The organism is Psychroserpens sp. Hel_I_66, assembly GCF_000799465.1.
GTDB lineage: Bacteria > Bacteroidota > Bacteroidia > Flavobacteriales > Flavobacteriaceae > Psychroserpens.
Genome location: NZ_JUGU01000001.1, coordinates 1,038,087 through 1,095,757, shown reverse-complemented (window position 1 = coordinate 1,095,757; position 57,671 = coordinate 1,038,087). Strand labels below are relative to the sequence as shown.

The 57,671-nt window shown below is 33.3% G+C and carries 54 protein-coding genes (2 of these 54 cut by a window edge); 37 read left to right on the top strand and 17 right to left on the bottom strand.

Annotated features, from left to right (window positions below):
- Positions 1-2,743: the 3' portion of a hypothetical protein gene (locus GQ40_RS04970; RefSeq protein ID WP_047546291.1), read on the top strand. It extends 2,060 nt beyond the left edge of the window; the window shows 2,743 of its 4,803 coding nt (coding positions 2,061-4,803); the start codon falls outside the window, past its left edge; it ends in the stop codon at positions 2,741-2,743.
- 64 nt (positions 2,744-2,807) lie between these two features.
- On the opposite strand, the gene GQ40_RS04965 is transcribed toward GQ40_RS04970, so the two are convergent.
- The 5 genes from GQ40_RS04965 to GQ40_RS04945 all read right to left on the bottom strand — a co-directional run bounded on the left by GQ40_RS04965 (position 2,808) and on the right by GQ40_RS04945 (position 7,459).
- On the bottom strand, positions 2,808-3,179 hold the full coding sequence (locus GQ40_RS04965; protein WP_047546289.1) for a hypothetical protein: 372 nt from the start codon (positions 3,177-3,179) through the stop codon (positions 2,808-2,810).
- Between the two features lie 17 nt (positions 3,180-3,196).
- The gene (locus GQ40_RS04960) at positions 3,197-4,396 is read right to left on the bottom strand and encodes an alanine dehydrogenase (protein ID WP_047546287.1); all 1,200 of its coding nucleotides are present in this window, start codon (positions 4,394-4,396) and stop codon (positions 3,197-3,199) included.
- Positions 4,397-4,465: 69 nt separating this feature from the next.
- A complete protein-coding gene (locus GQ40_RS04955; RefSeq protein ID WP_047546285.1) occupies positions 4,466-5,020 on the bottom strand; it encodes a hypothetical protein in 555 nt (184 codons plus the stop codon).
- 277 nt (positions 5,021-5,297) lie between these two features.
- A complete protein-coding gene (gene tsaE / locus GQ40_RS04950) occupies positions 5,298-5,726 on the bottom strand; it encodes a tRNA (adenosine(37)-N6)-threonylcarbamoyltransferase complex ATPase subunit type 1 TsaE (RefSeq protein WP_047546283.1) in 429 nt (142 codons plus the stop codon).
- A 179-nt stretch (positions 5,727-5,905) separates the two neighbouring features.
- Positions 5,906-7,459, bottom strand: a complete 1,554-nt coding sequence (locus tag GQ40_RS04945) for a bifunctional response regulator/alkaline phosphatase family protein (protein ID WP_047546281.1) — start codon at positions 7,457-7,459, stop codon at positions 5,906-5,908.
- Between the two features lie 36 nt (positions 7,460-7,495).
- Between GQ40_RS04945 and GQ40_RS04940 the strand changes: the two genes are divergently transcribed.
- The 25 genes from GQ40_RS04940 to GQ40_RS04820 all read left to right on the top strand — a co-directional run bounded on the left by GQ40_RS04940 (position 7,496) and on the right by GQ40_RS04820 (position 34,380).
- Complete coding sequence (locus GQ40_RS04940) at positions 7,496-8,719, top strand: HD domain-containing protein (RefSeq protein WP_047551494.1); 1,224 nt, start codon at positions 7,496-7,498, stop codon at positions 8,717-8,719.
- Between the two features lie 199 nt (positions 8,720-8,918).
- A complete protein-coding gene (gene lpxD / locus GQ40_RS04935) occupies positions 8,919-9,947 on the top strand; it encodes a UDP-3-O-(3-hydroxymyristoyl)glucosamine N-acyltransferase (protein ID WP_047546279.1) in 1,029 nt (342 codons plus the stop codon).
- Entirely contained in the window at positions 9,934-11,340 is a 1,407-nt protein-coding gene (locus GQ40_RS04930; protein ID WP_047546277.1) for a bifunctional UDP-3-O-[3-hydroxymyristoyl] N-acetylglucosamine deacetylase/3-hydroxyacyl-ACP dehydratase, read from the top strand. Before lpxD ends, GQ40_RS04930 begins: the two co-directional genes overlap by 14 nt.
- Before the next feature lie 10 nt (positions 11,341-11,350).
- Entirely contained in the window at positions 11,351-12,136 is a 786-nt protein-coding gene (lpxA, locus tag GQ40_RS04925) for an acyl-ACP--UDP-N-acetylglucosamine O-acyltransferase (RefSeq protein WP_047546275.1), read from the top strand.
- 86 nt (positions 12,137-12,222) lie between these two features.
- Positions 12,223-12,789 (top strand): elongation factor P, encoded by a 567-nt coding sequence (gene efp, locus GQ40_RS04920; protein ID WP_047551491.1) that lies wholly within the window; start codon positions 12,223-12,225, stop codon positions 12,787-12,789.
- A 64-nt stretch (positions 12,790-12,853) separates the two neighbouring features.
- A complete protein-coding gene (locus GQ40_RS04915) occupies positions 12,854-13,789 on the top strand; it encodes a UDP-3-O-(3-hydroxymyristoyl)glucosamine N-acyltransferase (RefSeq protein WP_047546273.1) in 936 nt (311 codons plus the stop codon).
- The gene (locus GQ40_RS04910; protein WP_047546271.1) at positions 13,789-14,193 is read left to right on the top strand and encodes a nuclear transport factor 2 family protein; all 405 of its coding nucleotides are present in this window, start codon (positions 13,789-13,791) and stop codon (positions 14,191-14,193) included. Before GQ40_RS04915 ends, GQ40_RS04910 begins: the two co-directional genes overlap by 1 nt.
- A gap of 111 nt (positions 14,194-14,304) precedes the next feature.
- Positions 14,305-15,180, top strand: a complete 876-nt coding sequence (sucD, locus tag GQ40_RS04905) for a succinate--CoA ligase subunit alpha (RefSeq protein WP_047551488.1) — start codon at positions 14,305-14,307, stop codon at positions 15,178-15,180.
- A 96-nt stretch (positions 15,181-15,276) separates the two neighbouring features.
- Positions 15,277-18,249: a M16 family metallopeptidase gene (locus GQ40_RS04900; protein WP_047546269.1), complete on the top strand. Its 2,973-nt coding sequence runs from the start codon at positions 15,277-15,279 to the stop codon at positions 18,247-18,249.
- A 163-nt stretch (positions 18,250-18,412) separates the two neighbouring features.
- On the top strand, positions 18,413-18,778 hold the full coding sequence (locus tag GQ40_RS04895; protein WP_156115513.1) for a hypothetical protein: 366 nt from the start codon (positions 18,413-18,415) through the stop codon (positions 18,776-18,778).
- A gap of 199 nt (positions 18,779-18,977) precedes the next feature.
- Positions 18,978-19,724: a 3-oxoacyl-[acyl-carrier-protein] reductase gene (gene fabG, locus GQ40_RS04890; protein ID WP_047551486.1), complete on the top strand. Its 747-nt coding sequence runs from the start codon at positions 18,978-18,980 to the stop codon at positions 19,722-19,724.
- 11 nt (positions 19,725-19,735) lie between these two features.
- Entirely contained in the window at positions 19,736-20,767 is a 1,032-nt protein-coding gene (locus tag GQ40_RS04885) for a GTP pyrophosphokinase family protein (RefSeq protein ID WP_047546265.1), read from the top strand.
- A gap of 73 nt (positions 20,768-20,840) precedes the next feature.
- Entirely contained in the window at positions 20,841-21,194 is a 354-nt protein-coding gene (locus GQ40_RS04880) for a bleomycin resistance protein (protein WP_047546264.1), read from the top strand.
- A 23-nt stretch (positions 21,195-21,217) separates the two neighbouring features.
- Positions 21,218-23,251, top strand: a complete 2,034-nt coding sequence (locus GQ40_RS04875) for a hypothetical protein (RefSeq protein ID WP_047546262.1) — start codon at positions 21,218-21,220, stop codon at positions 23,249-23,251.
- A 12-nt stretch (positions 23,252-23,263) separates the two neighbouring features.
- Positions 23,264-24,079, top strand: a complete 816-nt coding sequence (locus tag GQ40_RS04870) for a prohibitin family protein (RefSeq protein WP_047546259.1) — start codon at positions 23,264-23,266, stop codon at positions 24,077-24,079.
- Between the two features lie 7 nt (positions 24,080-24,086).
- On the top strand, positions 24,087-24,629 hold the full coding sequence (locus GQ40_RS04865; protein WP_047546257.1) for a hypothetical protein: 543 nt from the start codon (positions 24,087-24,089) through the stop codon (positions 24,627-24,629).
- 274 nt (positions 24,630-24,903) lie between these two features.
- Positions 24,904-25,761, top strand: coding sequence for an ATP phosphoribosyltransferase (gene hisG, locus GQ40_RS04860; protein ID WP_047546255.1), 858 nt, complete (start codon positions 24,904-24,906; stop codon positions 25,759-25,761).
- On the top strand, positions 25,761-27,044 hold the full coding sequence (hisD, locus tag GQ40_RS04855) for a histidinol dehydrogenase (protein ID WP_047546253.1): 1,284 nt from the start codon (positions 25,761-25,763) through the stop codon (positions 27,042-27,044). Before hisG ends, hisD begins: the two co-directional genes overlap by 1 nt.
- A 77-nt stretch (positions 27,045-27,121) precedes the next feature.
- Positions 27,122-28,165, top strand: coding sequence for a histidinol-phosphate transaminase (gene hisC, locus GQ40_RS04850; RefSeq protein ID WP_047546251.1), 1,044 nt, complete (start codon positions 27,122-27,124; stop codon positions 28,163-28,165).
- An 85-nt stretch (positions 28,166-28,250) separates the two neighbouring features.
- Positions 28,251-29,384: a bifunctional histidinol-phosphatase/imidazoleglycerol-phosphate dehydratase HisB gene (hisB, locus tag GQ40_RS04845; RefSeq protein ID WP_047551483.1), complete on the top strand. Its 1,134-nt coding sequence runs from the start codon at positions 28,251-28,253 to the stop codon at positions 29,382-29,384.
- Positions 29,384-29,965: an imidazole glycerol phosphate synthase subunit HisH gene (hisH, locus tag GQ40_RS04840; protein WP_047546249.1), complete on the top strand. Its 582-nt coding sequence runs from the start codon at positions 29,384-29,386 to the stop codon at positions 29,963-29,965. Before hisB ends, hisH begins: the two co-directional genes overlap by 1 nt.
- Before the next feature lie 128 nt (positions 29,966-30,093).
- Positions 30,094-30,810 (top strand): 1-(5-phosphoribosyl)-5-[(5-phosphoribosylamino)methylideneamino]imidazole-4-carboxamide isomerase, encoded by a 717-nt coding sequence (hisA, locus tag GQ40_RS04835; RefSeq protein WP_047551480.1) that lies wholly within the window; start codon positions 30,094-30,096, stop codon positions 30,808-30,810.
- Between the two features lie 3 nt (positions 30,811-30,813).
- Positions 30,814-31,569 (top strand): imidazole glycerol phosphate synthase subunit HisF, encoded by a 756-nt coding sequence (gene hisF / locus GQ40_RS04830; RefSeq protein WP_047546247.1) that lies wholly within the window; start codon positions 30,814-30,816, stop codon positions 31,567-31,569.
- 45 nt (positions 31,570-31,614) lie between these two features.
- On the top strand, positions 31,615-32,211 hold the full coding sequence (gene hisIE, locus GQ40_RS04825) for a bifunctional phosphoribosyl-AMP cyclohydrolase/phosphoribosyl-ATP diphosphatase HisIE (RefSeq protein WP_047546245.1): 597 nt from the start codon (positions 31,615-31,617) through the stop codon (positions 32,209-32,211).
- A 441-nt stretch (positions 32,212-32,652) separates the two neighbouring features.
- A complete protein-coding gene (locus GQ40_RS04820) occupies positions 32,653-34,380 on the top strand; it encodes a T9SS type A sorting domain-containing protein (RefSeq protein ID WP_047546243.1) in 1,728 nt (575 codons plus the stop codon).
- A gap of 184 nt (positions 34,381-34,564) precedes the next feature.
- Here GQ40_RS04820 and GQ40_RS17030 read toward each other — a convergent pair whose 3' ends face one another.
- Positions 34,565-35,800: a S41 family peptidase gene (locus tag GQ40_RS17030; protein WP_052184152.1), complete on the bottom strand. Its 1,236-nt coding sequence runs from the start codon at positions 35,798-35,800 to the stop codon at positions 34,565-34,567.
- Between the two features lie 96 nt (positions 35,801-35,896).
- On the bottom strand, positions 35,897-36,664 hold the full coding sequence (locus tag GQ40_RS04810) for a LytTR family DNA-binding domain-containing protein (RefSeq protein WP_231565543.1): 768 nt from the start codon (positions 36,662-36,664) through the stop codon (positions 35,897-35,899).
- Between the two features lie 131 nt (positions 36,665-36,795).
- On the opposite strand from GQ40_RS04810, the gene GQ40_RS04805 reads away from it, so the two are divergent.
- Positions 36,796-37,578: a tRNA pseudouridine synthase A gene (locus GQ40_RS04805; protein ID WP_047546239.1), complete on the top strand. Its 783-nt coding sequence runs from the start codon at positions 36,796-36,798 to the stop codon at positions 37,576-37,578.
- Between the two features lie 72 nt (positions 37,579-37,650).
- On the opposite strand, the gene GQ40_RS04800 is transcribed toward GQ40_RS04805, so the two are convergent.
- On the bottom strand, positions 37,651-38,238 hold the full coding sequence (locus tag GQ40_RS04800) for a hypothetical protein (protein WP_047546237.1): 588 nt from the start codon (positions 38,236-38,238) through the stop codon (positions 37,651-37,653).
- A 13-nt stretch (positions 38,239-38,251) separates the two neighbouring features.
- Positions 38,252-39,274, bottom strand: a complete 1,023-nt coding sequence (gene tsaD / locus GQ40_RS04795; RefSeq protein WP_047546235.1) for a tRNA (adenosine(37)-N6)-threonylcarbamoyltransferase complex transferase subunit TsaD — start codon at positions 39,272-39,274, stop codon at positions 38,252-38,254.
- A gap of 106 nt (positions 39,275-39,380) precedes the next feature.
- On the opposite strand from tsaD, the gene GQ40_RS04790 reads away from it, so the two are divergent.
- The 4 genes from GQ40_RS04790 (at position 39,381) to GQ40_RS04775 (ending at position 46,874) form a co-directional block, all read left to right on the top strand.
- Positions 39,381-43,781, top strand: a complete 4,401-nt coding sequence (locus tag GQ40_RS04790; protein WP_231565542.1) for a translocation/assembly module TamB domain-containing protein — start codon at positions 39,381-39,383, stop codon at positions 43,779-43,781.
- Positions 43,782-43,917: 136 nt separating this feature from the next.
- Complete coding sequence (gene pfkA, locus GQ40_RS04785) at positions 43,918-44,904, top strand: 6-phosphofructokinase (RefSeq protein ID WP_047546233.1); 987 nt, start codon at positions 43,918-43,920, stop codon at positions 44,902-44,904.
- Positions 44,905-44,953: 49 nt separating this feature from the next.
- Positions 44,954-45,952 (top strand): type I glyceraldehyde-3-phosphate dehydrogenase, encoded by a 999-nt coding sequence (gene gap / locus GQ40_RS04780; protein ID WP_047546230.1) that lies wholly within the window; start codon positions 44,954-44,956, stop codon positions 45,950-45,952.
- A gap of 61 nt (positions 45,953-46,013) precedes the next feature.
- The gene (locus GQ40_RS04775; RefSeq protein WP_047546228.1) at positions 46,014-46,874 is read left to right on the top strand and encodes an N-acetylglucosamine kinase; all 861 of its coding nucleotides are present in this window, start codon (positions 46,014-46,016) and stop codon (positions 46,872-46,874) included.
- An 86-nt stretch (positions 46,875-46,960) separates the two neighbouring features.
- Here GQ40_RS04775 and GQ40_RS04770 read toward each other — a convergent pair whose 3' ends face one another.
- Positions 46,961-47,383, bottom strand: a complete 423-nt coding sequence (locus GQ40_RS04770; RefSeq protein ID WP_047546226.1) for a hypothetical protein — start codon at positions 47,381-47,383, stop codon at positions 46,961-46,963.
- 156 nt (positions 47,384-47,539) lie between these two features.
- On the bottom strand, positions 47,540-47,764 hold the full coding sequence (locus GQ40_RS04765) for a hypothetical protein (RefSeq protein WP_047546224.1): 225 nt from the start codon (positions 47,762-47,764) through the stop codon (positions 47,540-47,542).
- A 194-nt stretch (positions 47,765-47,958) separates the two neighbouring features.
- Between GQ40_RS04765 and corA the strand changes: the two genes are divergently transcribed.
- From corA to GQ40_RS04745, 4 genes are all read left to right on the top strand, one after another.
- On the top strand, positions 47,959-49,029 hold the full coding sequence (gene corA, locus GQ40_RS04760) for a magnesium/cobalt transporter CorA (RefSeq protein ID WP_047546221.1): 1,071 nt from the start codon (positions 47,959-47,961) through the stop codon (positions 49,027-49,029).
- Positions 49,030-49,181: 152 nt separating this feature from the next.
- On the top strand, positions 49,182-50,087 hold the full coding sequence (locus tag GQ40_RS04755) for a mechanosensitive ion channel family protein (RefSeq protein ID WP_047546219.1): 906 nt from the start codon (positions 49,182-49,184) through the stop codon (positions 50,085-50,087).
- A 93-nt stretch (positions 50,088-50,180) separates the two neighbouring features.
- On the top strand, positions 50,181-50,396 hold the full coding sequence (locus GQ40_RS04750) for a hypothetical protein (RefSeq protein WP_047546217.1): 216 nt from the start codon (positions 50,181-50,183) through the stop codon (positions 50,394-50,396).
- A gap of 84 nt (positions 50,397-50,480) precedes the next feature.
- On the top strand, positions 50,481-51,161 hold the full coding sequence (locus GQ40_RS04745) for a DUF2461 domain-containing protein (protein WP_047546216.1): 681 nt from the start codon (positions 50,481-50,483) through the stop codon (positions 51,159-51,161).
- Here the strand turns inward: GQ40_RS04745 and GQ40_RS04740 are convergent.
- Together GQ40_RS04740 and GQ40_RS04735 are read right to left on the bottom strand one after the other, a co-directional pair.
- Positions 51,154-51,543, bottom strand: coding sequence for a GreA/GreB family elongation factor (locus GQ40_RS04740; RefSeq protein WP_197052650.1), 390 nt, complete (start codon positions 51,541-51,543; stop codon positions 51,154-51,156). The two genes, GQ40_RS04745 and GQ40_RS04740, sit on opposite strands and share 8 nt — an antisense overlap.
- Before the next feature lie 53 nt (positions 51,544-51,596).
- Entirely contained in the window at positions 51,597-52,010 is a 414-nt protein-coding gene (locus GQ40_RS04735) for a hypothetical protein (RefSeq protein ID WP_047546214.1), read from the bottom strand.
- 151 nt (positions 52,011-52,161) lie between these two features.
- Here GQ40_RS04735 and GQ40_RS04730 point away from each other — a divergent pair, with 151 nt between their 5' ends.
- Together GQ40_RS04730 and GQ40_RS04725 are read left to right on the top strand one after the other, a co-directional pair.
- A complete protein-coding gene (locus GQ40_RS04730) occupies positions 52,162-53,046 on the top strand; it encodes a DUF72 domain-containing protein (RefSeq protein WP_047546212.1) in 885 nt (294 codons plus the stop codon).
- Positions 53,047-53,082: 36 nt separating this feature from the next.
- Entirely contained in the window at positions 53,083-53,466 is a 384-nt protein-coding gene (locus GQ40_RS04725; RefSeq protein ID WP_047546210.1) for an acyl-CoA thioesterase, read from the top strand.
- A 9-nt stretch (positions 53,467-53,475) separates the two neighbouring features.
- Here GQ40_RS04725 and GQ40_RS04720 read toward each other — a convergent pair whose 3' ends face one another.
- The 4 genes from GQ40_RS04720 to GQ40_RS04705 all read right to left on the bottom strand — a co-directional run.
- Complete coding sequence (locus tag GQ40_RS04720) at positions 53,476-54,708, bottom strand: mechanosensitive ion channel family protein (protein ID WP_047551466.1); 1,233 nt, start codon at positions 54,706-54,708, stop codon at positions 53,476-53,478.
- Positions 54,708-55,001, bottom strand: a complete 294-nt coding sequence (locus GQ40_RS04715) for a DUF3817 domain-containing protein (RefSeq protein ID WP_047546208.1) — start codon at positions 54,999-55,001, stop codon at positions 54,708-54,710. The genes GQ40_RS04720 and GQ40_RS04715 overlap by 1 nt, the downstream gene beginning before the upstream one ends.
- 44 nt (positions 55,002-55,045) lie before the next feature.
- Positions 55,046-57,214, bottom strand: coding sequence for a T9SS type A sorting domain-containing protein (locus GQ40_RS04710; protein WP_047546206.1), 2,169 nt, complete (start codon positions 57,212-57,214; stop codon positions 55,046-55,048).
- A 134-nt stretch (positions 57,215-57,348) separates the two neighbouring features.
- Positions 57,349-57,671, bottom strand: the 3' portion of a protein-coding gene (locus GQ40_RS04705) for a flagellar motor protein MotB (RefSeq protein ID WP_047546204.1). Its footprint extends 502 nt past the window's final position; 323 of the gene's 825 nt are visible here — the last part of the coding sequence; its start codon lies off the right edge, out of view; it ends in the stop codon at positions 57,349-57,351.

The following is a 57,671-nucleotide window of genomic DNA, read 5'->3' as shown; positions in this document are numbered from 1 at the left end:
GTCAATAGAAGTGTATCCAACAGAAACAACAATATATACCGTAACTGCATTTAGTGCATCTGGTAATAATACAGATGGCGATAGCGTAACAGTAACTGTAAATGAAATACCATCAGCCAATGCTGGTGAAGATGTTACAATTTGCTTCGGAAACACAGCTACATTAACAGCTTCGGGTGGAACAGATTATCTTTGGAGCACTGGAGAAACAACACAATCCATAACAGTAAATCCTGAAGAAACAACAACGTACTCTGTGGAAGTGACCACAAATAGCTGTTCAGACGAAGATGATGTTATTGTTAACGTCAATGAATTACCAAACATTTCCGCTGGATCAGATGTTACGATCACCGAAGGAGAATCTACGGTATTGACTGCAAATGGTGCGGACGAATATTTATGGAGCACAGGAGAAACAACAGCATCTATTACAGTGAGCCCGTATATGACAACAACATATTCCGTTACTGGAATTTCCAATGGATGTGAGTCCAGTGATGACATTATCGTTTCCGTAGAAACAGAAAATGTTACAGCTTACGCGGGAGCAGATGTTGAGATTTGCTTCGGAAATTCAATAACTTTAACAGCAACAGGAGGGAGTTCTTATTTATGGAATACTGGTGAGACAAGTTCAACTATAGAGGTTTCACCAAGTGAAACAACAATTTTCTCTGTTATAGCTTACAATAGTTCAGGCAGTATGTCAGACGAAGATGATGTTACCGTAACCGTCAATGAATTACCAAACATTTCCGCTGGATCAGATGTTACGATCACCGAAGGAGAATCTACGGTATTGACTGCAAATGGTGCGGACGAATATTTATGGAGCACAGGAGAAACAACAGCATCTATTACAGTGAGCCCGTATATGACAACAACATATTCCGTTACTGGAATTTCCAATGGATGTGAGTCCAGTGATGACATTATCGTTTCCGTAGAAATGGAGAATGTTTCAGCTAACGCGGGTGCAGATGTTGAGATTTGCTTCGGAAATTCAATAACTTTAACAGCAACAGGAGGGAGTTCTTATTTATGGAATACTGGTGAGACAAGCTCAACTATAGAGGTTTCACCAAGCGAAACAACAATTTACTCTGTTATAGCTTACAATAGTTCAGGCAGTATGTCAGACGAAGATGATGTTATTGTTAACGTAAATGAATTACCAAACACTTCCGCAGGATCAGATGTTACGATCACCGAAGGAGAATCTACGGTATTGACTGCAAATGGTGCGGACGAATATTTATGGAACACAGGAGAAACAACAGCATCTATTACAGTGAGCCCGAATGTGACAACAACTTATTCCGTTACTGGAATTTCCAATGGATGTGAGTCCAGTGATGACGTTATTGTTTCAGTAGAAATAGAAAATGTTACAGCTAACGCGGGAGCAGATGTTGAGATTTGCTTCGGAAATTCAACCACCTTGACTGCGACTGGTGGATCAACTTATGAGTGGAGTACAGGAGAAACGACAGCTTCTATAGAAGTGTCACCAAGCGAGACCACAACATATACGGTGATAGCCTTTAATAGTTTTGGTAGTGCATCAGATCAAGATGAAGTGATTGTATCTATAACAGATCTATCAGGTTTTAGCGCTGGAGAAGATGTAGCTATTTTGGATGGTGAGTCAATAGTTTTAACCGCCAATGGAGCAGATACATATTTATGGAGCACAGGAGAAACGACAGCATCAATTAGTGTATCACCAAATGCTACAGTAAGTTATTCTGTCACAGGATTCATTAATGGATGTGAATCAACAGATGAGGTTTTGGTGACAGTCTCTTATATAGTCAGTGCTGGTGCAAATCAAACAATTTGTCAAGGATATGAAACGACATTAACTGCTACTGAAGGAGATAGCTATCTCTGGAGTACTGGAGAAACAACTCAAAGTATAACTGTAAATCCTACTAATACTCAAGTTTTTAGTGTAACCATTACTATTGGAGATTTTGAAGGAAATGCCGATGTTACAGTAAATGTAAATCCTAATCCTAATGTAGTTATTGCTAATGGAGGAGATGTCATGATTTTAGAGGGTGAATTTGTTACCTTATCTGCATCTGGAGCAAATTCTTACTTATGGAATAATGGAGCGACCCAACCAAATATAGCAGTAAGTCCTTCAGTAACGACAACATTTGAGGTCACAGGCTTTATAAACAATTGTGAGGATACCAAAGCAGTAGTGGTAAACGTTGTAGAAATTGTTGAGGCAGATGCAGGCGAGGATGTCACAATTTGCAATCAAGAAACTGTTACGTTAACAGCAAATGGAGGAGAAGAATATCTTTGGAGTACAGGAGAAACAACACAAAGCATCGAAGTCTCTCCAAATGAGGACACCGAGTACTCAGTTCTAGTGTATAATGCTTTAGATAGCGATGAAGATACTATTGTAGTTTATGTTGAACAATGTAGTACTGTAGAATTACCGGTAGACAGTGATGAATTTGATGTTATAATATTTCAAGATCAAAACACAGATCAATTAAAAGTGAAAATAGAAGGATTACAGTCCATAAACCCTTTGTCTTATAATGTTTATAGCATGAGAGGTAAAGTTTTATATACCGAGAGATTGGATCAAGTGTATTCCGAAACAGAATCTGAAATGACTAAAGAACTAGATGTTTCAAACTTTGCAAGAGGTGTATATATAGTTCAATTACTGTATGACGACAAAAGTTTGATAAAACAAATACCAATAAGATGATAATTAGTTAGTTTAATTTTTATTGTAAGCCATTATTAGAATTCAATTCTAATGATGGCTTTTTTTATTTTAGTAAAATAGATTGAATTGTAGCACTTGAGTCGCAATTTCTCACCCAAAGTTCAACATCCTTATCATTTAATTCACTTTCTAAAAGATAGGTTTTACAAGAATCTGATTTGGTATCGCTTTTTGAAAAATTGACACTACTCGTTTGTATTAATTCGGAAATGGATAAAGAATCAAGATCATAATTATCCATCGTAACTTTAGTTTCTTCGGAATAAAATCGTTTCTTAATCGTAATATTTTTGATAGTTCTCGCATTTGGCCCATAGGCACAGGATGTTTTTTTTCCACCCAGAAAAAACGCAAGAAGTATTAGTCCAATTGAGAATCCTCCCAAATAGTAACCAATTCGATGAATTAATTTCATATAAGTATTTAGATTTTTTAGAAAATCAACAAGTTGACATCGCTGCAGTCAAGGTCAAACCAATTGGCTACAGATTTGTTTGTTAAAATTCCGTGGTAAAAATACAACCCATTTTTTAAACCGCGGTCAAATCTAATGGCATTTTCTATACCGCCATCTTCTGCGATTTTGAGTAGGTAAGGCGTAAATATATTACTTAAAGATACCGATGCAGATCTTGAATATCGGGCTGGTATGTTGGGAACGCAATAATGTGTGACTCCATTATAATCAAATGTAGGTTTGTCATGATTTGTTACTTCACTGGTCTCAAAACAGCCACCCATATCTATACTTACATCAATAATTACAGATCCTGTCTTCATGGCATCTACCATTTTTTCTGTAACAATAATTGGAGAACGATTTTTACCTCGTACCGCACCAATGGCAATATCACATCGTTTTAAAGCTTTAATTAGATTTTTTGGTTGTAATGTTGAGGTGTATAGCGTACGACCTAAATTGGCTTGAACGCAACGTAGTTTTGTAATTGAATTATCAAAAATTCTCACATTGGCACCAAGACCAATAGCAGATCTTGCTGCAAACTCTCCAACGGTTCCTGCTCCAATAATAACGACTTCCGTAGGTGGAACTCCACTAATATTTCCAAACATGAGACCATTTCCACCGTTAACATTTGATAATAGTTCTGCTGCAATCAATATAGATGCAGTTCCAGCAATTTCACTTAATGAACGCACCGCAGGATAAGCTCCATCATCATCTTTTATGAATTCAAAAGCTAAAGCTGTAATACGTTTCGAAGCTAAAGCCTGAAAATAACTTTTGCTTTGAGTTTTAAGTTGTAAAGCAGAAATTAAGAGTGTTTGCGGATTTATTAATTTTATTTCGTCAAGTGATGGCGGTTCTACCTTAAGTAACATTGGGCAAGAAAATACTTTTGCAGTATCCTTTGTAACTTCTGCGCCAGCTTCGCTATAAGATTTGTCTTTAAAATTTGCACCTTCACCAGCTCCAGACTCAATCATCACGCGATGACCGTTAGAAACCAATGCATGAACAGCATCTGGTGTTAAGCAGACACGCTTCTCTTGAAAATGGGTTTCTTTTGGGATACCAATAAATAAATCACCCTTCTTTTTATAGACTTCAAGGGTTTCTTCTTGTGGTAAAAGTTGTGCTTTAGTAAACGGAGATAACGATTCGCTCATTGAATTTTTAATTGGTAACTCAAATTACAAATAATTATTTGATTAATGAATATTTATGTGGTTTTGAAACTAAAAATACTGTTTGATAGTACCCCAAACACCTTTAGGTTTCATCTTAAATTCTTCTTCTAATTCTTGTAGTGTTTTGTTGGCATCGTTAATTTTATTAAACATTTTAGCTCTGATCAAATATATAGAAGGTATAACGATAGCCATTATTGGCAACATATACATTAAATCAAAATTATCAAAGAAAATTACATCTTCATTTATAGTACCTATCAATTGATATATATACATTGAAATAGGAACTAAAATAGCGTGATACCACCAATGACGACAAGTAAAAAACCATATGAATAAAAGAAATAATGGAATAAGTTTAGTCATTATCATCCAAAAACTAGTCCTCACATCTTCATAATAACCACTATCATATGTAAAAATTAAATTTTCCCAAATTTTTGTTTCAGGAACATAAATGTATGAGTAAAAAAAAATAGGAGTAATAGATATTAAAACACCTATTAAACTCCCATTAATTATACTTCTAGAATTGCTTTTTTTATCCGTGTGTAGCAATTTTGACTTTTCTTTTGTCGATTTCAGTTTTAACTTGTCCATCTAGGTTGATTAAATCAGTTGCGTGAGCTGTGAACAACATTCCACCGAAAATCGCAAGGGCGAGTACATACTTTTTAGTTTTCATAATATAAGGGATTAAATTAATTAATTATTCAAATATAAGTATGTCCTATAAATCAAATAGTTAAAATGAGTGTTAAAAAACACTCAAAAATCGCCTTATGATTACGGTTTTTCCGTAGTCTCTAAATATAATGCGGTGTTAGGTAGGTAATTTTTTTCTAAAATTTTGCTGTTTTTTGCTCTATATTTTGGTTCAATTTTGTTTTTGGTTCAATTTGAGGGATCTTGAGTTAAGATCATTGTAAGAAATTTCAATAATATTAGCATCATCCGGCATTAGGTTCTCTGCATTCTGTGGCCACTCAACAAATACCCAATTTTGGCTGTTTAAGTAGTCATCAAACCCAAAATTCAGGGCTTCATCTTCATCTTCTATTCTATATAAATCAAAATGATAAATTAGAATATTTTTTGCTTCATATTCATTAACAATTGAAAATGTTGGGCTGCTAACTTGATCAAGACTTCCAATTTCTTTAGCTATGGATTTTATCAATGTTGTTTTGCCAACACCCATATCACCATAAAAAAGTAGCGTTTTAGAATTTACATGCTCTAAAACCTGTTTTGCAACAGTATTGATATTTTCTAATTGATATTTAATTTCTAATAATTTCGACATTACTAATAGTTATATACCATTTTAGTTAATTTCTTGCGGCAATGATAATAATAATTTTTGAAAAAAACTAGAAAAAAGTGTATTTCATCGATGATTTTTGCGTTACGTGGATTTCAAGCAATGGGTATTCTAGTTTTTTACCCTCAATTAATATATCCAATTTCCGAAGAAAAATTTTTCTATTTGGGATTCATCACTACAAATGGAATAATCATTTCTTCTAAAGATACACCTCCATGTTGATAGGTGTTTCTATAATAACTCACATAGTGATTGTAATTATTTGGGTATGCTAAAAAATAATCACTTTTAGCAAAAATAAAAGAACTGCTCATCGTTAAAGAGGGTAGATGTATACTCTTAGGATCTTTTGCTACTAAAACCTCACGTTCTTCATAAGTTAAGCTTCGACCGGTTTTATATCGTAAATTCAAACTGGTATCACGATCGCCAATCACTTTTGATGGGTGTTTTACATTAATTGTTCCGTGATCTGTAGTTAAAATTAATTTGAATCCTAAACCTTGCGCTTGCTGGATCATTTCTAATAAAGGGGAATTTTTAAACCAACTCACCGTTAAAGATCGATACGCCTTATCATTTGAGGCTAATTCCTTTACAACATCCATCTCGGTTTTAGAATGTGAGAGCATGTCCACAAAATTGTAAACAATTACAGAAAGATCATTATCCTTAAGCGTTTTAAAATTTTCTACTAATTTTTTACCAGATTTAAGATTCGTGATTTTATGGTATTCGGTTTTTAAATGTTGTAAGCCTAAGCGCTTTAATTGAGCTTCAAGAAAATCTGCTTCGTGTAAATTTTTTCCGCCATCATCGGTATCGTTTTTCCATAGTTTTGGGTGCAGTTTTTCCATATCAGCAGGCATCAATCCAGAGAAAATAGCATTTCTGGCGTATTGCGTCGCTGTTGGTAGAATACTGTAAAAAGGTACTTCAGAATCTTTTTTATAATAATTATTTACAATAGGCTCAAAGGCTTTCCATTGGTCATACCTCAAATTATCGATTACAATGAGAAGCGTTGGTTGATCTTTGGTAATTTCTGGCACCACTTTTTCCTTAAACAAATTATGCGATAGAATAGGAGCATCGGCTTTATGGTCAAACCAATCTGGATAATTTTTTTCAATAAATTTTCCAAACTGAACATTAGCCTCTGTCTTTTGAGATTCTAAAATTTCAGTCATACCAACATCTTCAATATCCTCCAATTGTAACTCCCAATAGATGAGTTTTTGGTATAAATCACTCCATTCTTCCCAGCTGTTTACCATAGAAAGATCCATTGCGATTTTTCTGAATTCTTGCTGGTAATTAGATGTTGTTTTTTCTGAAATGAGCCTAGAATGATCCAAGTTCTTCTTCAAACTCAATAAAATCTGGTTTGGGTTGACTGGTTTTATCAAATAATCGGCAATCTTATTACCAATAGCTTCTTCCATAATATATTCTTCCTCACTTTTTGTAATCATTACAACAGGCAGGTTGGCGCGACGTTCCTTAATCTCATTCAACGTTTCCAAACCCGTAAGTCCAGGCATATTTTCATCTAAAAACACAATGTCAAAATTAGTGTCATCAATGATTTCAATAGCCTCAGTACCACTTTGGCAAGTGGTAACCTTATATTGTTTTTGCTCTAAAAAAATGATATGTGGTTTTAAAAGATCGATTTCGTCGTCAACCCAAAGAATATTTATAGTGTTCATGTATATTTGTTTAAAATTAATGTAAAAGCATCACGTTTGAAGACAAGTAACAAACTTAAAATCTTTAACGACCCAATTTACGGATTTATTACTATTCCAAATTCGGATATATTTGACTTAATCGAACATAAATATTTCCAAAGGCTTCGTAGAATTTCACAAATGGGACTGTCATATCTCGTTTATCCAGGAGCGCACCACACGAGATTTCATCATGCCATAGGTTGCATGTATTTAATGCAAAAAGCTGTGAATGTGCTTCGTTTTAAGGAGGTTATGATTTCTGAGGAAGAAGAAAAGGCACTCTACACAGCCATTTTGTTGCATGACATTGGTCACGGTCCATTTTCTCATGCGATGGAGCATAGCATCGTAAACGGAATTTCACATGAAGAAATTTCGCTCCGTTTCATGCATAAACTCAACGAAGAATTTAACGGAAGTTTAACGCTTGCCATCCAAATATTTGAAGGTAAATACAACAGACCGTTTTTATGTGAATTGATTTCCAGCCAGTTTGATATGGATAGGGCAGATTATCTTAAACGAGATAGCTTTTACACAGGAGTAGCCGAAGGAAATGTTAATAGTGAGCGCTTAATAACAATGCTCAACGTAGTCGATGACCGCTTGGTAGTAGAAGAAAAAGGAATTTATAGCGTCGAGAAATTTCTAGTTGCCAGACGTTTTATGTATTGGCAGGTCTATCTCCATAAAACGGGATTGGTAGCAGAGCAATTATTGATGCGAGTGCTAAAACGAGCAAAAGAGTTAACGAGTCAAGGTATAGAACTAAGAGCTAGTGATGCGCTATCTTTTTTTCTTCGGAATGAAATTACCAGTAAAAATTTTAATGATGACATTTTAGAAACGTTTTCTAGACTGGATGATAATGATATCATTTCTGCAATGAAAGAATGGCAATATCACGACGATTTTATTTTAAAAAATCTTTGCGATATGATTATCAATAGGGATTTATTGAAAATAAAGCTCAAAAACAAACCTATTAAACCCTCAACTTTAGATAAACATCTATCCAAATTGATGTCAAAATACGGAATCTCTAAAACAGATGCAGAATATTTTGTTTTTATAAACGAAATATCAAACCAAGCGTATCAATCAAAAAAGCAAAACATAAAAATTCTTCAAAAATCTGGAAAATTAGTAGATATAACCAAGGCTTCAGATCAATTTAATATGAAAGCGCTATCAAAACCAGTAACCAAATATTACATCTGCTACCCAAAAGAATAGTATCCAAGAATGGGATCACAAATTGGAAAGATTTAAAATTTCCGAAGAGAAAAATATGGCAAATCCCAAACAATAATTAGATATTTTATCCCTGTAAATTAATAGGAAACCCACTATACAACAACAAAGACCAAATCAACTCACCTTTTATATACCAACATCTGTTAATAATTTCGACAATTTTCCTATTTTTGCGAGGATGAACTTTACAGCAGAACAAATAGCTGGAATTTTAGAAGGCGATGTCGTGGGCAATCCAGATGTTGAAGTTTCTAAACTTTCAAAAATTGAAGAAGGAACCGAAGGATCTTTGACCTTTTTGGCAAATCCTAAGTATAAGTCTTACATATATTCTACCAAAGCATCAATCACTATAGTGAATAAAAGCTTTGAGCCAGAAAATGAAATTACCACAACGCTTATAAAAGTTGAGGATGCTTATAAATCGTTTTCTAAACTTTTGGAATATTATAACCAGGTAAAGTTAAATAAACATGGTATCGAGCAACCTTCTTTTATATCTGATACTGCAAAGTTAGATGAAGATATTTATGTTGGAGCATTTAGTTACATAGGAGAAAATGTTGTAGTTGGTAAAAATGTGAAGATTTTTCCGAATACATACATAGGTGATAATACATCCATAGGAGATAACACCGTTATTTTTGCTGGCGCTAAGATTTATTCTGAAACTGTAATTGGCAAACATTGCGTTATTAACTCTGGAGTAATTATAGGAGCAGACGGATTTGGTTTCGTCCCAGATGAAAATGGAGAATATAGTAAAGTACCACAAACAGGTAATGTAATAATTGAAGATTTTGTAGATGTTGGTGCAGCAACCACTATAGATAGAGCAACATTAGGGTCTACAATAATTAGAAGAGGCGTAAAATTGGACAATCAAATACAGATTGCCCATAATGTAGAGATAGGAAAAAATACTGTAATTGCAGCACAAACAGGAATTGCTGGTTCTACTAAAATTGGTGAAAACTGCCAAATTGGTGGTCAAGTAGGAATTGCTGGTCATATTACAATTGGCAATAATGTTCGAGTACAGGCTCAATCTGGAATTGGTCGTCATGTAAAAGATAATGAGACATTACAAGGTTCTCCATCATTTACATATGGAGATTGGAATAAATCTTACGTATATTTCAAAAATTTACCCAAAATAGTTAAAACCATAAACGATTTAGAAAAGAAAGTCAATGGCAATAATTAAAACAGAAGATAAACAGAAAACAATAAAGGAAAGAGTTTCACTCCAGGGAGTAGGCTTGCATACAGGCAAAAATGTAACACTTACATTTTGTCCAGCACCAGTAAATAATGGTTTTTCTTTTAAAAGAGTTGATCTCGAAGGCTCTCCAGTAATTGAGGCAGACGCCAATTATGTAACTAATACGCAAAGAGGCACTTGTTTGGAGAGAAATGGTGTTACCATTCAAACTTCAGAGCACGTTTTGGCAGCTTTAGTTGGTCAGGATATTGATAATGCAATTATAGAACTTGATGCGTCTGAGCCTCCAATAATGGATGGTTCATCTAAGTTTTTTGTTGAGGCGCTTGAAAAGGCAGGAACAGAAGAACAGGATGATTTTAGAGAAGCTTATGTAGTATCTGATGTGATTTCTTACATAGATGAGGATTCTGGTAGTGAAATCATTGTAATGCCTTCAAAGGAATACCAAGTAACCACAATGGTTGATTTTGGGACTAAAGTTTTAGGCACTCAAAATGCTACATTAAATAAAATGTCTGATTTTAAAGAAGATATTTCAGACTCGAGGACTTTTAGTTTCTTACACGAACTTGAAATGCTGTTAGAAAATGGATTGATTAAAGGAGGAGATCTTAACAATGCCATTGTTTATGTAGATAAGGAATTGTCTCCAGAAACAATGAATAAGTTAAGAATCGCTTTTAACAAAGATTCTATAGCAGTTAAACCAAACGGGATTCTAGATAATTTAACACTTCACCATCCAAATGAAGCTGCGAGACATAAGTTATTAGATGTTATTGGTGATTTAGCTTTGGTAGGCACTCGCATTCAAGGTAAAGTAATTGCTAATAAACCAGGTCATTTTATCAATACTCAATTTGCTAAAAAATTATCAAAAATCATAAAAAATGAGAGACGTAACCATGTCCCTCAAATAGATTTGAATCAGGAACCTTTGATGGACGTGATGAAAATCATGGAAATGCTACCACATAGACAACCTTTTTTACTACTCGATAAGGTTTTTGAATTAACAGATTCTGGAGTTATTGGGATGAAAAATGTAACCATGAATGAGGAGTTCTTTAAAGGACACTTCCCAGGAGCACCTGTGATGCCTGGAGTACTCATTGTTGAGGCTATGGCTCAAACTGGAGGTATTCTTGTACTTAGCACAGTTCCAGATCCAGAAAACTACCTAACATTCTTCATGAAGATAGATAAAGTGAAGTTTAAGAAAAAAGTCGTGCCTGGTGACACCTTGATTTTTAAGTGTGATTTAATTACACCTATTCGTCGCGGGATTTGCCATATGCAAGGTTATGCCTACGCTAACGGTGTACTTTGCGCAGAAGCAGAGTTAATGGCACAGATTTCAAAAGTAAAATAAAACCTAAAAAATGAACCAACCTTTAGCTTACGTACATCCTGGAGCAAAAATCGCTAAAAATGTTGTTATTGAACCCTTTACTACAATTTACAGCAATGTAACTATTGGAGAAGGCACGTGGATTGGTAGTAACGTAACCATTATGGAAGGTGCGAGAATTGGGAAAAATTGTAATATTTTTCCTGGCTCAGTAATTTCCGCAGTACCTCAAGATTTGAAATATAATGATGAAGATACACTTACGGTAATAGGAGATAATGTTACTATAAGAGAGTGCGTTACGATAAATAGAGGAACGACAGATAAAATGAAAACAGTCATTGGTAATAACTGTTTAATCATGGCATATTGCCACATAGCTCATGACTGTGTTGTAGGTAATAATTGTATCTTTTCAAATAACAGTACCTTGGCAGGACATATTTCTGTTGGAGATTACGTCGTTTTAGCTGGAATGACTGCTGTACATCAATTTTGTTCGATTGGCAACCATGCCTTTGTTACTGGAGGTTCTTTGGTAAGAAAAGATGTTCCACCATTTGTAAAAGCGGGACGAGAGCCTTTATCTTATGTTGGTATTAACTCGGTTGGATTACGTAGAAGAGGTTTTACTACTGAAAAAATTAGAGAAATACAGGATATCTACAGAATGCTATATCAAAAAAATTATAATAATACCCAGGCTTCAGATTTAATTGAAGCAGAGATGGAAGCCACTCCAGAGCGTGATGAGATTCTTCAGTTTATAAAAAATTCTCATCGTGGTATTATGAAAGGATATTTTAAATCGAGCTAAATATTTTTCTTCGGAAAAGATAACATATTAAACAATCGTGCTTGGGTAAACCACTCAGCAACAAACAAATTAACAACATATTTAAAATGGCAAGTACTTCAGATATAAGAAACGGATTATGCATTAGATATAATAACGATATCTATAAAATCATTGAATTTTTACACGTCAAACCAGGAAAAGGTCCAGCGTTCGTGAGAACAAAAATGAAAAGCGTTACTAACGGTAAAGTGTTGGACAATACATTTTCCGCAGGACATAAGATCGAGGATGTAAGAGTAGAAACACACAAATTTCAGTTTTTATACCATGATGGTGAGTTTTTTCATTTTATGAATGAAGCCGATTATACCCAAATTCGTTTGCTCGAGGCAGCTTTAGATCGTCCAGACCTGATGAAAGAAGGAGAGGTGGTAACCATTCAAATCAATACAGAAGACAACATGCCATTATCGGTAGATATGCCAGCAACAGTTGTTCTAGAAGTAACAGCAACTGAGCCAGGAATTAAAGGAAATACTGCAACCAATGCTACAAAACCTGCTACTGTAGAAACTGGAGCAGAAGTTAATGTACCTTTATTCATCAATGAAGGTGATAAAATCAAGATTGAAACCGAAAAAGGAACTTATAAAGAACGTGTAAAAGAATAATAAAAGAGTGTACGGTTTCCAGTTAGCAGTATTTATTGCGATTTAAAACTTAAGATCTGAAAAAATGAAATTTCCAAAACCACATACACTTAAAGAGATTGCTCATCTTATTTCTTCGGAATATATTGGAGCAGATGACTTTCCTGTTTTTGGAATGAATGAAATTCATGTGGTAGAAGCTGGAGATATTGTTTTTGTAGACCATCCTAAATATTATGATAAAGCATTAAATTCCGAAGCAACAATAGTACTTATCAATAAAAAGGTGGATTGTCCGGATGGCAAAGCACTATTGATAAGTGATGACCCTTTTAGGGATTTTAATAAATTAACACTCCATTTTAAACCTTTTCAATCTTCAAATAGCGCTGTCTCACCATCTGCAAGAATTGGTGAGAATACTGTAGTTCAGCCAAATTGCTTTATTGGTAACAATGTGACTATTGGTGATAACTGCATCATTCACTCCAATGTGAGTATCTACGATGACACGATCATAGGTAATAATGTTATCATTCATGCTGGTACTATTTTAGGTGCTAGTGCTTTTTATTATAAAAACAGACCAGAAGGTTTTGATCAATTAAAATCTGGTGGACGCGTCATCATAAAAGATAATGTAGATATTGGTGCGCTTTGTACTATTGATAAAGGGGTCACTGGTGACACTACTATTGGAGAGGGTTCAAAACTAGATAATCAAATACAAGTTGGTCACGATACACTTATTGGCAAGAAGTGTTTAATAGCATCACAAACTGGTATTGCTGGATGTGTAGTCATTGAAGATGAAGTCACGATTTGGGGACAAGTGGGAGTGAAAAGTGGTATCACAATAGCAAAAGGAACAATCTTATATGCACAATCTGGTTTAGGTCATTCTACAACTGCTGGAGCCACATATTTCGGGTCGCCTGCAATTGAAGCTCGAGAGAAATTCAAGGAAATGGCTTACATTCGTCAAATTCCAGAATTAATAAAGAAACTAAAAACAAAATAATGTCTGCAAAACAAATTGTTAAAGCATTTTACGATTTAGATTTGGCAAAAGACCAAAACATTATTGCTCATTTTCACAAAGATTGTGAACTTAAATGGCACAGTAGCAAAGGTTTTACCAAACTCAATTTTCAAGGTATTGAAGAAATGCTGAAAGGTGTTAGAAAATCATTCCATTCATTTAAATATAGAGTAAGCCATTTACTTGAAGACAACGGTGTTGTGACCGCTAGATATACAATTTATGTTACAGCTATTGAGCGTCCTGAAAAAGAAGATCCTTTGGCACATTTTATAACGATTTGGGAAACCAAAGACGGGAAACTTTATAAAGGTTTTGAAATTAGCCAGCAAGTTGATAACAGTTCTGAAAGTTTAAATTCATACGCAGAAATAAAAATCTAAAAACATTGAAAATTTCATAAGCAAAATCTTATTTTTGTTTTCAGAAAATTGAATGACAACATTACGGTTTCCGTAGAAAAAATTAAAATAAAATCCATAAAACAAACACAAATGAGCGTTTTAGTTAATAAAGATTCAAAAATAATAGTACAAGGTTTTACTGGTAGTGAAGGTACATTTCACGCTGGTCAAATGATTGAGTATGGCACAAATGTCGTTGGTGGTGTTACACCAGGAAAAGGAGGACAGAGCCACTTAGACAAACCTGTATTTAACACTGTGGCAGAAGCTGTAAAAGAAGTTGGAGCAGATACTACAATTATTTTTGTACCACCTGCATTTGCTGCAGATGCAATTATGGAAGCTGCAGATGCTGGGATTAAGGTAATCATTACTATTACTGAAGGTATTCCTGTAGGTGACATGATCAAAGCCTCAAACTATATCAAAAACAGAGACTGTAGATTAATTGGTCCAAACTGTCCAGGAGTAATCACTCCAGGGGAAGCTAAAGTTGGGATTATGCCAGGTTTTGTTTTCAAAAAAGGAACCGTTGGTATCGTTTCTAAATCTGGAACGCTAACCTATGAAGCTGCAGACCAAGTTGTAAAACAAGGTTTAGGTATCACTACAGCAATCGGTATTGGAGGAGATCCAATAATTGGTACTACAACAAAAGAAGCTGTTGAGTTATTAATCAACGATCCAGAAACTGAAGCTGTGGTTATGATTGGCGAAATTGGTGGTCAATTAGAAGCAGATGCTGCAAATTGGTATAAAAAAAGCGGAAGTAAAAAACCGGTTATTGGATTCATCGCTGGTGAAACTGCACCTGCTGGACGTACAATGGGTCATGCTGGGGCAATTGTTGGCGGAAGTGATGATACTGCACAAGCTAAAAAGAAAATTATGAGAGAATGTGGAATTCACGTTGTTGATTCTCCTGCTGAAATTGGAAAAAAAGTAGCAGAAGTAATGAATAAATAAGTGATTTCCTGTTAAAATATATATAAATCTTAATCGTTATAATTCCGTTGACTGTACTTTAGTCAACGGAATTTTTTTTTAATCAAATCAATCTAAATGAAACACATCAAACTAATCATGATGTTTTGTATTGTTGCCTTGGCGTACAATTGCAAAACAGAAAAAGAAAACAAAGACCTGGCTTATACAGTTGAGTCTAACGAAGATGCTAACGGGTTTTCGTATGAAGCAGTATCTAACGATCCAACAGGATTGCGTTTGTATACTTTGGATAACGGACTTAAAGTTTATTTAAGTAAAAACGAAGAAGAACCAAAAATACAAACCTATATCGCTGTAAGAGCTGGTTCTAATTACGACCCTAAGGAATCTACAGGATTAGCACATTACCTTGAACACATGGTTTTTAAAGGAACCGATGAAATTGGAAGTGCAGACTGGGAAAAAGAAAAAGCCTATCTCGATCAAATTTCAGATTTGTATGAACAACACAGAGCAGAAAATGATCCAGCTAAAAAATTACAACTCTACAAAAAAATTGATGAAGTCTCTTTGGAAGCTTCAAACTACAGTATTGCTAATGAATACGACAAAATGATGGCATCTTTGGGAGCAACTGGAACAAATGCATACACTTGGTTTGAGCAAACCGTATACACCAATAAAATACCATCAAATGAGTTAGACAAATGGCTTTATTTGGAAGGTGAGCGTTTTAGTCAATTGGTCTTACGTTTATTTCATACCGAACTGGAAGCTGTTTTTGAAGAATTCAACAGAGGTCAAGATAATGACGGTCGCAAGCGTTATGCAGCCATGTTAGAAGGTTTATTTCCAAATCATCCTTATGGGCAACAAACCACAATTGGTACTGGTGAGCATTTAAAAAACCCATCAATGGTTGATATTCATAATTATTTCGATAAATATTATGTGCCAAATAATATGGCAATCGTATTGGTTGGTGATTTGGATTTTGATGATACTATAGAAGAAGTTAATAATGTCTTCGGAAAGTTTGAAAAACAAGAAGTAGTCCACCCAACATTACCAAAAGAGGAACCAATTACAGCGCCAATCGTAAACGAAGTGTTTGGTCCAACTGCCGAAAGTATTTCTATAGCATTTAGAACCGATGGTGCTGGTACAGAGCAAGAAAAATTAGTAACCATGGCAGATATGATTCTGGCAAACGGTAACGCAGGATTGATAGATTTAAACTTAAACCAACAGCAATTAGTGCAGTATGCTGGTTGTTCTACTACATTTTTAAAGGAGTATGGCTACCACGTATTTTCAGGAGGTCCAAAAGAAGGCCAAACCTTAGATGAAGTTAAGCTCTTACTATTAGCGCAAATTGAAAAGCTTAAAAAAGGAGAATTTGATGAGTGGATGATGGATGCAGTCATCAATGACCTAAAACTAAGTCAAACACAGCGTTATGAAAACAACTCTGCACTTGCAGATATGTATGTTGACGCCTTTATAAAAGACGAAAATTGGAAAAACAGAGTTCAGTTTCTTGATGATTTAAAAAAAATCTCAAAACAAGAATTGGTAGATTTTGCAAACTCTTTTTACAAAGACAACTATGTAGTGACTTACAAACGTCAAGGTGAAGATGCATCTATCGTAAAAGTTGAAAATCCAGGAATTACACCTGTAAATGTGAACCGAGAAATGAGTTCCCCATTTTTAGTGAATTTCAATAAAATGGAGTCCGAAGCACTTAAGCCAAAATTCATTGATTACAAAGAAGAGATCAAAGAAACCAAATTGGATAATGGCATTAAAGTCGCTCATATCAACAATGAGAACAACGATTTGTTTGATATGAATATCATTTTTGATATGGGAAGTGATAACGATAAAAAATTGGGACTGGCTGCTGGATACATGGAGTATCTGGGAACAGATAAGTATTCTGCGGAAGAACTCAAAAAAGAATTCTACAAATTAGGAGTCAATTATTATGTAAGTGCAGGAGCTGAAACCACTTATGTTGGATTGAGCGGGCTAAAAGAAAACCTACCAAAAGGATTAGAACTTTTAGAACACCTTTGGAACAATGCTGTGCCAGATCAAGAAGCATATGATAAATACGTTGAGTCCATAGTAAAAGACAGAGTTGATGGCAAATCACAAAAAGGGAACATCCTTTGGAACGGACTAATGAATTACGGAAAATATGGTGACAACTCAAGATTGCGTAACATTTTCCAGGCCAAGGAACTTAAAGAAATGGATCCTGCGCAATTGGTCGATATTGTAAAAGGAATGAAAAACTTCGAACAACGTATTTTTTACTACGGAAAAGATATCGATGCAGCTGTAACAGCCTTAAATACGAGTCATAAAGTTTCCGAAGAATTAAAAACATATCCAGAAGCTATGGCATATCTTGAAAAGGAAACTGGCGGAAATGTGTACTTCGTAGATTTTGATATGGTACAGTCCGAAATGTTGTTCTTGGCTAAAGGAGATCCATTCAAAGCAGAGAACATGGCAGCTTCAACATTATTCAACACTTATTTTGGTAGCGGATTGTCGTCTATCGTTTTTCAGGAAATTAGAGAATCAAAATCCTTGGCGTACTCTGCATTTTCAAGCTACAGCAACGCAAGCAAAAAAGAAGATAACAATTATGTGATGGCTTATATGGGCACTCAAGCCAATAAAATGCCACAAGCTGTGGATGCCATGATGGAATTAATGACCAATATGCCAGAAGCTGAAGAACAATTTAACGCAGCAAAAGAAGCGACATTAAAAAAACTAGCTGCAGAGCGTATTACAAAATCCAGTGTATTTTGGAACTATGAGCGTCTCAAAAAATTAGGCATCGATAATGATAATAGAGAAGAGATGTACAACACGATCAAAGACATGACTATAGATGACCTACGTGAGTTTTTCAACAAAAACATTAAAGGTGAAAACTATAACGTGATGGTTATTGGCAACAAAAAAGATATCGATTTTAAGGCATTGCAAAAACTTGGTAAAGTTCAGGAAATGGATATCGATTACCTATTCAATTATGAACAACCAGAAGAGCTTAAAATGTAATTTTCATCTTCAGAAAATATTAATATTCACATCATATGTATTTAAAAGTAGTTACATCTATTGTAACTGCTTTTTTATTTGGGTTAAGATTTTACGAAAAAGAGCAAGGTGGTTTTTGAATAAATTGTTTTCTTTAAATGGAAACAATATAAAAACAACAATTATGAAAAAATTACTAATACTATTCATCTCATTAACCTCAATGTTTACCTTTGCCCAAGACCCAATGTTACAGCAAAATAAGGAGCAACTAGATGATGAAGCAACAAAAATTACGCAAGCCTATAATGATCAATTAGCTTTGAGAGATAAGCAATTTATGCTTTTTCAAAGAAAAGTTGAAGAGTTCTTGATTAGAAGAAATAAAATCGAAGATCAATATGAAGGTAAAGAGCAGTTGAACTTATTATTTAATTTGCAAACTACTGAAACTGGAGAAATGAGAAATATTCTTACAGGACCCCAGTTTGATCTTTATAAAAAGATAAAACCTAAAATTCAACCGTTGGCAACTGCTGAAAAACAATAGGAAATTACATTATAATCTGTTAAAAACCTCACAAGAATTTGTGAGGTTTTTATATGTTGTGCAACTTGTAATTGCTATATTTGAGAACCAACTATTAAAAATTATATCATGAAACACTTAAATAAGAATCTAACATAAATCTTCAGGTTTTTACTCATTGAATGTTTCAGAATACATTAACAAAAAACAATCACCAACTATGAAATTATTAGAAGGCAAAACAGCAATCATAACAGGAGCAAGTAGAGGCATTGGAAAAGGAATCGCAGAAGTTTTTGCACAGCATGGCGCGAACATCGCATTTACATATAGCTCTTCCGTAGAAGCAGCAAATGAACTGGAAAAAGAATTGAATGATCAAGGCATCAAAGCCAAAGGATATAAAAGCGATGCGTCAAATTTTGACGAATCCCAACAATTGGCAGAAGATGTTTTAGCAGAGTTTGGCAGCATCGATATTTTAGTCAATAACGCAGGTATCACAAAAGATAATTTATTGATGAGAATGGGCGAAGAGGATTTTGATAAAGTCATTGAAGTCAACTTAAAATCTGTTTTTAATATGACCAAAGCAGTACAAAGAACTATGTTGAAACAGCGTAAAGGCTCAATTATCAATATGAGTTCTGTTGTTGGTGTAAAAGGTAATGCAGGCCAAACCAATTACGCAGCATCAAAAGCAGGTATTATTGGGTTTTCAAAATCTGTAGCTTTAGAGTTAGGGTCAAGAAACATTAGAAGTAATGTGATTGCACCAGGTTTTATAGAAACCGAAATGACCGCAAAACTAGACGAAGAAACCGTTAAAGGATGGAGAAACGCCATACCATTAAAACGAGGAGGAACTCCAGAAGACATCGCAAACGCCTGTGTGTTTTTAGCAAGTGATATGAGTGCTTATGTCACAGGGCAAACGTTGAATGTTGATGGTGGGATGTTGACTTAATTTAATTTGATATGGATAAAATTAATTTAAAAAAATTAACTAATCTTCATTCGGGATTTACACCAATCCTACATAGTTTAGTTGAAGCTTTACTTAATTCAGAAAATATAAAATATCATATAGTTGAATCTAGAACTAAAGAAATAATAAGTCTTGAAAATAAAATTATTGAGAAAAATATAACAGATATTTCAAAAATTCAGGATTTATCAGGTGTAAGAGTAATTTTATATTATTTAGATGATATTGATAAAGTCGATTCACTATTTAAAAAGAATTTTAAAATCGATAAATCAAATTCGATAAATAAAGGCGATATTCTTGAAAGCAATGAATTTGGATATTTATCAGTTCATTATATTGTTTCACTCGATAAAAAAAGAAAAGAATTGCCTGAATGGAATAACTATTCTAGTCTTTCTGCTGAAATTCAAGTAAGAACTGTTTTACAACATTCATGGGCTTCGATTTCTCATGAACTTAGTTATAAGAAAAAGCTAGATATACCAAAAGAGCTTAGTAGAAAATTATTCCGTTTAGCTGGTATTTTTGAACTAGCAGATGAGCAATTTTTATCAATTAGAAATCAACATAATGCATTAGAATCAAAAATTCAAAAATTATCAAATAAAAAAGAATTTTTTGATCAAAAAATTAATTCAATAACGTTGAACGAATTAATTAATACAAATTGGGATAAATTTTCTAGTATTGATGAAATAGCTAAAAAAGCTGGTTTTAAAGTCAATGACTATAAAAGCGATGATACATCTAACATCATAGAATTATCTAAAATTCTCAAATTAAATACTATTGGTGAGTTTTATGATCTGTTTTTTAGGGATTTAAAAAAAATCAATAAATTTTTAATTCGTTTAAACCCAAATGAATTAGCATGGTCTGGTAACTTAAACTTCTTTATAGAAATTTCTTTGTTAGTATACTGTAATGAATCACAATTAGAAACCTATTGGAATAGTATTGGTAAAATTTGGTCTGACACGCCTAAGAATAGGGTTAAAGAATCATTAAAAGAATTATAGCTAAGCATTTGCATATATATTTATTTCTAATCATCAATAAACAAGTTTAATCTCAAAAAGTTTTAAAAAACTAATGCTCAAATCAATAATCCCAAAACTCCCAATGCGCAATAAAGCAACAACAAAAGCCTATTACCATAATTTGGGTTTTAAGCAATTAGGAGAAACAGATTATGATGGGTATTTGATGATTAAAAAAGATGATATCGAAATTCATTTTTTTGAGTTTAAAGACCTAGACCCAAACCAAAATTACGGTCAGGTTTATATTAGAACAAATGATGTTGAGGGGATGTATGATTATTGTAAAAAAAACACTGTAAAAATTCATCCCAATGGACCTCTAGAAATCAAACCTTGGGGAACAAAAGAGTTCGCATTAATGGATCCAGATAGTAATTTATTGACCTTCGGGCAAATCGTATAAAAAAAGAAAAACATAATAATTAATTGCAAACCCAAACCATAACATTCATCATCATTGCAGGAATCATTGCGCTTTCATTAGCGCTTTTTCAGTATGCGTATAAATCAAAACTAAAAGGGAAGCGTGCTTGGATCTTGACAGCATTACGTTTTGTGACCTACTTTTCCATCTTTTTGTTATTGATCAATCCCAAGTTTGACAGCGTCACCTATTACAACGAAAAACCCAATTTGGTGGTTGCGGTAGATAATTCAGAATCCATAAATTATTTAAATCAGTCGCAAAATACTTCAGAATTAATAGAAACCTTAAAATCCAGCGAAGCGCTAAACGACAATTTTAATGTGGAATTTTATAACTTCGGAAAAGAGCTTCAGCAATCCGATTCCTTGAGTTTTGATGATAAGCAATCTAATCTGGCTTTGGTTTTTGAGCGATTATCAGAAGTCTATAACAACTCCATTTCTCCCACACTGCTCATTTCCGACGGAAATCAAACCTACGGAAACGATTACGCATACATGACCAAGCGTTATAAGCAATCTGTTTTTCCTGTGATTCTGGGCGATACCACAACGTACACAGATCTAAAACTTCAGCAATTAAATGTAAATCGCTACGCCTATTTAAAAAATAAGTTTCCTGTAGAAGTAATTGCAACATACAATGGCAATACGTCGGTAAATACAGAGTTGAGAATTTCCGCAGGAAATACAACTGTTTTCTCAAAACCGCTCACGTTTAGTAAAGAGCAAACGTCACAAATTGTCAATTTTACCTTGCCTGCAAATAGAGTAGGTGTAACGAGTTATCGCGCTCAGGTTTTACCACTGGATAACGAAAAAAATACGATCAATAATGTCAAGAATTTTGCAGTTGAAGTGATTGACCAAAAAACAAACGTTGCCATAGTTTCTGATGTGTTGCATCCCGATTTGGGAGCGCTAAAAAAATCGATTGAAAGTAATGAACAACGAAATGCTGAGATATTATCTTCTACGGAATTTCTTGCCAAATCTGGCGAATTTCAATTGGTAATCGTTTACCAGCCAACCAATAATTTTAGATCGCTTTTTAGTGAAATTGATAAATTAAAGTTGAACAAAATTGTTGTTGCTGGTTCAAAAACAAATTGGTCTTTACTCAATCAATTACAAAGTAATTATAAACAGGAACTCACTAATCAAAGCGAAGAGTATCAACCTAGTCTTAACCAAAATTACGGTACGTTTATTATCGATGATTTAAGTTTTGGAGAATTTCCGCCTTTATCTGGCGAGTTTGGTGAAACATCATTTACAGTGCCTTTTGAAACCATTCTTTACAAAACCATAAACGGAAACCAAATTGACGAACCACTTTTAGCAACGTTTGAAATTAACGATAAACGTGAGGCTTTATTGGTAGGTGAAGGCATTTGGAGATGGAGAGCACAGGCATTTATCAATGAAAACTCATTTAATACATTTGATAATTTTATAGGGAAATTAGTGCAATACTTAAGTACTAATCAACGTAGAACACGTTTAAATGTCAACTACGAATCTTTTTATAACGGAAATGAAAACGTAAGAATTATTGCCCAGTTTTTTAATAAGAATTACGAATTTGAGGATAACGCAAACTTAAATATTACTCTCAAAAATAAAGATACAGAAGAGACAAAATCATTTCCATTTGTGCTCAAAAATACAAACTATGAAGTAGATTTAAGCGGTTTGGAGTCTGGTGATTATTCGTTTACGGTCAAAGTGAATGATGAAAATATATCAAAATCTGGGGAGCTAAAAATACTGGAATATAACGTTGAGCAACAATTTTTAAATGCCAATGTTTCTAAACTCGAAAGTTTGGCAAACTCCAGTGATGGGAAATCGTATTTTATTGACGATACATCAACAATAATTGATGATTTAATCAATGATTCTCGTTTTGCTACAATACAGAAAAGCACAAAAAAAGTCGTACCTTTGATAGACTGGAAATACCTTCTAGCGCTCATTGCTTTAAGTCTCGCAGCTGAGTGGTTTATAAGAAAATATAACGGACTTATTTAAAAAAACATAACTATGGAAAAACTACCAAAAGGCGGTGTCGTAACCTTAATCGTCATTGTCGTAATATTAATTACATTATTTAAATCTGCAGTCACTATTGACTCTGGTCATGCTGGAGTGGTTCATGAAACCCTTGGCGATGGTGTAGATCCCAAAGAACCAGCATTAGGTCCTGGTTTTCATGTGATAGCACCTTGGAACCGAGTTATTGAATATGAAACACGTCAGCAGGAAATGCCAGAAAAAATGTCGGTACTATCGTCTAACGGTTTGGATATAAAACTAGATGCTTCGGTTTTGTATGAACCAGATTTTGCAAACCTGGGACGATTACATAATGAAAAAGGGTTAGAATATAAAAATAGAGTTCTACAGCCAGCTATAAGAAGTGCAGCGAGAAGTGTTGTTGGTCGTTACACACCAGAACAACTATATTCTAGCAAACGTGATGCGATTCAAGATGAAATTTTAGAAGAGACCAAGAAAATAGTAGAGCCTCAGTTTATTCAAATCAATGATATTTTAATTCGTGATGTGACATTGCCACCAACAATTAAAGAAGCTATTGAGCGTAAGTTGAAGCAAGAGCAAGAATCTTTAGAATATGAGTTTAGATTAGTTACAGCAGCAAAAGAAGCAGAAAAAGTAATTATTGAAGCTGAAGGTAAAGCAGAATCCAACAGAATTTTAAGTGCTTCCTTAACAGATAAAATTCTTCAAGATAAAGGTATAGATGCCACTTTAAAATTATCAGAATCTCCAAATAGTAAGGTCATAGTTATTGGATCTGGAGAATCTGGATTGCCAATCATTTTAGGTAACCAATAGTATTGCAATGAAATTCGTTTTACTTTTTTTTCTTTTAAGTCTAAATCTAACAGCTCAAGATGAAAATAAAATACATTACAGAGATTTAGTTGAAGCTTATTATGATAATGACAGTAAACGTCCTTTAAATATCTACGACAGTATTAATGGTCAGGTCGTTAATACATTTAATGTTTTAGAAGGCAAAACAAATTATTATAAAATAGCGATATTAGAGAGTGAATATGGCTGGTTTAAAATAAAGAATATTCAAAGATTGCCAAGTGACGCCAAAGATTATGGCTATGAAAACTTTTGGGTACAATCTAAAGATTTTATAATTCATATAGATAATTATGATGAAGACCATCGTGTTTATTTATACGATTTACCAACAAAAAAATCAAATAGAATACACAAACTTGATAATTTTCAAATCACTAGTGTTATAGAAACGAGTGACCTATGGGCAAAGGTGAAATGCAAAATAGGTAATAAAAAAATTGAAGGTTGGCTCGATTTTAAAGACCAATGTGCATACCCTTGGACAACCTGTATCAAAAATGAATAATTTATATTTTGAGTTTTAAATATTAATAATATCATAAAAGTTTACCAGGATTTGGATTTACGAATTAAAATTTGCAATCTTTGTTAAGACAAGAAACACAATGACATTTATTCAATCACATCATCATCATTTTCATACTGGCACTCAAGCGAGCTGAAGATGTATTGAATAAAATCAAAATATTTTAAAACCGTTTGAGTAAATCAAGCGGTTTTTGTTTTTTACAAAATGTCTCTAAATGATTTACTCAAATTAAAAAAACAAAAAAAACGATATGAGTAAATTAAAAATTGCAGTACAGAAATCTGGAAGACTTCACGACGATTCCATGCAAATCCTAAAGGACGTTGGAATTTCAATAGACAATGGTAAAGATCAATTAAAAGCTTCAGCAAAGAACTTTCCTTTAGAAGTGTTTTACCTTAGAAATGGCGATATACCACAGTATTTAAAAGATGGTGTTGTTGATGCAGCCATCATTGGAGAAAATGTATTGGTAGAAAAAGGTGATACCATTAAAATTATTGAAAAACTGGGCTTCTCATCGTGTAAGGTATCTATTGCAGTGCCAAAATCTGTGAAATACAATGGCATTAAAGATCTGGAAGGAAAACGTATCGCAACTTCCTATCCAAACACGGTTAATCAATTTCTAGATAAAAACAATGTAAAGGCTAATCTGCACATCATCAATGGTTCCGTAGAAATCGCGCCAAATATTGGTTTGGCAGATGCTATTGTAGATATCGTTTCTAGCGGAAGTACTTTATTTAAAAACGGATTAAAAGAAGTTGAAGTACTACTAAAATCCGAAGCTGTACTAGCGGTCTCACCTTTAATATCTTCGGAAAACCAAAACACATTAAACACTTTGCAGTTCAGGTTACAATCTGTGCTTCGTGGCAGAAAAAGCAAATATGTTTTGCTTAATGCACCTAATGACAAAATCGAAACGATTATTAAAATCTTACCAGGAATGAACAGTCCAACCATTTTGCCATTAGCAAAAGAAGGTTGGAGTTCACTACATTCTGTTATCAATAAAAATGAGTTTTGGGAAGTTATTGACGAGCTCAAAGCCAATGGAGCAGAAGGTATTTTAGTTTGTCCAATCGAAAACATGGTATTATAATGAAAAAGATATACAATCCAGATAAAAAAGACTGGTCAGAGATTCTAAAGCGACCAACACAAACGGTAGAAAATATTGAAGCAACGGTCAATGAAATATTCAACGATGTTCAAAGAAGAGGCGACAAATCGATATTTAAGTACACAGCATTTTTTGATGGTGTTAATTTAGAAGATCTATTAGTCACTTCCGAAGAAATAAATAGAGCTTCAAATTTGGTTCCTCAAGAGTTAAAAATAGCTATCCAAACAGCAAAAGGAAATATTGAGACATTTCATAGTGCTCAAAAAACCGAACGCGTTTCCGTAACAACCACAAAAGGAGTTCAGTGTTGGCAAGAAAAGAGACCAATTCAAAAAGTAGGATTATATATTCCAGGAGGCACAGCACCTTTATTCTCAACGGTTTTAATGCTCGCTGTACCAGCAAATATTGCCGGCTGTAATGAAATCGTTTTATGCTCGCCACCAAATAAAGAAGGAAAAATAGCCAATGAGATTTTATACACTGCTCAATTATGTGGAGTTACAAAAGTCTTTAAAGTTGGCGGTATTCAAGCGATTGCAGCAATGACCTTTGGTACAGAGACAATTCCGCAGGTTTACAAAATTTTCGGACCAGGAAACCAATACGTAACCGTTGCCAAACAATTAGCTACAAAATATGGAGTTGCGATTGATATGCCAGCAGGACCAAGTGAGTTATTGGTGGTAGCAGATGATACAGCAAAAGCAAGTTATGTAGCTTCAGATTTATTGAGCCAAGCTGAACATGGAGCAGATAGTCAAGTGATTTTAGTATCCACTTCAAAACAATTAATTGACGATGTCTCTTCGGAAATTGAACAGCAAATCAAATCACTACCTAGATTGGATTTAGCTCAAAAAGCCATTGAAAACTCAAAACTTATTTATGTAGAAAATCATGCTATTGCTCTAGATATGATTAATGAATATGCACCAGAACATTTCATAGTGTGTACCGAAAATGAAGATTTCTATGTCGATAATATAGCAAATGCAGGTTCAGTATTTATTGGGAATTACACACCAGAAAGCGCTGGAGATTATGCCTCTGGAACCAATCACACATTGCCAACCAACGGTTTTAGTAAATCCTATTCTGGAGTTAATTTAGACAGTTTTACCAAGAGTATCACATTTCAGAAGATCTCAAAAGAAGGTATTTTAAACATTGGTAACACCATTGAATTAATGGCAGAAGCTGAAGGATTGCAGGCTCATAAAAATGCGGTAACCTTAAGATTGAAAGACTTACAATAAAACGTCATGCTGAACTTTTTTCAGCATCACACAAGTATAAAATAATAATACACTGAAATAAAATCAGTGTGACGAAAATGAAAGAATTCAACATAAATAATCTCCTTAGGGACAATATCAAAAACCTAAAACCCTATTCATCTGCAAGGGATGAGTACAAAGAGGTCTCTGGTGATATGGTTTTTTTAGACGCCAATGAGAATCCGTTTCAAAATGGTGTCAATCGATATCCAGATCCGCAACAACTTAAAGTCAAGACTCAATTATCTCAATTAAAAGGTATTTCTCCGGAACATATTTTACTTGGTAACGGTAGTGATGAAGTGTTGGATTTAATTTTTAGAGCCTTTTGTGAGCCAAACGAAGATAAAATTATCACATTACCACCAACATACGGTATGTATGATGTATTGGCCAATATAAATGCGGTAGAAAATATTGTAATAGAATTAGAAATAGATTTTCAACCCAATGTTGATGACATTTTAAGGGCAGCAAATTCACAAACCAAATTACTGTTTTTGTGTTCACCAAATAATCCAACTGCAAACAGTTTTGAATCTGAAATAATTGAGAAATTAATTACTAGTTTCCAAGGAATAGTAATCATTGACGAAGCATACATCGATTTTTCTTCGGAAAAAAGCTGGATCAACAGGTTACAGGAATTCCCGAATTTAATCGTAACCCAAACCCTATCAAAAGCATATGGAATGGCAGGAATTCGTTTAGGGGTTTGTTATGCTTCCGAAGGGATTATTTCAATTTTAAATCGTATCAAACCGCCTTATAACGTCAATGAATTAACACAACTTAGGGCGTTAGAGCGATTATCCCAACCTGAAGACGTTTCCGAAGAAATAAAGAGAATTATTGAACAACGTGATTGGTTTATTTCAGAATTGGAAAAGATTAGTTTTGTTCAAATTGTGTATCCTTCAGATGCTAATTTTGTTTTGGTCAAAGTAGATGATGCCAATAAACGGTATTCGCAATTGATTAACAAAGGCATTGTGGTTAGAAATAGAACCAATCAACCGCTATGCGAAAATTGTTTACGATTTACCGTTGGGACACAAATGGAGAATATAAAATTGATTAAAGCATTAAAAGGACTATAAAAGAGGACGTCATTCTGAACTTGTTTCAGAACCACACCTAATGAGATGCTGAAATAAATTCAGCATGACGAAAAAAAGTAAAACCATGAAAAGAGTATTATTTATTGACAGAGATGGAACCATCATAAAAGAGCCAGCAGATGAGCAGATTGATTCGTTTGAAAAGCTGGATTTCTATCCAAAAGTATTTCAATATTTAAGCAAAATTGCCAAAGAACTGGATTTTGAAATTGTTATGATTACCAATCAAGATGGGTTGGGAACTAATGTTTATCCCGAAGACACTTTTTGGCCAGTACACAATTTTGTACTAAAATCTTTTGAGGCAGAAGGTATTGTTTTTAAGGAGCAATTCATAGACAGAACCTTTGCAAAAGACAACGCGCCAACAAGAAAACCGAATACTGGATTATTGACAAAGTACTTTTCTTCGGAATATGATTTAGCAAATTCATTCGTCATTGGTGACCGCTTAACAGATATAGAATTAGCTAAAAACTTAGGCTCAAAAGGAATTTTTATAAATGACAATACTAATCTTGGAACCGACGAAATCACAGTAAAGCGTGAAGCTTTAGATCAATATATCGCTTTAGAAAGTAACGATTGGGAGGCTATTTACAAATTTTTGAAAACAGATGCGAGAACAGGAACTATTGAAAGAAACACCAACGAAACAAAAATAAAAATCGAATTAAATCTTGACGGAACCGGACAAAGTAATATTGACACAGGAATCGCTTTTTTTGACCATATGCTGGATCAAATTGCACGTCACGGACAATTAAACCTAAATCTAAAAGTAGATGGCGATTTAGAAGTAGATGAACATCATACTATTGAAGATACAGCCATTGCTTTAGGAGAATTATTTGCTACCACATTAGGCAATAAATTAGGTATAGAACGGTACGGTTTTGCATTGCCAATGGATGATTGCCTTGCACAAGTAGCAATAGATTTTGGAGGAAGAAATTGGTTGGTTTGGGAAGCGGACTTTAAACGTGAAATGATTGGAAAAATGCCCACGGAAATGTTCTATCACTTCTTCAAATCGTTTACAGATGGTGCAAAATGTAATTTAAACATTAAGGCTGAAGGTACCAATGAGCATCATAAAATAGAAGCCATTTTTAAAGCGTTTGCAAAAGCGATTAAAATGGCAGTCAAACGTGATGTAGAAAAGATGATTTTGCCATCAACAAAAGGGATGCTGTAATGAATTTAGTAATTATAGATTATGGAGCAGGAAACATTAAAAGCATTCAGTTTGCTTTTAAGCGTTTGGGATATGATGCGATTTTATCAAATGATCCTGAGGTAATCAAATCTGCAGATAGAGTGATTTTTCCTGGTGTTGGTGAAGCGAGTTCTGCAATGAGAATGCTCAAACAAAGTGGACTTGATAAATTGATTCCGAAGTTAAAGCAACCGGTTTTAGGGATTTGTTTGGGAATGCAATTGATGTGCAAATCTACTGAAGAAGGGGACACAAACGGTTTAGGGATTTTTGAAGTGGAAGTCAAACGTTTTTCTACTGCTGTAAAGGTGCCACAAATGGGATGGAATACTATTCGTAATTTGAAATCAAATTTATTTTCGAACATTAAGGATGACGAATTCATGTACCTTGTGCATAGTTTTTATGCGGAAATGTGCCTAGAAGCAATTTCGTCAACTAATTATGAATTGGAATATGCCTCTGCATTGCAAAAAGACAATTTTTATGGTGTCCAATTTCACCCAGAAAAAAGTAGCGTAGCAGGAGAACAAATTTTAAGGAACTTTTTAGAATTATAAATTTATATCCTGCAAGGTTTTTGAACCCTGTAGGTATCAAAGAAATAAATAAGTCTTTTAAGATTATTAAAAATTTGAAAATATTTAATATCAATTAAAAAAGATTCCCACTTTCGTGGGAAATGAATATGAGAATTATACCAGCAATAGACATCATCGAAGGAAAATGTGTGAGACTCACTAAAGGAGATTATAGCACAAAAAAAATATATAGCGAAAACCCAATTGAAATAGCCAAAATGTTTGAAGGTGCTGGAATTCAATATTTGCATTTGGTAGATTTGGATGGTGCAAAAGCCAAACAAATAGTTAACTACAAAGTGCTAGAACAAATTACCTCAAAAACCACTTTAAAGGTCGATTTTGGAGGCGGTTTGAAATCCAATGAAGATTTACACATTGCATTCAACTCTGGTGCAAAGCAAATCACAGGAGGAAGTATTGCAGTAAAAGACCCAAAAACCTTTGAGGCTTGGATATCAAAATATGGAGGTACTAAAATTATTCTTGGAGCAGATTGCAATAATGAAAAGATTGCTGTGAGTGGTTGGCAAGAAGAAAGTAATTTAGGAGTAATGCCATTTATTAAAAATTATGAAAATAAGGGTATAAATTATGTGATCTGTACTGATATAGCTAAAGATGGAATGCTTGAAGGCCCTTCGTTTGATTTGTATAAGCGAATTTTGGAAACATCTAAAAACATAAAACTAATAGCTTCGGGAGGTGTGACTTCTATTGATGATTTAAATGCTTTAGAGAATATTGGTTGTGAAGGAGCAATTATTGGAAAAGCACTTTATGAAGGACATATTAAGCTTAAAGATTTAGAAACATATTCTTAAAAGATGCTAACAAAAAGAATAATCCCTTGTCTGGACATCAAAAACGGTAGGACTGTTAAAGGTGTGAATTTTGTGGATTTGCGTGATGCTGGAGATCCCGTAGAATTGGCTAAGCAATACGCTAAACTTGGTGCAGATGAACTTGTGTTTTTAGATATTTCTGCAACATTGGAAGGTCGTAAAACCATGCACGATATGGTTTTGAAAGTCGCAGAGCACGTGAATATACCTTTTACTGTTGGTGGTGGAATTTCATCCATCGAAGATGTTGACGACTTATTGAAATGCGGTGCAGATAAAATCTCAATCAACTCAAGTGCAGTAAAACGCCCAGATTTGGTAAATCAATTATCAGAAAAATTTGGAAGTCAATGTGTGGTTGTCGCCATTGATTCTAAGCAAATTGATGGTGAATGGATCGTTCATCTAGCAGGAGGAACCATCCCAACTAAACTCAACTTATTCGATTGGGCTAAAGAAGTTGAAAAACGAGGCGCAGGAGAAATTTTGTTTACATCAATGAACAACGACGGAACTAAAAAGGGCTTCGCTAATGAGGCACTGGCTAAACTTTCCGAAGAAATTAATATTCCGATTATCGCATCGGGAGGCGCTGGTAACATGCAACATTTTGTAGATACCTTTAAAGTTGGAAAGGCTGATGCTGCTTTGGCTGCCAGTGTATTTCACTTTGGCGAGATCGAGATTTTGGATTTGAAAAAAGAATTAAGAAACAACAATATTACAGTACGACTTTAAGTCGTTACGCTGAACTTGTTTCGGCATCACATTATTTAAATAGATATGAACATAGATTACGCAAAAAATAACGGACTTGTACCAGCAATAATTCAGGATGCAATAACGAATAAAGTGTTGATGCTCGGTTATATGAATGCTGACGCAGTGAAGAAAACACTTGAAACTAAGCTTGTAACATTTTTTAGTAGAACTAAGCAACGCTTATGGACCAAAGGAGAAGAAAGTGGTAATGTACTCAATCTGGTAAGTGTAAAATTAGATTGTGATAGCGATACGCTTTTGATCAAGGTAAATCCCGAAGGCCCAACTTGCCACAAAGGTACAGATACGTGTTGGAATGAAGATAATGAACAAACTTTTGGGTTTTTATCGGATTTGGAAAAAACGATAGCACACAGAAAGAATAATGCTACGGAAGACACCTCTTATGTAGCCTCTTTGTTCGCAAAAGGAATTAATAAGATTGCTCAAAAAGTAGGAGAGGAGGCAGTTGAAGTTGTGATTGAAGCTAAAGATAATGATGATACATTATTTCTTGATGAAAGTGCAGATTTGCTGTTTCATTACATGATTTTATTACAAGCAAAGGGTTTTAAATTAAATGATGTCGTTGATGTTTTAAAAAGTCGTGAGAAATAATTTTCTCCCAATATCAAATTTTTGATTAGTTAGGCAATTTTAATAATTGTGGTTTTTCAATTAAATAGCATGTTTAATTTGATAGCCCTTTATTCTTATAAAAAAATAATCTAAAAATTTTCTTCCGCTTTAAATTTCAGTAGAAATTAAAGAACATAAAATTTAAATAGGTAATTATACTTCAAATAAGTTAAGAGCTATTGGTATTGAGGTTTATTTTATTTTTGTTCTTGTTCGATTGAAAAATGAAATTGATAATACTGTACATTTCGACAAAAAATTTACTTGATAATAAGAAATAAATGCATTTTGTCGAATATATTTACCTTTCAACGAATATATTTTGTTTTTAATCGATTTTATTTTCAAAAAATATCTTTTTTTTGAGTTTTTTATATGTTTGTAAACCACACTCTTAACACATATTAAAAACTCAAATTTATGAAAAAACTATTACCTACTTTCGTTTTTTTCTCTGTTTTGATTGGCTTTAATAATGTCAGTTCACAAGAAAAACAAAAAACAAATTTTGAACAAAAAATTGTTCTTGATGATTCCAATCCCTCCGAATCGACTCAAAGATTAGTGCCCATAAATTATATTTATGATGATGGTTGGATACCTAGCAACCCAATAGGTGAAGTAAATTCAATTGATTCTATTTTTTTAGAATCTGGAACTGTACATATTTCCGCTAATACAGTTTGTGAAGCATTGGTTGTTAATCCTGGTGCAACTGTAATCATTGACGAGAATATTACCCTAACCACTGTTTCTGTAGATTTATATTCTACATCTAGTCTCTATTCAAGTCTAGTTTCAGATGGAACAATTATTGGCACAGTAAACTATCATAGGTATACCTCCCAAATTGGTATAAATGATTTAATTTCCTCACCACTTTCTGGTGATGTTTTTGGAGACTTTGAGCAATTGAATATTGGTAAGTTGGCTGCCTCTGGAGACTTAAGAGCATTTGCCCCTTTTATGACATCTGCTGGATCGTATCAAAATTATGATATTATTACTAATGCAGCGACTGGTATCGAATCTGGAATTGGCTATAGAGCAGCAACGATTGATGGAATTGCATTAACATTTACTGGAACAGTAAGAACAGATGATGTATTGGATATTCCAATTTCAGATGCAACAGCTGGTGGTTCTTGGAACCTGATTGGTAATCCATACCCATCATACATTGATTTTAATGCATTTTTCGCTTTGAATAAATCGCAGTTAGACGGTGGATCTTATCAGTCTATTTATGGATATAACGGAGATCCAACAAGTGGATGGACCGTTTGGAATCAAGCTACATTAGATTCTCCAATTGAAACAGAAATGATCGCTCCTGGTCAAGGATTTTTTGTTAAGGCTAAATCTGGAGGAGGACTTATTGATTTTACAACTTCTATGCGATGTGAAGGAGGTACTGATGATTTTATTTTAGGGAGATCAGAGACAACATCCCCTCATTATGGTTTTATTAAATTAGGAATAGAATCTGATAGCCAAACCTTTAACACCGATTTTTATTTCAATAGTAATGCTACAACTGGTTTTGATCCTGGATATGATTCTGGACTTTACAATCAAAACCCTACTGCACTTTCAATTAGCTCACGTTTAGTTGAAAATGATCAAGGAATGCTTTTTGGTATTCAGTCTTTGAACCCAGATGCTATGTACGACATCGAAGTACCTTTAAATGTAACTGCAGACCAAGGTCAACAAATTACATTTAGCATTTTAAATACTGATATGCCAGAAACTATCGATATCTATCTTGATGACCTTATAAATAACACATCTACTCTTTTAACCAATAGCGATCATGTGTTCACACCAACAACCGATATATCTGGGACAGGTCAGTTTTTGGTAAGATTTTCATCAAATGCTTTAAGTGATAAGAACCCAACTTTAGATGCGGTTAATATTTTTAGTGACACTACAAATAAAACTATTGTGATCACAGGTCAAATTGAGAATCATACAAAAGCTAACGTGTTTGATGTTAATGGTCGTATGATTACCTCACATAATTTAAGTTCAAACCTTGATAGAAATATTATTGCTGTTAGTCAATTAAGCGCTGGTATCTACATATTAGAGTTAGAAGACAATTCAAATACCAGAAGAACTCAAAAACTTGTAATTAGGTAATTATACTTTTAAAGTTTTATCTAATTCTTATAGCTGCTATATTTAAAAGATATAGCAGCTATTTTTTTAATGGTATGTCATTAAAAAAAACTGTCACCAAAGTTAATTGGTGACAGTATTAATGTCTAATGAAAATTTAAGAAAGTGTAATCATGCATTAGAACCATGTTTACGTTTTAGATTGTTATTTATTTTCAGAAGCTATGATTTCCAAAGTTTGCTCTACCCAGTCTTTATCAAAATCAAGCGGTATTTCTGGGAAAATGCCTTTACCTTCAAACTCTATAAATTTGTGAAAATTCATATCGGTAGGAGTAATTTCAAAATTACCAGATGGCAAATCATATACATAACCGTAATTCATGCCATAGGCGATAACACCTCTTGTGGTTTGTCCTAAGTGTTTTGAGTTTTTAAGTTTTTTCAACTCATGTGTAAATTGCTCACCATTACTACCTGTAAAACAATTTGTGAGCACATAAACATTTTTGTTTTTTAATAATTTCAAATAAGGGTCTGAATATTTATCATTGCCACCACTGTTGCTTCTAAGATCTACAATCACATTTTCAGCAGTTAGTTTACTTTTAACTTCATCATAGAATGAGTTATGCTTTTTACGGTCACGATTACTAAAGGTGCCTAAATAAATATACTGTGTGCTATCGTTAATGCTTTTAAATTCCCAATTAGATTGTTCTTTTATTGGCAATTCATGGTTAAAATTATTTCCATCTTTTTTGTAAGACCAAAGGCGACCGTTTTCTAAAGAAATACTTTTTACAAATCCAGGTTTTCTGGTATCTGCATCATAATAATAAAGATTATATTTATTGTCATTGGTATGTATCGCTCGAAATCTAACCTCTCCGACTTCCCATTGGCTCAGCGTGTTTTCCAATAAAACGCCAATGTATTCCTTTTTTTCTTCGGAAAAATAAACGCCTATTTTCTGAAATTCGCCATAATTATAAATACCCTCTATAGCATCCAAAGGTTTTGCTTCGAGCTTTTGTTTTAGATCTTTGAGATCAATATTAATTTTTGGATGATTTTTAAAATCTTCTGAAGATTTAAAAGATGCTAATTTTAAACTGTCTTCAATTATGTCTTTTGAAATGATTTCATTTTTATAAGATAGACTAAAATGTACATCATTAACTAAAAGCGTTTGTTGCAATAATAATTTGTAGCATTCTTCTACTGGTAGAGGTGTTTTCATTTTAGAAGCCAGTTCTTGATATGTATTCTCAAAAAGATCCTTTTTGTCACCTTTAACCTGTTTTTTAAAAGAGGTCATTTTTTGCATTTTTTCGACGACAAAATCCAAGTCTTTTTTACAATCACAAGTTTTACTTTGTGCAAATATAGAAGAGAAGGAAAAAACTAAAAAGAGACTAAATGTTGCTAAATTTTTCATGATAATTGATTTTTGTTTGATTAAACTTTCTGAAACAAATGTATTTCAGAAATCACAAGTAATTCAATTATAATGTGCGTTTGGGGTGAAATACACTTAGTCTGTGGTGAAATTTAATTCCCTTTTTACATCAACGAGATAAGTTTTGGAAATAGGCACTTCTATAGATTGCGACAGGTTTAAAATATGCTTTCCTTTTTCAGTTTTCCAGGATTGAAAATGAAACGGATTGATTAAAAATCCGCGATGCGTTCGCAATAATTCAGGGAAGGTATCAGACACTTTTGAAAGTGTATTTCTAATCAAACTTTTTTTAAGCTCATTTCCGTCGAGATAAAAGACTTCCACATAATTATCAGAGGATTGGATACAGATCAAATCTTTCAGCAATAATCTCAAACTTTCATAGTGTCCTTCGCCTTGAATTTCAATTTTTTCTTCCTCAAGTTTCTTGTCTTTATATTTTCCGAAGGCAAAACGACCAATTATGATAATAGGCAAAATGGTTAAAAGAGCTGGAAATATGATAGATTTTAGATGGTACCAAAAACTGTAGGCGTTTGGGTGCCAATCTACAATAACCTGCAAATAAAATAAGCGCAGTGAAAAGATGGCGGTTACCACAAAAATAGAAAATATGAGTACCTCACTGGAGAAGCTCCAAATATTGTTCTTTTTTTTAAACCACCACACTTGAAACGGTAATACAATAACATAAAGCGCTGCGCCAACTAGTCCATAAAGCGGTAAATAGATGAGTTTTTCTTGGTTGTTAAAGTCACTCACATCTAATGGCTCTGTAAAATATAAGAATACAAAAATCCAAATGGCCAATCCCAGAGCAATGAGAAAGTGGTGTTTCAACGAAGGATCAAACGGATAGTTTTTATACACAAAAAAGAATTATGGTTAAAAATAAAGCTTCAATTTAAAACTACCAATAAGTATGTATTTAAAAATTTTGTAAAAACCTGTAAAATAACGTTCTTGCTTTTATGTTCGAGAAACGCTATTACTATTTAATTAGGATTCAATATTTGGGTTACCGTTTTCATGGTTGGCAAAAACAGCCAAAACTAAAAACGGTGCATTTAATGATTGACAGAACCTTTAATTTTATTCTCGATGGGAAACCCTTTAAGACTTTAGGTTCTGGTCGTACCGATGCTATGGTTTCTGCCAATGAAACTGCCTTTGAGCTTTTTGTTTATGAGAAAATTGAAGATGAAACTGCTTTTCTGGAGCTTTTTAATTATAACCTTCCGCAGGATTTGAGAGCTCTGGAAATTGAGGAAGTCGATGCAAATTTCAATATCATTCAAAACTCAAAATTAAAGGAATATGTGTATTTATTTACCTTCGGAAAAAAATGCCATCCCTTTTGTGCACCATTTATGACGACCATTCTTTATGATCTCGATATTGACATTATGAAACAAGGCGCTCAACTTTTTGAAGGTACCCATAATTTTAAACCTTATTGTTTTAGAGCAACAGATAACGGATTATACGAACGCACAATTGATAGTTGCGAGTTGGTTGAAAACACATTATTTACTGCGAGTTTTTTTCCAGAGAATACCTATAACTTAATTGTAAAAGGCAAAGGCTTTGCTAGAAACCAAATACGACTTATGATGGGAACACTCATTAAGTTGGGTAGAGGAGAGGTAAGCTTAAATTATATTGAAAATTCCCTAAAGCCCGAAAGCAATGAGGTTATGGATTATGTGGCTCCAGCGTCTGGTTTGATATTGAATTCGGTGGAGTTTGAATAGAGTTTCTCTCTCTCGCAGAGGCGCAAAGGCGCAAAGCGTTATGTGATTACACTTGTATTCTTCTATTTTACTTCAAATTTTTACAGGCTTTTTAATTAAATAAGTGATAAAAACCATAGCGCAAAAAAGTATACACTTTTCTACTATGTAAGATGTCATTAAAATTAAAATTTCAGCATTATAAGACGTGTCTTTAATCCATTCTTGCCTGTTATACGAAGCAACAATGATTACAAATCTTTCGAAAAATGATCCTGAGAATAGAGAGATAATCAATACAAATAAAGCGATAAGAGTTGTATAGCGCATTTTATAAGTTATTTTTCTTATCCAAAATAATTGAAGTAAAGCACAAAAAATTAGCGGTCTTAAAAGCATATACCAATATGCCCAAGCGTAAGGTCCCGTAGCTCTTATGTTAAAAAAATCAAATTCATTAGATGAATAATAAATAGTTAGAGACGATAAATAGATAATAAAGTAGAATATTGCTAAATATTTCGCAACCAGTATAGACTGATATATAAAAATTTTTAATTCTTCGTTTTTGAATAATAGATAAACTGATAAAACTAAAAGGGTAACAAAACCAAAACCAAAGAATAGACCGTCTAAAAAATCACATAATATTCTATTAATTTTATAAACTTCTGTATCCATTCAATTGTTGATTCTAAATCTTCAGTCTACTAGAAGCCATCACACTCTGTTCAGCATAATCACCTTCTAAAAACTTCAAATGTCCAACAATGGCGATCATTGCTGCATTATCTGTAGTGTATTCAAATTTTGGTATATAAGTTGTCCATCCAAATTTTTGCTCACCATCTTTTAATGCTTTTCTAATCCCAGAGTTCGCCGATACGCCTCCACCAATTGCAATATGTTTGATCCCGGTTTGTTTGGTTGCTAACTTTAGCTTGTCCATTAAAATCCCGATAATCGTGTACTGAATTGACGCACAAATGTCATTGAGATGTTCTTCAATGAAACTTGGGTTTTTTTTAACCTCTTTTTGTACAAAATAAAGGATTGCGGTTTTTAATCCAGAGAAACTAAAATTCAGTCCGTCAACTTTTGGTTTGGTAAATTGAAACGCTTTCGGGTTTCCTAATTTTGCTCTCCTATCAATTTCTGGACCAGCAGGATAGCCGAGGCCTAAGATTTTCCCGCTTTTATCAAACGCCTCACCAACTGCATCGTCAATAGTTTCACCAATAACTTCCATACCAAAATGGGAGCTCACATTTACAATTTGAGTGTGACCACCAGAAATGGTCATCGCCAAAAAGGGGAAGATTGGTTTTTCAAATTCTTCTTCTTCAATAAAATGTGCTAAAATATGGGCTTGCATATGGTTAACATCAATTAAAGGGATGTTTAAACCATAAGCTAAAGACTTCGCAAAAGAGGTCCCAACTAAAAGAGAACCCATTAAACCGGGACCGCGAGTAAATGCAATAGCGCTTAATTGGGATTTTTCAATATTCGCTTTTTTAAGTGCTTGATCAACAACAGGAACAATGTTTTGTTGGTGTGCCCTAGAGGCTAATTCTGGAACAACACCACCATACGCCTCATGTATTTTTTGATTGGCGACTATATTGCTTAAAATCTTACCGTTACACATCACAGCAGCAGCAGTATCATCACAAGATGACTCAATAGCGAGAATATATATTTTTTGTGAGCTCATTAATATAAATTAGGCACAATAATTGTTAATTTTGAGGTCAAAGTTATAACTTTCAGGTCGTATCAAAAAATTCCTAAAAATAGTATCAAAGATATTAGCAATAATTTTGCTGTTGTTCATCATTTTGGTGCTTATTTTATCTATTCCAGCTGTCCAAACCAGTTTAGGAAAATACGTCACAAAAGAACTTAACGATCAATACGGTACAAATATAAATATTGGTAAAGTTGGCCTCCAATTTAATGGTGATGTAGAGCTCAAAGAAGTTTATATCGAAGATTATAAAAAAGACACGCTTATTGCCATTAATGAGTTAAACACTTCAATTCTCAATTATAGAAATATTTCAAATGGCAAATTAACTTTTGGTGATATTGATATCATGGATTTGACGTTCAATGTGAAGAAGTACAAGGGCGAGCCAAGTACGAATTTCGATGTTTTTATCGCCAAATTCGCTGAAAACAATCCAAGAAATGATGACAATAGTTTCTTAATGTCGTCCAGTGATGTGTCTATTTACGATGGTAAATTCAGATTAATTGATGAAAACAGAGAGACAGAAAAAGTTTTAGAGTTTTATGATTTAAATATCAATGCTACCAACTTTGTGATTGCAGACAGTGATGTCAATCTTCGAGTCAATACATTAAATTTTAAGGATAGTAGAGGCGCGTATGTCAAAAATATGGTAACCGATTTTGAATACACGCTAGACCATATGAGCTTTAATAATTTAAGTATAAAGACTGAAAAATCTAATCTCCTCGGAAATGTGCGTTTTGACTACAATCGAGAAGATTTTAAAGATTTTGAGGATAAAGTTAAAGTGACAGCAAATTTTAAGGATTCAGAAGTTTTTCTAAACGATCTAAATACGTTTTATAATGAATTTGGCATCAATCAAAAAGCAAAATTAGATGTAAATCTCACAGGAACGCTTAATGATTTAACTGCTCAAAACCTAAGGTTAAATGCCAGCGGAAGAAGTAAGATTTACGGAGATATCACCTTCAAAAACCTTTTTAGTAAAGACACTGGTGATTTTTCAATGAATGGTCGTTTTGATAATTTATCATCCAACTATTACGATTTAACCGCTTTACTGCCAAATATTTTAGGAAAATCAATTCCTTCAGTATTTACAAAATTAGGGGATTTTACAATTACTGGCACATCCTTTATCACAGATACTACAATTGATGCAGATATTAAAATCTTTACAGGTTTAGGTGTGATTGTTTCAGACATGAAAATGACTCGCGTTGATGATATTGACAATGCGAGCTATGTAGGTAATGTTGTTTTTGATGAATTTGACCTGGGTGTGTTGCTTAACGATGAAAAAATAAAAACCACATCATTTGATTTAGATGTAAATGGAAAAGGTTTTACACTTAAAAACCTAAGCACTCAAGTTACTGGGAATATATTGCATTTAAATTATAATGATTACAATTACCAAGATATTGATATTTCAGGAAAGCTTGGAAGCCAGATTTTTAATGGTCTATTAGAGTCAAGAGATAAAAACTTTAAATTTAAATTTGATGGTCTTGCAGATTTATCCCAAAATATAAATTCGCTCGATTTTAAGGCAAATGTAGAATATGCAAATCTTCGTGCATTGAATTTTATTACTAAAGACAGTATTTCTGTTTTTAGAGGAAATGTGATCACTTCCATAAAAGGTTCAACCATCGATGATGCCTACGGAACATTGAATTTTGAAAACACAACTTATATTAACGAGAATGAAGAATATTTTTTTAAGGATTTCAAGATAGAATCCAAGTTCGAAGATGAAAAAAGAATTCTAACAATCAATTCACCAGATATTGTTGAAGGTAGCATGAGCGGAAATTTCAAGTTTGCAGATATAGGTAAGCTTGTAGAAAATTCCGTAGGAAGCATTTATACCAATTATATACCAAATAAGATAGAGACCGACCAGTACTTGGAGTTCGATTTTAGAATATACAATAAAATCGTTGAAGTCTTTTACCACGAACTAGAGCTTGGTCCCAATACAAGAGTCAAAGGTCGTATCGAGACCGATGAGAAGCAATTTAACCTCACATTCAATTCTCCACAAATAAAACTGTTTAATTATTTTGCAAATGATATTTCTATATTAATAGATAATAGCAACCCTTTGTTTAATACCTATATTGAAATTGATACATTGAGTACAAAGTATTATGATGTATCAAAATTTAGTCTAATTAATGTGACGCAACGTGATACGCTTTTTATTAAATCTGAATTTAAAGGCGGAAAAACAAATACAGATGACTTTAATCTCAGTATGTATTATACCATAGATGAAACGAATAAATCTGTTGTTGGTTTTAGAAAATCTGAAGTTACTTTTAAAGAGAACAAATGGACAATAAACGACGATAAAAACAAAAAGAATAAAATTGCCTTTACCAGAGATTTTAAAAACTTTGATATAAGTGAAATGGTGATGAACCATTTTGATGAGCGTATTGAGCTTTCCGGAGAAATAAAAGGAGATGATTTTAAGGATTTAAAATTAGATTTTACAGATGTAGATTTATCAAAAATCACACCTAGATTAGACAGTCTCACGCTTGATGGTAGAGTTAATGGTAAATTGGACGTTCTTCAAAAAGAAGGTATTTATGTACCAAAATCAAATGTCATTGTAAGTGATTTTAAAGTAAATGATTATGAATTGGGAGAACTTAATGCCAGTATAAAAGGAAATCAATCATTGACTGATTATACAGTAGATGTCACCCTTAAAAATGATAATTTAAAATCTTTGGACGCAAAAGGGACTATTGATATAGATAATAATCTTATCGATCTAGATGTCAAGTTTGAGGAGTTTTTGTTAGACCCGTTAGATCCCTTGGGAGCTGGTGTAATTACTAATATTAGGGGCTTGGTAACAGGTCGTGCCAATGTCACGGGAAGTTTAAAAGAACCACAATTTAATGGCGATTTGTTACTGGACAATGCTGGTCTAACCATACCTTATCTCAATATTGATTATAGTTTTGATTTTGATTCTCAGGTAAAATTAGAATCCCAACGGTTTATTTTTCAAGAAGTTGAAATTACAGATTCCGAATACTTCTCCAAAGCAATTCTCAACGGGTTTATAAGCCATCAAAATTTCTCAGACTGGAAGTTAGGATTAGAAATTGATACAGATAGACTGTTGGTTTTAAATACCACTTACGACGAGGAAGAATTATACTACGGAACAGCATTTGTTGACGGGACAGCTGAAATTTCTGGACCAACAGAGAATTTAAAAATAGAGTTCAACGGGAGCACAGCACAAGGTACGATATTCAAAATACCACTAAGTGATTTAGAGAGTTATGGCGACAACTCATATATTCATTTTTTAAGTCCTGAAGAAAAAGATGCACGTGTGAGAGGAGAAATAATCAATAATACCGAAGTTAAAGGACTAGAACTGGAATTCAATCTCTTTGTAAATCCTTATGCAGATATTGAAATTGTAATCGACAGAAACTCTGGAAGCACAATTCAAGGAAAAGGAAATGGAAATCTTTTATTTGATATCAATACCAACGGAAAGTTTCAAATGTTTGGAGATTTCCAAATTGTAGAAGGGACGTATAACTTTGCTTATGGAGGTTTAATTCAGAAGAAATTAACCGTACAGCCCAACGGGTATATTCGTTGGGAAGGAGATCCTTTAAAAGCTCAGGTTGGCTTAACTGCTGTTTATGAAACCAGAGCAAACCCATCCGTACTATTAGATGCGCCAATCAATAGAAGTATTGATGTAGAGGTAGAAATTAATCTTTCTGGGCAACTGGAACAGCCAGATCCAAATTTTACGTTTAATTTTCCAAATGTAGAATCTACTATAAAATCTGAATTGGATTATAGATTAGAAACGAGAGAAAGCAGGGAAAACCAAGCCTTATTTCTATTAACTACAGGATCATTTGCAAGTGAGGTAAGTTTGGGCCAGCAGGCTTATGGTACAATTTCAGATAGGGTAAACTCCTTTTTCAATAGTTTTTTAACCGATAATGATGGCAAACTACAGGCCAGCTTTTCATACGAAGCAGGAGCGGTAACTACAGATTATCAAACCGATGATAGGCTTGGTCTCACATTGAGCACAAAAATTAGCGATAGAGTATTGATTAATGGTAAGGTTGGAGTACCTATTGGAGGTGTCAATCAAACTGTAATTGCGGGAGATGTTCAAATTGATGTGTTGTTAAATGATGATGGGACATTAAAAGCAACGTTTTTCAATAGAGAAAACAGTATTAGAAATTTTGGTGAAGAGATTGGTTATACGCAAGGTGCAGGTTTAGCTTATAATGTTGAGTTTGATACCTTCAAAGAATTAATCCAGATTATTTTCTCCGGAAAAAATAAAAAGAAAGAAGAGCCAAAAGAAAAGAAAAATGAAGAAGATGACCAAAGTATGACTCCAGATTACATAAATATCAAGTCAGATAAAAGCTCTAAAAGCAATTAATACCTAACTTTTTTAACAATTTTCATATTATTTATTAACGAAAACGTTTGAGTTTTTATCACCTTGTTAAATAAACTGAAAATCCACTTTTTATTAACTTTAGTTTGTTAGATTTACTTTTTGAAACATAAAAATGATGTCAAAAAAGATAAACAAAATAGGTGTTTTTACTTCTGGAGGAGATTCTCCAGGAATGAATGCTGCAATTAGATCTGTAGTTAGAACCTGTGCATTTCATAATATTGAATGTGTTGGGATTTACAGAGGTTACGAAGGCATGATTGAAGGCGATTTCAAATCTATGGATGCTCGTAGCGTAAAAGGAATTATAAATAAAGGCGGGACCGTTCTAAAATCGGCTCGATCATTAGAGTTCAAAACTCCGGAAGGCAGAAAACAAGCACACAAACATTTAAGTGAGGCAAATATTGATGCTTTGGTTGCAATTGGTGGTGATGGTACGTTTACTGGAGCTATGATTTTCAATCAGGAATTTGATTTTCCTGTTATGGGAATCCCTGGAACGATAGATAATGATATCTTCGGAACTTCTCATACTCTTGGTTACGATACAGCACTCAATACAGTTGTAGAGGCAGTTGATAAAATAAGAGATACAGCGAGTTCACATAACAGACTCTTTTTTGTAGAAGTTATGGGGCGTGATGCTGGACATATTGCATTAAATGTAGGCATTGGAGCGGGAGCTGAAGAAATTCTAATTCCAGAAGAAGATTTAGGTTTAGATCGTTTGTTAGATTCACTACGTCGAAGTAAACATACTGGTAAATCATCAAGCATTGTTATAGTTGCAGAAGGAGATAAAATTGGTAAAAACGTATTTGAACTAAAAGATTATGTGGAGGAAAACATGATCGAGTATGATGTTCGTGTTTCTGTTTTAGGCCATATGCAACGTGGTGGTTCACCATCTTGTTTTGATCGGGTACTTGCCAGTAGAATGGGAGTTAAAGCTGTAGAATGCTTATTGCATGGCGAAACCAATTTAATGGTTGGCTTGTTAAATGATAAGATTGCGGTAACACCATTAGATCAAGCGGTAAAAGGAAAGTCTGAAATTAATATGGAGCTCTTGAGAGTTTCAGATATAATGTCAACATAATATTTCCGAAGAAAAAAAATAAAAATTAATAGTAATAAATAACAAAAAAATGTCAAATTTAAAATTAGGAATAAACGGTTTTGGTAGAATTGGTAGAATCGTATTTAGAGCAGCAGTACAACGTGATGTAGAGGTAGTAGCAATTAACGATTTACTGGATGTAGAGCACTTAGCTTACTTATTAAAATATGATTCTGTTCATGGACGTTTTGATGGAACTGTAGAAGTAAAAGATGGTCATTTGGTTGTTAATGGAAAAACGGTAAGAGTTACTGGAGAAAGAGATCCTAAAAATTTGAAGTGGGATGAAGTTGGAGCTGATGTGGTTGCAGAATGTACAGGTATTTTTACAACTTTAGAAACTGCAGATTACCATATCCAAGCAGGAGCTAAGAAAGTAGTTATTTCTGCACCAAGTAAAGATGCACCAATGTTTGTAATGGGTGTGAATGACAATGAATTAAACAGTGATCACAAAATAGTATCAAATGCATCTTGTACAACAAATTGTTTAGCACCTTTAGCTAAAGTTATTGAAGATAATTTTGGACTGGAAGAAGGCCTAATGACAACGATACATGCAACAACAGCGACTCAATTGACTGTTGATGGTCCATCTAAAAAAGATTACAGAGGTGGTAGAAGTGCGTTGTTAAATATCATACCTGCTTCAACAGGAGCAGCAAAAGCTGTAGGGAAAGTGTTTCCTAAAGTTGATGGTAAACTTACAGGTATGGCATTTAGAGTACCAACAGCAGATGTGTCTGTTGTGGATTTAACATTTAGAACAAAGAAAGAAACATCATTAGAAGAAATTAAGGCAGCATTTAAAAAAGCATCTGAAGGTTCAATGAAGGGTGTTTTAGGATATACAGATGAGCTGGTAGTATCTCAAGATTTTGTGAGTGATCCAAGAACGAGTATTTTTGATGCTGATGCAGCTATAGAATTAAACAGTAAATTCTTTAAAGTGGTTTCTTGGTATGACAATGAGTTTGGATATTCAAACAAATTGGTAGACTTAGCTCAAAAAGTAAATTCTTTATAATATTCATTTATAAATCCGTAGTAAACTAGTTTTCCTACGGATTTATTTTTTACATTCACTTATGATTTTAATTGTTGATAGTGGCTCTACAAAATGTGATTGGATTGCAGTAGATAATAATGGCGTACAATTACAAGAAAAGATCCGCACAAAAGGGCTTAATCCTGCTATTCTTAAAGAAAAGAAACTCAAAAAGATTATTAGAAACAGTGATGAACTCATGGTGATAAAAAACCAAGTGTCTCACGTATTTTTTTATGGAGCAGGTTGTGGTACAGAGAAACCAAAAACAATGTTAGCCCATGTTCTACAGTTTATTTTTTTAAATGCTATTGTAGAAGTTCAAGAAGATACTATGGCAGCAGTAAGAGCAACAATCAATAGTGATAATGAAGCTGCAGTGGTTTGTATTATGGGCACTGGATCTAACTGTAGTTATTATGATGGGCAAAGGTTACATCAACGTGTCATTTCCTTAGGATATACACTTATGGATGATGCCTCTGGTAATTACTTCGGAAAAGAGCTCATCAAAGATTATTATTATAATCAAATGCCAGAGGATATTAAAATAGCGTTTGAGCATAAGTACAATCTAGAAGCAGATTACATAAAATACAATTTATACAAACAACCAAACCCTAATGCATATTTGGCAAACTTCGCAGAATTCATGTTCTTGAACAAAGATTCAAAATACATGAATAAACTAATTAAGGACGGTATTAAGCAATTTGCTATAAATATGATTTTTCAATATGAAGAAGAACTTAAATCGGTACCCGTTCATTTTGCAGGATCAATAGCCTATTTTTCTAAAAATGAAATAAAAGAAGTTGCTGAAGAGTTAGGATTTAAAGTTGGTAATTTTGAACGTAGACCAATAGAAGGGCTTGTGAAATACCATACCAGTAAACTTTAGCAGTTATTAAACTAAAATATTTAAAAAGGCATTAGAAATTCTAATGCCTTTTTTGGATAAAATAAGATTGGTCGGTTAGATAGTATTTACTTTATCCAATGTTTTGAGATTGCTCTTTTTGAAAACCACACAAGTATTGCACAAACAATAATAATCATGATTGGCATAAACTTATCGATCCCATCAACTTTTAGAATGTAATATATTTGCTGAAATGTAGCTGTAAAAAAAGAAATAATAAATAATATATAAGCCCATTTTTTTCTTAAGAGCAGACCAATACAAGCTATTGTGCCACTAAAAACAGCAATGGCAAAAATTGCAATGTACCATGCAGGATAATCGTAATTTGCAGCGATTTGTTGATGTGGCTCTAAATCTGCAATCATTTCATCGGTCATATAATGCATAGATAAATACGCAGCTACTCCCATGAGATTCCATAATAAAGCAATGATGCTAATAATCCAAAACCAAACAGGTGGTTTATTATTTGTAATAGTCGTCATAATTTTAAATATTAAGTTAGGTGTGTGTAATTTAATAAAATAAACGTAGACTATATATTCTTATAATAATTTGACTACCAAAAAAACAAAAAGCTCAATAAAAATTTATGGATTTCATAAACTTCTATTGAGCTTTAAAATAAGTTATATTTTTTTCTATTCTTCTACGACGTGATGTATTGGGTTTTTATCAACCCATTTTCCATTTTTTGATTCACCTAGAATAATCACATCTTTTGTTAGTTCATATTCTTTAATAGTGCGCATCATTTGCTCTTTGGTGTCTCTGTGCAATTTAATTCCACTGTTTTTACCCTTGTTTCTAATTTCGATATAAAATCCGTCTCTAAATTTTATTGGTCTTGTTGGAGGTCTTCCCATGTATATATATTTGTTGTAATCTGTGCATATTAATAAAAAAATATGCAATATGCAAGCTAATTATTAATAATTCAAAAGTAATGCTTCCAGATATAAAGAAACATTCAATTTAATAGTATCTACTAATTGACTTATAGGTAACTGTTATGATAAAAAGTTTTTATATTTTTAACTTCATATTTTACATCAATTCTATGAAAATAAAAAGAAGGAAAAAATCGTATAAAGCATCCAATTTACCTCCAGGAACAGTCACATATCAAGGAAAAAAGCAAACAGATGTCACTGCGGTTGAGGTTATAAATTATAATAATGAATCTGTTACAAGACTTGACTCCCAAAGCGTAAAAGATGCATTTAATTTAATTGGCAACAATCATGTTACCTGGATAAACATAAACGGTCTTAATAATATTGAGAATATAGAGACTTTGGGTAATCACTACAAAATTCACCCATTAACCTTAGAAGATATTGTTACTACAAATCATAGGCCTAAACTTGACGAATTTGACAAGTATCTATTTATCATTTTTAAAATGCTTTATTACAATAAGAATGATGAGTTACAGTTTGAGCACGTTAGCATGATTGTTGGTGAAGATTACGTGTTAACTTTTCAGGAGTCTGATGGTGATGTATTTGACGATTTGAGAGAACGCATCAAAAGTGCGAAAGGCAGAATAAGAAATCAAGGGGCAGATTATTTAATGTATGCCATTTTAGATGCAGTTGTAGATAATTATATGGTAATAATTGAGGCTTTCGGAGATCAAATTGAAGATCTTGAAAGTACAATTTTTGACTCTAAAGAAAGTAATAATGATACGCCTAATCAAATTCAAAATTTAAAACAGGAAGTCTTGAAGATAAGACGATCTATTTTGCCCTTACGTGAAGTGATAAACAGGTTGGAAAAATTAGAAACCTCAATAATAGAAGAAAAAACACCAAGCTATTTAAGGGATTTATATGATCACATTATTCAAGTTAGTGAATCTGTGGAGCTCTATCGAGAAATGATTTGGAGTTTAATGGATATGCACATGACTATCATTAGCAATAAAATGAACGAGATCATGAAAGTGCTTACCATAATTGCAACTATTTTTATTCCATTGACCTTTATTGCAGGTATCTACGGAATGAACTTTAAAAATATGCCAGAGCTCAATACAGAGTACGGTTATTTTGTATTATTAGGTGTCATGTTTATTCTTTTAATAATTATGCTTATCTATTTCCGAAGAAAACGTTGGCTTTAACAACCTCTTGATATCCATTAAATTCTCTTTTTATTTGAACTAAAAAGATGATGGTATGAGCAAAGGATACACTATAAATATTAACATATTTATGAGGTATCCTTTTTTTATGATACCATAATTATGAAGTAAAAATTTAAAGTAAATAGAACATGAAAGAACAATTAGACACTGCATTCGATAATCTCAAGGACAAACTTTCTGGTTGGTTCAATGCGATAATAGAAAATTTACCAAACCTAGTATTAGCGATTTTGGTATTTGTTATAGCTTTTTTTGTTTCAAGATATGTGAGCAAACTAGTACAAAAATTAGTTAGCAAAAGAGTAGAGCAAAAATCAATTAGTTTAGTAGTTTCTAGAATAGCATCTGTTATCACGGTATTAATTGGTTTGTTTATCGCTTTGGGTATTTTAAACCTCAGTCAGGCTTTAACCTCGCTACTGGCAGGAGCAGGAGTTATTGGTTTGGTCGTTGGTCTTGCTTTACAAGGCACTTTATCCAATACCGTTTCTGGAATTGTGTTATCATTTAGAGATCGAATTAGAATAGGTAACTGGGTAGAGACCAGTGGATATTCTGGTGAAGTCATGGATATTAATCTTAATACATTTATTCTTAAAGAGGCAGATAACAATATTGTTATAGTACCAAATAAAATGATCTTAGAGAACCCAATTAAAAACTTCTCACTTACCACAAGAATGAGAATATTTTTGGAGTGTGGAGTAGGGTATAAATCAGATTTAGAAAAAGTTGAAAAATTGACCAAAGAAACAATTGCAAATACGTTTGATCAAGTAGAGTCTCCAGAAGATGTAGAGTTCTACTACACCGAATTTGGGGATAGTTCAATCAACTATTTGTGTCGCTTTTGGATTGATGCCGAAAGCTTGCTGGAAAAACTAAGAGCAAAGACAAAAGCAATCATTCAAATTAAAAAAGCTTATGATAAAGAAGGTATAAATATTCCGTTCCCTATAAGAACTTTAGAATTTAACAATAAGCTATCAATTGCAGATAATCCTTCAAATGAAAAGTCTTTTTCAGAAAATTAGAATAAAATAAAATGAATTATTGTAGGTATTTATATAGAATTTACACATATTTATATTATAATTACAACTAACAATAACCAATAACTAAATAGTATGAAAAAATTAATTTTAACATTCGCATTTCTTTTTACACTTGCAACAGTATTTACAAGCTGTAGAGAAGAGAAAACTCCAGATGAAAAAGTAGAAGAGGCAATGGATGACGTCAAAGAAGATCTTGAAGATGCAAGTGATGACGTACAAGATGCTGCTGAAGATTTACAAGAAGAAGTAGAAGAAGCTGCTGAAGAAGCAAATGACGATAACTAAATAGTTTTAGATCGCTAAACTATAAAGTCCCGATATTAATCGGGACTTTTTTTTGTACTTTTAGTTCTATAAAATATGTAAAATATGCCGACAATAAAATTCTCTAAAGATATTTTAGACTTCCTTAAAAAACTCGAAAAAAATAATGATAGAGATTGGTTTAATGATCATAAAGAAGAATTTAAAACCAATCAAACAAAAGCTAAAGATGGGTTTAAATTTATTTATGATTCATTAAGCAAACATGATCTTGTAGATACATTTAAAGTATTTAGAATTTACAGGGATGTTAGGTTTTCAAAAAATAAATTACCCTATAAAACTCACTTTTCTGCATCTTTCAGTAGAAAAAAACCCGAATTGAGAGGTGGCTATTATGTGCATATCCAACCTAACAACAACTCTTTTATCGCAACTGGTTTTTGGGATCCAAATAAAGACGATTTATTAAGAATACGTAAGGAATTTGAACAAGATGATCAAGAAATTAGAGCGATAGTAAATGATAAAAAGTTTAAAAAAGTTTGGGGAGAATTTGAAGGAGACGAATTAAAAACAGCTCCAAGGGATTTTGATAAAGATCATCCTTCTATAGACCTTATAAGAAAAAAACAATTCATATTCACAAAAAAATATAATGATGAAGATGTAATTAGCGACAATTTTATTGATGATGTTAATGCATCATTCATAGCTGTAAGACCATTTTTTGACTACATGAGCGATGTATTGACTACTAATTTAAATGGAGAATCAATTATTTGATCTCTTTAATTTTATATGTGGTATTATTAAATGTAATGCTATCTCCAGCCTTTTTATTCATCAATAGCTCACCAATAGGTGAAGATTTTGAGATTATAAAATAATTCTCATTATCAATTTCAACCTTACCAATGCTAACAGCCAAAAAAAAGTTTGAGCTATCAGTTTTTACTAAACTGCCTAAAACTGCGTTTTCACTAACTATTTTAGGATTAATAAGTTTAAGCGTATCCAGCATTTTTGAGGCATCACTTAAATATTGGGCGTTCTTTTCTAGATCGCTATACAGCTTACCGTTGCCAGAATCATCTTCTCCATCACCTTTATCGTTGTTTTCAATAGAATCCTTAATCGTTTCTATTTCATCTTTATAATTGGACATACGTTTGTTAACGTACGTAAAACAAACTTCTAAAAGTTGGGATTTTATCAAACTCATATAGCTGCTGCAAGTGGTTCTGTGAATAATTGAATATTGTTGACCAAACGTTCTTTTACAATATTCATCATACGTTTATTTAATGCTGAAGAATCTTTAATATAAATCTCATATTCCTCCACGGTAAATTGACCAATAACCATACCTTTTAAAGAATTTCTAAACTTCATATCCTTTTGGATAGCATTCTCAATGTATGATAACTGTTTTGGTAATGAAAGATCGAAAAACACATTTTTTCGCTTCGATATATAATTTCTAAACACCACAACCAATAAATGATTTTGCATTTTTATTATCGGTCTCAAAGTTGCATTTTGAAATTGTTCTCCATCACTCATACTGTCATTAACCAGGGCAGATGATATAACGGGACGTATAGATTTTAAGTTTGTAGATCGATCATTCATAGCTTTAAAATTTATTAAAAATACTAAGAAACTAAGGTTTTATAAAAGCTTCAGGTTTATGTTGTCAACGTTTTTATTAACAACTCAAAATAATAATTAGTATAGCAAATTATATATTCAAACATTCTATCTTTGAATAAAACCGAGAAAAATGAAATTTGGAAGTGTAGAAAATCCGCAAGATTTAGACTTGAGTCTGCCTCAAGATCATATGGATACAGCAAGAGTTTTAGACAAAGCAAAAGATGACAACATCCCAGAAATTTACGTTGGATGTGCAAAATGGAACAAAGCCGAATTAAAAGGCTTCTACCCAAGAGGTACAAAAGATGAACTAGCTTATTATTCTCAGCAATTTAATTCCATTGAGCTAAACGCGACATTTTATCGTGTTTTTCCTGCGGAACAATTTTCAAAATGGTATGATAAAACTCCAGATGGATTTAAGTTTTTTCCGAAGATACACCAAGAAATAAGTCATTGGAAACGTTTAGATGGAGTAAGTACCGTTCTAGATCATTACTTAACAAACGCGATTAATCTTAAAGAAAAATTAGGCACTATTTTTTTACAAATGCATTCTAATTTTGCACCCAAAGATTTTGATAGAGTGGTTCATTTTGTAGAAAATTGGCCAAAAGAAGTTGAATTAGCGATAGAATTTAGACATACAAGCTGGTACAATGATGAGGCTGTTGCAAATCAATTGTATGATTTGTTAGAAAAAAATAATATTTCAAACGTCATTGTTGATACCGCAGGAAGACGGGATTTAATCCACATGAGGCTCACAAACGCTACCGCTTTTGTAAGATATGTTGGCGCAAACCACGAAAGTGATTATAGTAGACTAGACGAGTGGGTAGAAAGAATAAAAGAGTGGAAGGAGCAAGGCATAAAAGAAATTGACTTTTTTATACATCAAAATATCGAAAAGGAATCCCCTTTACTATCTGCCTATTTTATTAAAAAAATAAATTCAGAATTAGGTTACGATCTTAAAATACCTAATGACGATAAGGATACCCTTTTCTAAATTTAAATTATTAATTTCCAATCTAACAATCTAACAATGAGATTTCATACAAGAAAATGGGTAAAACCCGAAGATTTAAATCCAAATCAAACCCTTTTTGGCGGACAGCTTTTAGCATGGATTGATGAAGAAGCAGCACTTTATACGATCATACAGCTAGAAAATTCAAAAATTGTAACCAAATATATGTCCGAAATCAACTTCATGGCATCTGCAAAACAAGGAGACATTATTGAAATTGGAATTGAGGTTTTAAAATTTGGTCGTTCATCACTAACCATGAAATGTGAGGTTAGAAACAAAATGACACGCGAAACTATTTTAACAGTAGATAATATAATTATGGTAAATCTTGGTGAAGACGGTAAACCAGCACCACATGGTAAAACTAAAGTAGAGTTTGTAAAAGATAGGCTTTAAAAATTATTTTTAAACCAGAGTACCAGCGTTTAGCTCGTAAATTTCCAAATCAAAATAAGTTACAGCAGCAAGCGCATGGTCAAAAATATCACTCATGATGTATTCATAGTTTTCCCAACGCTTATCACTACTAAAACAGTAGATTTCTAAAGGTAAACCTTGTGGAGTTGGAGCCAGTTGTCTAACCATAATAAACATTTCTTTGTTTACTGCGGAATGTTGCTCAATGTAAGTCTGCAAATATTTTCTAAATACTCCCAAGTTTGTCAAGTTGAGTCCATTTATTAAAACAGACTTGTCTTTATCTGAATTTAACTTGTCGATTTCCTTTTGTTTCGTATTAAGATAACTTGTGATGAGCTCAATTTTTTTAAGTTGTTCTATATGTTCACTATCAAGGTATTTGACGCTCTTAGCCTTTAGTAAGATGGAGCGCTTAATACGTCGTCCTCCAGAAGATGTCATACCTCGCCAATTCTTAAAAGAGTCTGAAATTAAGGCATAGGTAGGAATATGGGTTATGGTCATGTCAAAATTCTGTACCTGAACGGTAGACAAATTAATCTCGACCACATCACCATCTGCGCCATATTTTTCCATTGTTATCCAGTCACCAATTCTAACACTGTCGTTAATTGCAACTTGAATACTTGCAACGAAACCTAAAATAGTGTCCTTAAAAATCAATAATAAAATGGCTGACGCAGCACCAAGAGTAGTAAAGAATTTTAAAAATGACAAATTGATTAAGGTAGCGAGAATAGATGCAATACCAATAATCCATATAAATAGCATTACCACTTGAATGTAACTATCAATAGGCTTATCTCTTAATCTTGGAAGTGTTTTGAAATACGATTCAAAGGTTCTTAGAATACTTCTAATGATCCAGACGGTTAAAATAATTCCGTAGACTTTTAAAAGCATTACGATATAACCCTCAAATTGCGGAAAATCATAAAATACCCACGGAAAAAGTTTTATGGTCAAGACCAAAGGTATCAAATGGGCAATACGTCTTGGTGCACGATGATTGACTAATAGATCGTCAAAGTTAGTTTTTGTGGATTCAGATAATTTTCCGAAGAAATTAATAAGAACAATACGTGTAATGCGGTCTGCAATGTAAATAATAATAATTAATATGATCAATAGAGTGAACATATTAAAATATTTTGCAGACAACTCAGAAACTCCTATGGAAATAAAATAATCGTAAAAGAAACATTGTATTTTCTCCATCATTTTTTTCTAGGATTTAAGTACTTTTTCTCAATATAAAAAGTTCCAAACGGAATTATAGAGGCTGCGAGAACGATGAGAAGTGTTCTTGTGTTCCATTTTTTTTCTTGGCTTACCATAATTGCCATAACTATATAGGCTAGAAATAAAATACCATGAGGCATACCCAGCAATTTTACATAGGTTGGGTCGTTTCCAAAGTGTTTGATTGGTGTGGCAAGAAATAGTAAAAGCAAATAGGAGACACCCTCTAAAAGGGCTACTATTCTAAAGCTATTTAATAATGAAAGCATTTTTTAAATTTTATGCAAAATTATCATATGTAAATAACAATATACTAGTATTTAACTATTTTTTTGGTTGTTGTGCTTTTGTTGTTTTTATCTGTAAATTTTATAAAATATATAGAAGGCTTTAAATTATTAGTATGTATTATGTTTCTGTTCGATTCAATTTGAGACTTATTTACAAGCTTTCCATCGATAGTATAAATCTCAATATTATAGTCATTTTCTGTATTGATATTTAAAACGTCGGTAAATGGATTAGGATATACTTCTATAGATGTGGTTACTTGAATATCTTCGGTATGTAATGTTCCATTAAAATATTCTAAAGCCAGATTAAATGCGTCACCTCCAATTTTATCTCCAATAATTCTTCCTTTAATGTCATCAATAGGAGGGTGGATGCCTCCCCATATTCTCGACAAACTTGTCTGGTCTGATGCATCTCTATAAGTAGCCCATTGCAGAGTCATGTCACTTGTAGGTCCCACTTCAAAAAATAGAAAATCATTATTGGTGATTTCAAAGGTTCCCATTCCTCCTGGAAAAAAAGGATCACCAGTAAATTGTGTCAATACCTCTGCAGCAGCTCGAGAAAATGTAGAATGACCAGATAGGTATCCTCCAAAAGGAGGCGTCACAAACGTACCTCTTTGATATGGCCACCAATGTGTACCCATAATCCAATCTACTCCTGCGGTATCGGTTGTAGAATCATTGATAAAATCTGGACCTCTCCAAGATTTTATTTTTATTCGACCAATATGTTCGTCGTTTTCTCCACTTAGCGGATCATTAACATCTATCAATTCTATAAGTCCCTCAATTAAAGGTAAGCCATGAGGATCATAACTAGGTGACGACGCATCGCTACTTTGCCCTTTGCCAGCCATATATCTTATTGCTGAAATTGGCCTCAAATAGTCATAATAACCTTTGATGCCCCATGTATTTATTGCAACATCGTGCATTGCTCCTCCAAGCACTAAATAGGATTTTACGTCCCATTCTAAATTTGAAACGATATTACCAATTCCACCAATTTTTTTAACAACACTAGGTTGGTCACTTACATAATTTAATATTGTAAACCAATGTCCTGGAGGTGTTTCAGAGTCTGGCCCATCTGCCCAAAACTCTGCAAGAACTCTAGCATAATCTGATCTTTTTACTAATTGCGGAGTATAAGGTTGACCTGTTTTTGGGTTTAGCGAATGACCTGTACTGGCATCACCTCCGTTTGTAAAATCATAGAAAGATTGATATTCTTCAAAAGTTTCTGGTAAGTCACTTAAATCAAAATTCCCTATTGCTCCAGGAGATATGTCTATCATGGTCTCATCATTGGGGTCTAAATGTGAAGACCAAGAGGCCACAAGCGCAAAATGCCATTTAAATGGATCACTTATGCCATCTTCATTGGAATTTTGAATGTAAACTGGTGGACCAGGATCATTATAAACATAGCTTTCAAAGCCATTGTTTAGTATTTGTAGATCTTCCGAAGATAATGAAAAAGGAATTACGCTTCCCCATTCTGGACTTAGAAAAGATGGTGTATTTAAAGGATACTCGTTACCACTTTGATCAACGTAAACATCAAAGGCTAAAGGTTGCCATCTATCTGGATCTATATCATTGGTTTCGTAATAATTTTCAAGAATTAATGGCGGATTTGAAGGAGAATAAAATTGGTTAGAATAATTAGATTGTTCGTTTGAATTATCTTGAAATCCAAATTGAATCATTTCATTTGCCATGTAATTTCCTAAAGCTGCGTAAGAATTACTACTATAATCCAATGATGTGAAATTTGGATCATAACCAAATGATGTAAAGAGAGTTTCAAACTCATCTAATGTATCAGTCCCTCCAGGTGAATTTTGAAACCTATGGTTTAAAAGTCTAAAAATTGCATAACTTATAATTTCGTGTCTTGCAGAATCAACATCTGTTGGTGTTGAAATACCGTTAAAGTCACAAGTATAACCTCCAAAATTTTTACCAAGAAAAACAGTATTGGCTTGACTATCAAAAAGGGCCCAAGCATCATACATTAATACTGAAGAATGAAACAAATTCCTAGCATGAACAGTTGGTCTAGCAAAGTCAGATCTTATCGCTGATAATATCATTTCGTTCCATTCTCTGGCAACACTTTGCTGGGATTGGGCATAAGAACTAAAAACAAATAAAATGATAATTGTAATTTTCTTCATAGGCTTTTTAAGAAATAATTAACACAAATGTAGAAAAAATTTCGAAATACCTTATAAACAAAAAAAAGACCGTTGTTTCCAACGGTCTTCTCACGGATTAATTAACCACAAATTTACTATAGGTTAAGTAATTTTTAGTTTGATGACATCATCGCAAAAAACTTATCTATGTTTGGTAAAATCACGATTCGTGTTCTACGGTTTTTTGATCTGTTGTCACTCGTATCATTATCTGTTAATGGCTTATAGAAACTACGACCAGCAGCAATCAATTGCTCTGGAGCAACATTATATTCGTCTTGTAATTTTCTAACTACAGATGTCGCTCTAAGCACACTTAAGTCCCAGTTGTCTTTTACAGCAGCATTGTTTTTCATTAACTTGTTATCTGTATGACCCTCAACCATTACATCAAGGCTTTCTTCAGAATTAATAACATTTGCTATTTTTTGTAAAA

Bases quoted from the DNA above. Each gene is read 5' to 3' on its own strand.
- GQ40_RS04965 (WP_047546289.1), bottom strand. From the start codon at position 3,179: ATGAAATTAATTCATCGAATTGGTTACTATTTGGGAGGATTCTCAATT.
- GQ40_RS04960 (WP_047546287.1), bottom strand. From the start codon at position 4,396: ATGAGCGAATCGTTATCTCCGTTTACTAAAGCACAACTTTTACCACAA.
- GQ40_RS04955 (WP_047546285.1), bottom strand. From the start codon at position 5,020: ATGGACAAGTTAAAACTGAAATCGACAAAAGAAAAGTCAAAATTGCTA.
- tsaE (WP_047546283.1), bottom strand. From the start codon at position 5,726: ATGTCGAAATTATTAGAAATTAAATATCAATTAGAAAATATCAATACT.
- GQ40_RS04945 (WP_047546281.1), bottom strand. From the start codon at position 7,459: ATGAACACTATAAATATTCTTTGGGTTGACGACGAAATCGATCTTTTA.
- lpxD (WP_047546279.1), top strand. From the start codon at position 8,919: ATGAACTTTACAGCAGAACAAATAGCTGGAATTTTAGAAGGCGATGTC.
- GQ40_RS04930 (WP_047546277.1), top strand. From the start codon at position 9,934: ATGGCAATAATTAAAACAGAAGATAAACAGAAAACAATAAAGGAAAGA.
- lpxA (WP_047546275.1), top strand. From the start codon at position 11,351: ATGAACCAACCTTTAGCTTACGTACATCCTGGAGCAAAAATCGCTAAA.
- efp (WP_047551491.1), top strand. From the start codon at position 12,223: ATGGCAAGTACTTCAGATATAAGAAACGGATTATGCATTAGATATAAT.
- GQ40_RS04915 (WP_047546273.1), top strand. From the start codon at position 12,854: ATGAAATTTCCAAAACCACATACACTTAAAGAGATTGCTCATCTTATT.
- GQ40_RS04910 (WP_047546271.1), top strand. From the start codon at position 13,789: ATGTCTGCAAAACAAATTGTTAAAGCATTTTACGATTTAGATTTGGCA.
- sucD (WP_047551488.1), top strand. From the start codon at position 14,305: ATGAGCGTTTTAGTTAATAAAGATTCAAAAATAATAGTACAAGGTTTT.
- GQ40_RS04900 (WP_047546269.1), top strand. From the start codon at position 15,277: ATGAAACACATCAAACTAATCATGATGTTTTGTATTGTTGCCTTGGCG.
- GQ40_RS04895 (WP_156115513.1), top strand. From the start codon at position 18,413: ATGAAAAAATTACTAATACTATTCATCTCATTAACCTCAATGTTTACC.
- fabG (WP_047551486.1), top strand. From the start codon at position 18,978: ATGAAATTATTAGAAGGCAAAACAGCAATCATAACAGGAGCAAGTAGA.
- GQ40_RS04885 (WP_047546265.1), top strand. From the start codon at position 19,736: ATGGATAAAATTAATTTAAAAAAATTAACTAATCTTCATTCGGGATTT.
- GQ40_RS04880 (WP_047546264.1), top strand. From the start codon at position 20,841: ATGCTCAAATCAATAATCCCAAAACTCCCAATGCGCAATAAAGCAACA.
- GQ40_RS04870 (WP_047546259.1), top strand. From the start codon at position 23,264: ATGGAAAAACTACCAAAAGGCGGTGTCGTAACCTTAATCGTCATTGTC.
- GQ40_RS04865 (WP_047546257.1), top strand. From the start codon at position 24,087: ATGAAATTCGTTTTACTTTTTTTTCTTTTAAGTCTAAATCTAACAGCT.
- hisG (WP_047546255.1), top strand. From the start codon at position 24,904: ATGAGTAAATTAAAAATTGCAGTACAGAAATCTGGAAGACTTCACGAC.
- hisD (WP_047546253.1), top strand. From the start codon at position 25,761: ATGAAAAAGATATACAATCCAGATAAAAAAGACTGGTCAGAGATTCTA.
- hisC (WP_047546251.1), top strand. From the start codon at position 27,122: ATGAAAGAATTCAACATAAATAATCTCCTTAGGGACAATATCAAAAAC.
- hisB (WP_047551483.1), top strand. From the start codon at position 28,251: ATGAAAAGAGTATTATTTATTGACAGAGATGGAACCATCATAAAAGAG.
- hisH (WP_047546249.1), top strand. From the start codon at position 29,384: ATGAATTTAGTAATTATAGATTATGGAGCAGGAAACATTAAAAGCATT.
- hisA (WP_047551480.1), top strand. From the start codon at position 30,094: ATGAGAATTATACCAGCAATAGACATCATCGAAGGAAAATGTGTGAGA.
- hisF (WP_047546247.1), top strand. From the start codon at position 30,814: ATGCTAACAAAAAGAATAATCCCTTGTCTGGACATCAAAAACGGTAGG.
- hisIE (WP_047546245.1), top strand. From the start codon at position 31,615: ATGAACATAGATTACGCAAAAAATAACGGACTTGTACCAGCAATAATT.
- GQ40_RS04820 (WP_047546243.1), top strand. From the start codon at position 32,653: ATGAAAAAACTATTACCTACTTTCGTTTTTTTCTCTGTTTTGATTGGC.
- GQ40_RS17030 (WP_052184152.1), bottom strand. From the start codon at position 35,800: ATGAAAAATTTAGCAACATTTAGTCTCTTTTTAGTTTTTTCCTTCTCT.
- GQ40_RS04805 (WP_047546239.1), top strand. From the start codon at position 36,796: ATGTTCGAGAAACGCTATTACTATTTAATTAGGATTCAATATTTGGGT.
- GQ40_RS04800 (WP_047546237.1), bottom strand. From the start codon at position 38,238: ATGGATACAGAAGTTTATAAAATTAATAGAATATTATGTGATTTTTTA.
- tsaD (WP_047546235.1), bottom strand. From the start codon at position 39,274: ATGAGCTCACAAAAAATATATATTCTCGCTATTGAGTCATCTTGTGAT.
- pfkA (WP_047546233.1), top strand. From the start codon at position 43,918: ATGTCAAAAAAGATAAACAAAATAGGTGTTTTTACTTCTGGAGGAGAT.
- gap (WP_047546230.1), top strand. From the start codon at position 44,954: ATGTCAAATTTAAAATTAGGAATAAACGGTTTTGGTAGAATTGGTAGA.
- GQ40_RS04775 (WP_047546228.1), top strand. From the start codon at position 46,014: ATGATTTTAATTGTTGATAGTGGCTCTACAAAATGTGATTGGATTGCA.
- GQ40_RS04770 (WP_047546226.1), bottom strand. From the start codon at position 47,383: ATGACGACTATTACAAATAATAAACCACCTGTTTGGTTTTGGATTATT.
- GQ40_RS04765 (WP_047546224.1), bottom strand. From the start codon at position 47,764: ATGGGAAGACCTCCAACAAGACCAATAAAATTTAGAGACGGATTTTAT.
- corA (WP_047546221.1), top strand. From the start codon at position 47,959: ATGAAAATAAAAAGAAGGAAAAAATCGTATAAAGCATCCAATTTACCT.
- GQ40_RS04755 (WP_047546219.1), top strand. From the start codon at position 49,182: ATGAAAGAACAATTAGACACTGCATTCGATAATCTCAAGGACAAACTT.
- GQ40_RS04750 (WP_047546217.1), top strand. From the start codon at position 50,181: ATGAAAAAATTAATTTTAACATTCGCATTTCTTTTTACACTTGCAACA.
- GQ40_RS04745 (WP_047546216.1), top strand. From the start codon at position 50,481: ATGCCGACAATAAAATTCTCTAAAGATATTTTAGACTTCCTTAAAAAA.
- GQ40_RS04740 (WP_197052650.1), bottom strand. From the start codon at position 51,543: ATGTCCAATTATAAAGATGAAATAGAAACGATTAAGGATTCTATTGAA.
- GQ40_RS04735 (WP_047546214.1), bottom strand. From the start codon at position 52,010: ATGAATGATCGATCTACAAACTTAAAATCTATACGTCCCGTTATATCA.
- GQ40_RS04730 (WP_047546212.1), top strand. From the start codon at position 52,162: ATGAAATTTGGAAGTGTAGAAAATCCGCAAGATTTAGACTTGAGTCTG.
- GQ40_RS04725 (WP_047546210.1), top strand. From the start codon at position 53,083: ATGAGATTTCATACAAGAAAATGGGTAAAACCCGAAGATTTAAATCCA.
- GQ40_RS04720 (WP_047551466.1), bottom strand. From the start codon at position 54,708: ATGGAGAAAATACAATGTTTCTTTTACGATTATTTTATTTCCATAGGA.
- GQ40_RS04715 (WP_047546208.1), bottom strand. From the start codon at position 55,001: ATGCTTTCATTATTAAATAGCTTTAGAATAGTAGCCCTTTTAGAGGGT.
- GQ40_RS04710 (WP_047546206.1), bottom strand. From the start codon at position 57,214: ATGAAGAAAATTACAATTATCATTTTATTTGTTTTTAGTTCTTATGCC.